Annotated in this window: 50 protein-coding genes and 2 tRNA genes (2 of these 52 running past the window's edge); 24 read left to right on the top strand and 28 right to left on the bottom strand. The window is 68.4% G+C overall.

Annotated features, from left to right (window positions below):
* Together ABZV44_RS06070 and pruA are read right to left on the bottom strand one after the other, a co-directional pair.
* On the bottom strand, nt 1-58 hold the beginning of the coding sequence (locus tag ABZV44_RS06070; RefSeq protein WP_354832554.1) for a proline dehydrogenase family protein. The gene continues 902 nt to the left of window position 1, outside the view; the window shows 58 of its 960 coding nt (coding positions 1-58); the start codon lies at nt 56-58; the stop codon falls past the left edge of the window.
* Complete coding sequence (gene pruA, locus ABZV44_RS06075) at nt 58-1,716, bottom strand: L-glutamate gamma-semialdehyde dehydrogenase (protein WP_354832556.1); 1,659 nt, start codon at nt 1,714-1,716, stop codon at nt 58-60. Before pruA ends, ABZV44_RS06070 begins: the two co-directional genes overlap by 1 nt.
* Nucleotides 1,717-1,948: 232 nt before the next feature.
* Between pruA and ABZV44_RS06080 the strand changes: the two genes are divergently transcribed.
* Nucleotides 1,949-3,655, top strand: coding sequence for a helix-turn-helix domain-containing protein (locus ABZV44_RS06080; protein WP_354832558.1), 1,707 nt, complete (start codon nt 1,949-1,951; stop codon nt 3,653-3,655).
* A 24-nt stretch (nt 3,656-3,679) separates the two neighbouring features.
* Here the strand turns inward: ABZV44_RS06080 and ABZV44_RS06085 are convergent, their stop codons facing one another.
* Complete coding sequence (locus tag ABZV44_RS06085; protein ID WP_354832560.1) at nt 3,680-4,654, bottom strand: alpha/beta hydrolase family protein; 975 nt, start codon at nt 4,652-4,654, stop codon at nt 3,680-3,682.
* A gap of 154 nt (nt 4,655-4,808) precedes the next feature.
* The gene (locus ABZV44_RS06090; RefSeq protein WP_354832562.1) at nt 4,809-6,041 is read right to left on the bottom strand and encodes a lipase family protein; all 1,233 of its coding nucleotides are present in this window, start codon (nt 6,039-6,041) and stop codon (nt 4,809-4,811) included.
* 122 nt (nt 6,042-6,163) lie between these two features.
* On the opposite strand from ABZV44_RS06090, the gene ABZV44_RS06095 reads away from it, so the two are divergent.
* Entirely contained in the window at nt 6,164-7,246 is a 1,083-nt protein-coding gene (locus tag ABZV44_RS06095) for a hypothetical protein (RefSeq protein ID WP_354832564.1), read from the top strand.
* Nucleotides 7,247-7,268: 22 nt separating this feature from the next.
* On the opposite strand, the gene ABZV44_RS06100 is transcribed toward ABZV44_RS06095, so the two are convergent.
* The 3 genes from ABZV44_RS06100 to ABZV44_RS06110 are packed head-to-tail and all read right to left on the bottom strand — an operon-like array spanning nt 7,269 to nt 10,035.
* On the bottom strand, nt 7,269-8,501 hold the full coding sequence (locus ABZV44_RS06100) for a cytochrome P450 (protein WP_354832566.1): 1,233 nt from the start codon (nt 8,499-8,501) through the stop codon (nt 7,269-7,271).
* 7 nt (nt 8,502-8,508) lie between these two features.
* Nucleotides 8,509-8,703 (bottom strand): ferredoxin, encoded by a 195-nt coding sequence (locus ABZV44_RS06105; protein WP_354832567.1) that lies wholly within the window; start codon nt 8,701-8,703, stop codon nt 8,509-8,511.
* 18 nt (nt 8,704-8,721) lie between these two features.
* A complete protein-coding gene (locus tag ABZV44_RS06110) occupies nt 8,722-10,035 on the bottom strand; it encodes a hypothetical protein (RefSeq protein WP_354832569.1) in 1,314 nt (437 codons plus the stop codon).
* Between the two features lie 454 nt (nt 10,036-10,489).
* Here ABZV44_RS06110 and ABZV44_RS06115 point away from each other — a divergent pair, with 454 nt between their 5' ends.
* From ABZV44_RS06115 to ABZV44_RS06140, 6 genes are all read left to right on the top strand, one after another.
* Nucleotides 10,490-11,068, top strand: coding sequence for an NAD(P)H-dependent oxidoreductase (locus ABZV44_RS06115; protein ID WP_354832571.1), 579 nt, complete (start codon nt 10,490-10,492; stop codon nt 11,066-11,068).
* Between the two features lie 318 nt (nt 11,069-11,386).
* Nucleotides 11,387-12,379 (top strand): NADPH:quinone oxidoreductase family protein, encoded by a 993-nt coding sequence (locus ABZV44_RS06120; protein WP_354832573.1) that lies wholly within the window; start codon nt 11,387-11,389, stop codon nt 12,377-12,379.
* Nucleotides 12,380-12,535: 156 nt separating this feature from the next.
* Nucleotides 12,536-13,531 (top strand): RNA polymerase subunit sigma-70, encoded by a 996-nt coding sequence (locus ABZV44_RS06125; RefSeq protein ID WP_354832575.1) that lies wholly within the window; start codon nt 12,536-12,538, stop codon nt 13,529-13,531.
* Nucleotides 13,532-13,772: 241 nt separating this feature from the next.
* A complete protein-coding gene (locus tag ABZV44_RS06130) occupies nt 13,773-15,014 on the top strand; it encodes a glycosyltransferase family 4 protein (RefSeq protein WP_354832577.1) in 1,242 nt (413 codons plus the stop codon).
* Nucleotides 15,011-17,110, top strand: a complete 2,100-nt coding sequence (locus ABZV44_RS06135; RefSeq protein ID WP_354832579.1) for a glycogen debranching N-terminal domain-containing protein — start codon at nt 15,011-15,013, stop codon at nt 17,108-17,110. Before ABZV44_RS06130 ends, ABZV44_RS06135 begins: the two co-directional genes overlap by 4 nt.
* Nucleotides 17,111-17,236: 126 nt before the next feature.
* Nucleotides 17,237-19,360 carry a hypothetical protein gene (locus ABZV44_RS06140; protein WP_354832581.1) on the top strand — a complete coding sequence of 708 codons (2,124 nt, stop codon included), beginning with the start codon at nt 17,237-17,239 and terminating at the stop codon, nt 19,358-19,360.
* Nucleotides 19,361-19,386: 26 nt separating this feature from the next.
* Here ABZV44_RS06140 and ABZV44_RS06145 read toward each other — a convergent pair whose 3' ends face one another.
* The 3 genes from ABZV44_RS06145 to mihF all read right to left on the bottom strand — a co-directional run bounded on the left by ABZV44_RS06145 (nt 19,387) and on the right by mihF (nt 21,739).
* The gene (locus ABZV44_RS06145) at nt 19,387-20,736 is read right to left on the bottom strand and encodes an NAD(P)/FAD-dependent oxidoreductase (RefSeq protein WP_354832583.1); all 1,350 of its coding nucleotides are present in this window, start codon (nt 20,734-20,736) and stop codon (nt 19,387-19,389) included.
* A gap of 464 nt (nt 20,737-21,200) precedes the next feature.
* Nucleotides 21,201-21,285: transfer RNA gene (locus ABZV44_RS06150), tRNA-Leu, on the bottom strand.
* A gap of 139 nt (nt 21,286-21,424) precedes the next feature.
* Nucleotides 21,425-21,739: an integration host factor, actinobacterial type gene (gene mihF, locus ABZV44_RS06155; protein ID WP_354832585.1), complete on the bottom strand. Its 315-nt coding sequence runs from the start codon at nt 21,737-21,739 to the stop codon at nt 21,425-21,427.
* Nucleotides 21,740-22,013: 274 nt separating this feature from the next.
* Between mihF and ABZV44_RS06160 the strand changes: the two genes are divergently transcribed.
* On the top strand, nt 22,014-22,847 hold the full coding sequence (locus ABZV44_RS06160; protein ID WP_354832587.1) for a hypothetical protein: 834 nt from the start codon (nt 22,014-22,016) through the stop codon (nt 22,845-22,847).
* A 9-nt stretch (nt 22,848-22,856) separates the two neighbouring features.
* On the opposite strand, the gene ABZV44_RS06165 is transcribed toward ABZV44_RS06160, so the two are convergent.
* Nucleotides 22,857-25,127 carry an excinuclease ABC subunit UvrA gene (locus ABZV44_RS06165; protein WP_354832589.1) on the bottom strand — a complete coding sequence of 757 codons (2,271 nt, stop codon included), beginning with the start codon at nt 25,125-25,127 and terminating at the stop codon, nt 22,857-22,859.
* Between the two features lie 175 nt (nt 25,128-25,302).
* On the opposite strand from ABZV44_RS06165, the gene ABZV44_RS06170 reads away from it, so the two are divergent.
* Together ABZV44_RS06170 and ABZV44_RS06175 are read left to right on the top strand one after the other, a co-directional pair.
* Nucleotides 25,303-25,611, top strand: a complete 309-nt coding sequence (locus ABZV44_RS06170) for a hypothetical protein (RefSeq protein WP_354832591.1) — start codon at nt 25,303-25,305, stop codon at nt 25,609-25,611.
* A gap of 96 nt (nt 25,612-25,707) precedes the next feature.
* Nucleotides 25,708-25,792 (top strand) — tRNA-Leu (locus ABZV44_RS06175).
* A 240-nt stretch (nt 25,793-26,032) separates the two neighbouring features.
* On the opposite strand, the gene ABZV44_RS06180 is transcribed toward ABZV44_RS06175, so the two are convergent.
* The 9 genes from ABZV44_RS06180 to ABZV44_RS06220 all read right to left on the bottom strand — a co-directional run bounded on the left by ABZV44_RS06180 (nt 26,033) and on the right by ABZV44_RS06220 (nt 34,665).
* A complete protein-coding gene (locus tag ABZV44_RS06180; RefSeq protein ID WP_354832593.1) occupies nt 26,033-26,740 on the bottom strand; it encodes an aspartate/glutamate racemase family protein in 708 nt (235 codons plus the stop codon).
* Nucleotides 26,741-26,770: 30 nt separating this feature from the next.
* Entirely contained in the window at nt 26,771-28,060 is a 1,290-nt protein-coding gene (locus ABZV44_RS06185) for an FAD-dependent oxidoreductase (protein ID WP_354832595.1), read from the bottom strand.
* Between the two features lie 9 nt (nt 28,061-28,069).
* Nucleotides 28,070-28,945, bottom strand: a complete 876-nt coding sequence (locus ABZV44_RS06190; RefSeq protein WP_354832597.1) for a family 3 encapsulin nanocompartment shell protein — start codon at nt 28,943-28,945, stop codon at nt 28,070-28,072.
* Nucleotides 28,939-29,763 carry an SDR family oxidoreductase gene (locus ABZV44_RS06195; protein ID WP_354832599.1) on the bottom strand — a complete coding sequence of 275 codons (825 nt, stop codon included), beginning with the start codon at nt 29,761-29,763 and terminating at the stop codon, nt 28,939-28,941. Before ABZV44_RS06195 ends, ABZV44_RS06190 begins: the two co-directional genes overlap by 7 nt.
* 6 nt (nt 29,764-29,769) lie before the next feature.
* Complete coding sequence (locus ABZV44_RS06200) at nt 29,770-30,705, bottom strand: sulfotransferase (RefSeq protein WP_354832601.1); 936 nt, start codon at nt 30,703-30,705, stop codon at nt 29,770-29,772.
* 15 nt (nt 30,706-30,720) lie between these two features.
* The gene (locus ABZV44_RS06205; protein WP_354832603.1) at nt 30,721-31,875 is read right to left on the bottom strand and encodes an MFS transporter; all 1,155 of its coding nucleotides are present in this window, start codon (nt 31,873-31,875) and stop codon (nt 30,721-30,723) included.
* Nucleotides 31,872-33,212, bottom strand: a complete 1,341-nt coding sequence (locus ABZV44_RS06210; protein WP_354832605.1) for an aminotransferase class I/II-fold pyridoxal phosphate-dependent enzyme — start codon at nt 33,210-33,212, stop codon at nt 31,872-31,874. The genes ABZV44_RS06205 and ABZV44_RS06210 overlap by 4 nt, the downstream gene beginning before the upstream one ends.
* Nucleotides 33,213-33,703: 491 nt before the next feature.
* Nucleotides 33,704-34,042, bottom strand: a complete 339-nt coding sequence (locus ABZV44_RS06215; protein WP_354832607.1) for a GNAT family N-acetyltransferase — start codon at nt 34,040-34,042, stop codon at nt 33,704-33,706.
* On the bottom strand, nt 33,991-34,665 hold the full coding sequence (locus ABZV44_RS06220; RefSeq protein WP_354832609.1) for a metalloregulator ArsR/SmtB family transcription factor: 675 nt from the start codon (nt 34,663-34,665) through the stop codon (nt 33,991-33,993). Before ABZV44_RS06220 ends, ABZV44_RS06215 begins: the two co-directional genes overlap by 52 nt.
* A gap of 256 nt (nt 34,666-34,921) precedes the next feature.
* Between ABZV44_RS06220 and ABZV44_RS06225 the strand changes: the two genes are divergently transcribed.
* The gene (locus ABZV44_RS06225) at nt 34,922-35,077 is read left to right on the top strand and encodes a hypothetical protein (protein ID WP_354832610.1); all 156 of its coding nucleotides are present in this window, start codon (nt 34,922-34,924) and stop codon (nt 35,075-35,077) included.
* A 60-nt stretch (nt 35,078-35,137) separates the two neighbouring features.
* Entirely contained in the window at nt 35,138-36,424 is a 1,287-nt protein-coding gene (locus ABZV44_RS06230) for an MFS transporter (protein ID WP_354832612.1), read from the top strand.
* Between the two features lie 627 nt (nt 36,425-37,051).
* Here ABZV44_RS06230 and ABZV44_RS06235 read toward each other — a convergent pair.
* The 3 genes from ABZV44_RS06235 to ABZV44_RS06245 form a co-directional block, all read right to left on the bottom strand.
* Entirely contained in the window at nt 37,052-37,681 is a 630-nt protein-coding gene (locus ABZV44_RS06235) for a hypothetical protein (protein ID WP_354832614.1), read from the bottom strand.
* A 70-nt stretch (nt 37,682-37,751) separates the two neighbouring features.
* Entirely contained in the window at nt 37,752-38,108 is a 357-nt protein-coding gene (locus ABZV44_RS06240; RefSeq protein ID WP_354832616.1) for a DUF1330 domain-containing protein, read from the bottom strand.
* Between the two features lie 27 nt (nt 38,109-38,135).
* On the bottom strand, nt 38,136-38,693 hold the full coding sequence (locus ABZV44_RS06245) for a TetR/AcrR family transcriptional regulator (RefSeq protein WP_354832617.1): 558 nt from the start codon (nt 38,691-38,693) through the stop codon (nt 38,136-38,138).
* 67 nt (nt 38,694-38,760) lie between these two features.
* On the opposite strand from ABZV44_RS06245, the gene ABZV44_RS06250 reads away from it, so the two are divergent.
* Genes ABZV44_RS06250 through ABZV44_RS06260 form a run of 3 tightly spaced genes read left to right on the top strand, consistent with a single transcriptional unit; the run spans nt 38,761 to nt 42,825 of the window.
* The gene (locus tag ABZV44_RS06250; RefSeq protein ID WP_354832619.1) at nt 38,761-39,708 is read left to right on the top strand and encodes a haloalkane dehalogenase; all 948 of its coding nucleotides are present in this window, start codon (nt 38,761-38,763) and stop codon (nt 39,706-39,708) included.
* Nucleotides 39,705-41,351 carry a sulfatase-like hydrolase/transferase gene (locus ABZV44_RS06255; RefSeq protein WP_354832621.1) on the top strand — a complete coding sequence of 549 codons (1,647 nt, stop codon included), beginning with the start codon at nt 39,705-39,707 and terminating at the stop codon, nt 41,349-41,351. Before ABZV44_RS06250 ends, ABZV44_RS06255 begins: the two co-directional genes overlap by 4 nt.
* A gap of 1 nt (nt 41,352) precedes the next feature.
* Complete coding sequence (locus ABZV44_RS06260) at nt 41,353-42,825, top strand: hypothetical protein (protein ID WP_354832623.1); 1,473 nt, start codon at nt 41,353-41,355, stop codon at nt 42,823-42,825.
* 49 nt (nt 42,826-42,874) lie between these two features.
* On the opposite strand, the gene ABZV44_RS06265 is transcribed toward ABZV44_RS06260, so the two are convergent.
* Nucleotides 42,875-43,900, bottom strand: coding sequence for an Lrp/AsnC family transcriptional regulator (locus ABZV44_RS06265; protein ID WP_354832625.1), 1,026 nt, complete (start codon nt 43,898-43,900; stop codon nt 42,875-42,877).
* Nucleotides 43,901-44,001: 101 nt separating this feature from the next.
* On the opposite strand from ABZV44_RS06265, the gene ABZV44_RS06270 reads away from it, so the two are divergent.
* From ABZV44_RS06270 to ABZV44_RS06300, 7 genes are all read left to right on the top strand, one after another.
* The gene (locus ABZV44_RS06270; protein WP_354832626.1) at nt 44,002-45,441 is read left to right on the top strand and encodes an MmgE/PrpD family protein; all 1,440 of its coding nucleotides are present in this window, start codon (nt 44,002-44,004) and stop codon (nt 45,439-45,441) included.
* Nucleotides 45,438-46,310, top strand: a complete 873-nt coding sequence (locus ABZV44_RS06275) for an isocitrate lyase/PEP mutase family protein (RefSeq protein ID WP_354832628.1) — start codon at nt 45,438-45,440, stop codon at nt 46,308-46,310. Before ABZV44_RS06270 ends, ABZV44_RS06275 begins: the two co-directional genes overlap by 4 nt.
* 3 nt (nt 46,311-46,313) lie before the next feature.
* Nucleotides 46,314-47,561 carry an aconitase/3-isopropylmalate dehydratase large subunit family protein gene (locus ABZV44_RS06280; RefSeq protein ID WP_354832630.1) on the top strand — a complete coding sequence of 416 codons (1,248 nt, stop codon included), beginning with the start codon at nt 46,314-46,316 and terminating at the stop codon, nt 47,559-47,561.
* Nucleotides 47,562-47,569: 8 nt separating this feature from the next.
* Nucleotides 47,570-48,055: a 3-isopropylmalate dehydratase gene (locus ABZV44_RS06285; protein ID WP_354833124.1), complete on the top strand. Its 486-nt coding sequence runs from the start codon at nt 47,570-47,572 to the stop codon at nt 48,053-48,055.
* Between the two features lie 31 nt (nt 48,056-48,086).
* Entirely contained in the window at nt 48,087-48,662 is a 576-nt protein-coding gene (locus ABZV44_RS06290; protein WP_354832632.1) for a YbhB/YbcL family Raf kinase inhibitor-like protein, read from the top strand.
* Between the two features lie 194 nt (nt 48,663-48,856).
* Nucleotides 48,857-49,891, top strand: a complete 1,035-nt coding sequence (locus ABZV44_RS06295) for an alcohol dehydrogenase catalytic domain-containing protein (RefSeq protein WP_354832633.1) — start codon at nt 48,857-48,859, stop codon at nt 49,889-49,891.
* Nucleotides 49,892-50,312: 421 nt separating this feature from the next.
* Nucleotides 50,313-51,626, top strand: a complete 1,314-nt coding sequence (locus tag ABZV44_RS06300; RefSeq protein ID WP_354832635.1) for a glycosyltransferase 87 family protein — start codon at nt 50,313-50,315, stop codon at nt 51,624-51,626.
* Here ABZV44_RS06300 and ABZV44_RS06305 read toward each other — a convergent pair.
* On the bottom strand, nt 51,574-52,308 hold the full coding sequence (locus tag ABZV44_RS06305; RefSeq protein WP_354832637.1) for a glutamine amidotransferase: 735 nt from the start codon (nt 52,306-52,308) through the stop codon (nt 51,574-51,576). The genes ABZV44_RS06300 and ABZV44_RS06305 overlap by 53 nt on opposite strands.
* Before the next feature lie 86 nt (nt 52,309-52,394).
* Here ABZV44_RS06305 and ABZV44_RS06310 point away from each other — a divergent pair, with 86 nt between their 5' ends.
* Nucleotides 52,395-53,069, top strand: a complete 675-nt coding sequence (locus ABZV44_RS06310) for a class I SAM-dependent methyltransferase (protein WP_354832639.1) — start codon at nt 52,395-52,397, stop codon at nt 53,067-53,069.
* A 96-nt stretch (nt 53,070-53,165) separates the two neighbouring features.
* Here the strand turns inward: ABZV44_RS06310 and ABZV44_RS06315 are convergent, their stop codons facing one another.
* From ABZV44_RS06315 to ABZV44_RS06325, 3 genes are all read right to left on the bottom strand, one after another.
* On the bottom strand, nt 53,166-54,758 hold the full coding sequence (locus ABZV44_RS06315) for an MFS transporter (protein WP_354832641.1): 1,593 nt from the start codon (nt 54,756-54,758) through the stop codon (nt 53,166-53,168).
* Between the two features lie 143 nt (nt 54,759-54,901).
* Nucleotides 54,902-56,143 carry a polyprenyl synthetase family protein gene (locus ABZV44_RS06320; protein ID WP_354832643.1) on the bottom strand — a complete coding sequence of 414 codons (1,242 nt, stop codon included), beginning with the start codon at nt 56,141-56,143 and terminating at the stop codon, nt 54,902-54,904.
* 72 nt (nt 56,144-56,215) lie between these two features.
* On the bottom strand, nt 56,216-56,788 hold the 3' portion of the coding sequence (locus tag ABZV44_RS06325) for a terpene synthase family protein (protein ID WP_354832645.1). It continues 408 nt past the right edge of the window; the window shows 573 of its 981 coding nt (coding positions 409-981); the start codon falls outside the window, past its right edge; it ends in the stop codon at nt 56,216-56,218.

The raw sequence follows: 56,788 nt of genomic DNA on the forward strand, positions 1-56,788 counted from the left end.
CCACCCGGGGCGACCGCGAGGCCGCCAGCAGTGCCGGACGCAGCACGGTCGTGAACATCAGCGCTCCCCCGCTTCCGTCGCGACGGCCTGGTGCGGATACCGGTGATCGGTCGGCGGCACGAACGTCTCCTTGATGGTGCGCGCCGAGGTCCAGCGCAGCAGATTCTGCGCCGAGCCGGCCTTGTCATTGGTGCCGGAGCCCCGCGACCCGCCGAACGGCTGCTGTCCGACCACCGCGCCGGTCGGCTTGTCATTGATGTAGAAATTGCCCGCCGCGTACCGAAGTCGCTCGGACGCCGTCGCGACCGCCGTCCGGTCGTCGGCGATCACCGCGCCGGTGAGTCCGTACGACGACCCGCGGTCGACCAGATCCAGCACCGCGTCGAACCCGCCCGGCGTCGCGTCGTCGTAGACGTGCACGGCCAGAATCGGCCCGAAATATTCGGTCCGGAACGCCTCGTCACCCGGATCCTCACCCAGCAGGACGGTCGGCTCGACGAAGTAACCCACACTGTCGTCGGCGCGCCCGCCGGTGAGCACGGTCAGACCGGGTGTCGCCTTGGCCCGCGCGAGGGCGTCGGCATTGCGGTCGAAGGCACGCCGATCGATCAGCGCCCCACCGAAATTCGTGAAATCGGTGACGTCGCCGTAGGTCAGTTCCGACACCTTGCCCAGGAACTCCCCGGACATGCGCGACCACACCGATTTCGGAATGAACGCCCGCGACGCCGCCGAACACTTCTGCCCCTGGTAGTCGAACGCCCCGCGAATCAGGGCCGTGCTCAACACATCCGGATCCGCCGAACTGTGCGCGACCACGAAATCCTTGCCGCCGGTCTCGCCGACCAGCCGCGGATAGGTGTCGTAGCCGGCAATGTTCTCCCCGACCGTGCGCCACAGCCGCTGGAACGTCCCCGTCGACCCGGTGAAGTGAATACCCGCCAGCCGCCGATCGGCCAGCGCGACGGCCGACACCTCGGGACCGTGGCCGTGCACCAGATTGATCACGCCCGGCGGCAGCCCCGCCGCCTCCAGCAGCCGCATCGTCCAATAGGCCGAAAACGCCTGTGTGGGTGAGGGTTTCCACACCACCGTATTGCCCATCAGCGCCGGCGCGGTCGGCAGATTGGCTGCGATGGCGGTGAAGTTGAACGGCGTGACCGCGTACACGAACCCTTCCAGCGGCCGGTACTCCACCCGATTCCACACCCCCGGTGTGGAGATCGGCTGCCCGGCCAGGATCCCGCGCGCGAAGTGCACATTGAACCGCCAGAAATCCACCAGCTCACACGGTGCGTCGATCTCGGCCTGATACGCGGTCTTCGACTGCCCCAGCATGGTTGCCGCCGCCACCGTCTCCCGCCACGGCCCCGCCAGCAGATCCGCGGCCCGCAGGAATACCGCCGCCCGCTCGTCGAACGACAGCGCCCGCCACCCCGGCGCCGCGGCAGCCGCCGCCTCGATGGCGTCGGCCGCATCCCGCGCCTCGGCCACCGTAATGGTCCCGAGCACCGCCGAATGCCGGTGCGGCTGCACGACATCCACCACCTCCCCCGCACTCCGCCGCTCCCGCCCGCCGATCACATGCGGAATCTCGACCGGCGTCGCGGCGAGTTCGGTGAGCTCGGCCCGCAGCCGCGCGCGCTCCGGGGTGCCGGGCGCGAAGGTCCCCACCGGTTCGTTCACCGGCGGCGGCGTGACTGTGACGGCGTCCATGACAACCTCCTGGCGGATTGTGGCCCGTATCACCGGGCGAGTACGCCGAGTCAACTCCGAATCGCACCACGGATATTGAGCCGATCGGCCAAAGAACCGCCGAACCTGTTGTACGTTCGGCTGAACACCGCTGACGCGCTGGTGCCCGGATCGATGGCGCTGTTCCGGCCACTGCCCGCAGGGCCGAGCGTGTCGGCGAGGCAGTACCCAGGCTTTGAATACCGGAGACAGCATGACCGCAGACGAACGCCACACCTCCACCGGTCCGCGAGCCGCCGACCGAACCGGAGTAGCGCTGCGGGAACTGCTGGGGGCACTGGGCACGACGCTCGTCGACCTGGTCGACGCACCGCTCGGGGACGAGGTGGCCATCCGGTCGGTGGCGCTGGTCGACGGTTCCGACCTGAGCTCGGAAACCGTTGCGCACGCACCCATGTCGGACATGTACCTGCACGTGGGGATCGCCGAGGCCGAGGCCGTGCGGTGGCTCGAGGAGGTCGCCCAGCGGGCACCGGCGCAACGACCCCGCGCGGTGCTGTCGAAGTCGGCGGCCGCGGCGGGCGGGTTGCGCCGGGCCGCGCTGCGGGCGGGGGTGGCGGTGGCCGGGGTGCACCCGCAAGCCCGATGGGATCACGTGTATCCGCTGATCCGGCGGATGCTGGATCGCACCGGCCCGGCCCGCGACAGCGCGGACCAGGATCTACTGGCCGCCGACACCGACTTGTTCGGGCTGGCGCAGATCATCGCGCAGAACGCGGGCGGCATGGTCACCATCGAGGACGCGCACTCGCACGTGCTCGCCTACTCGGCCTCCAACGATGCCGCGGACCGGCTGCGGATCCAATCCATCCTGGGCCGGGAGGGGCCGCGCGAGTATCTGCGGATCCTGCAGCAGTGGGGTGTCTTCGACCGGCTGCGGCACACCGACGAGGTGGTCGACCTGCCCGCGCACGCCGAGCTCGACATCAAACACCGTCTGGCCGTGGGGATTCGGCGGCCGGGCGAGGGCAGCGCCGCCACCGTGCTCGGATCGATCTGGCTGCAGGAGGGCGAGCGGCCGTTCAAGTCCGATGCGGCCGAAGTGCTGCGGGGCGCGTCGGCCATTGCCGCGCGCATCATCTCGCGCAGCCTGGACGCACCGTCCACCGAGGCCCTGTTGATCCAGCGCCTGTTCGGCGCGCGCGGCGGCGGTGTCGATGTGCCGTCGGTGGCGAGTGCGCTGGGTATCCCGGTGACCGGCCCGGCGGCGCTCGTCGGGTTCGCATCCTCCGGCGCGACCCCCGCCGCCGCGGAACTGTCGGCGCTGGGCAGCACACTTCGCCTGCGCGCGAGCGCCTTCCGACGCGACTCGCTGGCGACCCTCATCGGCGACCGCGCCTACATCCTGCTCCCCCGCTATCACTCGGCCCGCGCGGTCACGGCCTGGACCCGGCAGCTGGTCGACCAGCTGGAATCCACCGGCGCCCCGATCCTGCGCGCTGCCATCGCCGTTCCCGTCGCCGAGCTGACCGACGTCGCCCGCGCCCGCCTCGAGGTGGACCGCGTCCTGGACAGCACCGCGGCGAGCTTCCCGAAGGATCGGGTCACCACCCTCGCCGAATCCCGTACAGCCGTACTGCTGGGCGAGATCCTCGATCTCATCGCCGCCCGCCCCGAGCTCGAGGACCCGCGCCTGACCGCCCTGTTCGACTACGACCGCGGCCACGCCGCGCAACTCGAGGCCAGCGTCGACCACTACCTGCGCCATCACGGCGACGTACGGTCCGCGGCCACGGCGCTGCGCATCCACCCGAACACGCTGCGCTACCGCCTGCGCCGCGCCCAGGACATCACCGGCATCGACCTCGACGACCCGGCCGATCGCCTACTGCTCGAACTGCAACTGGCTCACCACCGCCGCCGAGCGGACGGCACTCGGCACCGGCCGATCCAACGCTGAGCGACCATCCAGCGCGATGCCGGCCTATTCCGTCAGCGCCGCTTCCAGAATCGGCCACGATTCATGAAGATCTTCTTGCCAATACGGCCAGGAATGCGTGCCCAGCGGATGGAATACGACGGTGGCCGGTACACCGAGGTCCTGCAATCGCCGCTGGAACGATTCGGTACAACCGTGCACCAGATATTCCAGCACCGCACCGAAGGTCACCGCCTGCGGCATCTGCGGGTCGGTCAGTGATTCCGGTCCCGGGATCCCACTGCCCGCCGAGACGTACACAGCCTTCCCGCGCAGTGCGGGCGCATTGGTGAGCGGATCGTGCGCCCGCCACGCCGGATCGGCATCGGTTCCCCACATATTCTCCGGATTTCCGCCCATCCACCTCACCGAATTCCGGATGACGAGTCTGGCGCTCGCGCTCACCGTGTCGAGACAGCCGCTGAAGGCCGCCACCCCGCGATACAGCTCCGGATGCCGGGTGGTCAGCGTGACCGCCGAGAGCGCACCCATGGACAGCCCGCCGATGACATTGCGCCCGTCGCCCCGGAACCGCGCGTCGATCAGCGGTGGCAGCTCACCGGTCAGGAAGGTCTCCCACCGCTGCGCCCCGCCGAGTGCGGGATCGGGCCGCTGCCAATCGGAATAGAAAGTGCCCCTGCCGCCGACCGGAAGCACCACGTTGACGCGCTTATCGGCGAAGAAAGACACAATGTCGGTCTTTTGTGTCCAATTCGTCTCCGCGGCACCGGAATCCACACCGTCGAGCAGATAGTAGGTCGGACGCGGCTCGTCATCGGCGGGATGCAGCACATCGACGGTGACGGTGCGGTCCATGGCGGCCGAATATACCAATATTCGCGTCCGTGCCGGATCGATATCGCGCACGCTGGAAATGGCAGATTCCGTCTGCGAATCGGCGCGCACCATACCTGCGCCGGATATCAGCAGCGCCACCATGGCCAATGCCGCGGTCGCGGCCGTACGTATGTTGGCGGTCATTCGATGATCCATTCATCAGGTTGCGAACGGTTCGAGTGAGAGTGGAAACGAGCCCCCGTGGCGGATAATTCGAATATTAAGTGAAATGCCGATGACTCAATGGCGGCGACACCGAAGATATTTCGCTCGATGTCAGCGGAATTTCCGCGGACGGTCAGTGATCCGGACCGGTGCACCCCGGCGGCACCAGTCGGCCGGCCAGCAGATCCTCGATCCACCCGGTGGTCAGTGGAATGGACAACGCGCCGACGATGAAGTGCTCCCCCGGGAACGGCTGCAACCGCACCCGGGCGCCTCGCGCGCACCATTCGTCGAACAGATGCTGCGCGCCCGCGAAGGGAACGAAGATCTCGTTGACGCCGTGGAAGAGGAACACCGGCGCGGCCGGCGCGCTGCGGCCGGGGCGGTTCTCTTCCAGAATCCGCTGCACCGCAGGCAGTTTCAATGGATCCGGCACGACCGAGAGCTGGTCCACCCGCAGCGGCGCGATCAGCCCGAGCGCCGTCTCCTGCGAAATGCAGATATCGCGGAACATCCGCGCCAACCGCCACCCGTTGTCGTTGAACAGGCCCATCAGTTCCGGGTACTCACGCGCCAGCCCGAGCACGGCCGCCAGCAGGACCCCGGTACTCCAGTTGCCGTTCATGGCGGGCAGCAGCATCTGATAATCCGCCGGGGTCCCCCCGATGATCACGCCCGCCAACCGGATCTCCGGTGCGTAGGTCGGCGCGAGCTGCGCCGCCCAGCTGGTGGCGATCGAACCGCCCGAATAACTCGTCATCACCACCGGCGTCGCCGGCCCGAGGTCCGGCATGTTCGCGCGGGTCACGGCCCGGATGGAATCGAGCACGGCGTGCCCGCCCATCAGCCCCGCCGCGTATGCCTGCCGCGGGCCCTGATGGTCGGGAACGACCACCGCATAGCCCTTGGTCAGAATCAACCGGATCGCCACGACATCGGCCGACACAGCCCGCTTGAGTTCCGTGGAGGGCGCACAGGACTGCCCCAGCGAGGAGATCGGAAGGTTGTACGACACCAGCGGTCTCGGGCCCGATCCCTTCCACGCCTCGTTCGGCAGCAGCAGGGTGGTCACGATGGAGACCGGCTGATCGTGGGAGTCGGTGGACCGCACCAGCAGCTGGTAGGCGCGGGCGGCGGGAAACAGGCTGTCGGTGGTACGGGCCGCGAGCACGCTGCCCGGCGGGCGGGCCTCGAAACCAGGCCCGGGCGTGAAGAAGGGGTCGGTCGGTGGCGACGGCAGCACGCTGGCCGGATCGTGTGCCGGATTCAGCAGATCCGAGATGGGATCGGCGTGCGCATGCAGTGGGAGCAGCGCTGTCACCAGCGCCACCAGCATCCATATCCGTGTGAACCGGACAGCAGCCACGAGCAGAGATCGTCACACGCCGTCCGGTGCGTGGCCCGGATTTGCCTCGGCGCGGCGGTTCGGGTCCCGCGGGAAACGCGCACAACCGACAAATCGCTGCGTCGGTCTGACACCCTGTCCCAATGAGGTGGTCAATCGTCTTGGTCGTCGCGCTCGTGCTGGCGGCCGGGTGTGCTGCGCGGCCATCGGATTCGCCCTGGCGCGAGGTATCGCTGCCGCAGCACGGGGCGCGGGTGCTGGAGTTCGCGCCGATCGCGGGCGGCGTGCTGGCGCTGGGCTCGATCCCGGCCGGCGACGGACGCGCCCCGGCCGCGTGGTCCTCCTCCGACGGCACGCGCTGGACATCTGTGCCCGTCCGGCCCGACAGCCCGTACGGTGCACTGGCGGAACTGATTTCGGCGGGCACCGGTACGCACACCGTGGTGCTGGGTCAGGCTTTCGGTGGCGCGCACAGCAATCCGCGCATGACCATCTGGAGCGGCGACGGCCGGGGTCTCACCGAACACACCCAGGCCATGGAGATGTTCGGCGGCCCGCACGCCATCGCGGTGACCGCGGCGGCCGCGCGCGGCGGCACCGATCTGCTGGTGGGCGGCTGGGACGGCGACAACGGCCGCTACGGCGCCGCGTTCTGGACCTCCCCCGACGGCGCGGACTGGCAACGCCACGCGGACGATCCGGCGTTGTCGTCCGCACCCGGCGAACAGACCGGCGCGGCCGGGGTCGGCACGGGCGCGCAGGGCTTCGTCATCGTCGGGGAAACCTTGCGCGACAACATCCTTCGGCCCCTGGTGTGGACCTCGCCCGACGGCCTCGGATGGCAGCGCCACGAGCTGCCCGGTGCGAATGCCGTCGCCGCGCGCGTCGGCTGCGGCACTGCCGGCTGTACGGTGCTCGGCCAATCCATCGGTGCCACACCGCACGTGCTGTGCTGGCCGTCGGCCGAGGCCGACCCCGTGCCCGGTCCGGGCGCGTCAACGGTCGACGTGCTGCAGATCCTGCCGACCGCGTCGCGCGTCCTGAGTCTCGTGGCACTCGACCACGCGGTGCAGCTGGCGTCGATGACGCCAAATTGTACTGAATGGCAACAGATTTCCCTGCCGGTGAGCGCGCCCGGGGCTCGCATGGCCGCGCTGCCCGCCGGCCTGCTGCTGGCCACCACCGAGGCCGACCGCAGCAGACTCTGGCTGCATGCCCTGCCCTGACGGCAGGACACCGGTCACCGCATCACCATGCGACGGGCAGCGACCGCACCCCGTACACCATCGCGTCGTACTTGAAATCGATCTCCTCGGTCGGCACGGTCAGACGTAGCCCCGGCACCCGCCGGAACAGCGTCTGCAGCACCATGCCGAGCTCGATGCGCGCCAGCTGCAGACCGATGCACTGGTGCCGGCCCGAGCCGAAGGCCAAGTGCTGCGCGGCATTCGAGCGTGCCAGGTCCAGGGTCTCCGGCTCGGCGAAGACCTCCGGGTTCCAGTTCGCGGTGGCCAGGTCGAACACGATCGGGTCGCCCGCGCGGATCACCTCACCGCCGATCTCGATGTCCTCGACGGCGACCCGCCGCAGCCCGGTGTCGACAATGGTCATGTAGCGGATCAGCTCGTCGACCGCATTGCCGAGCACCTGCGGGTCGTCGGTGTCGCGAATGATCGCCAGCTGCTCGGGCCGGTCGAGCAGCGCGATGACGGCCAGGGAGATCATGTTCGCGGTGGTCTCGTGCCCGGCGACCAGAATGCCGACCGTCTGCAGCGCGGCCTCCCACACCTGCAGCTCACCGTCGCGCACCAGTTCGGCGACATCGGAGAGCAGATCCTCGGCCGGGTTCTCGGTCTTGGCCTCGACCAGCTTGTTGAGGTAGCCGAGCATCTCCAGCGTCGACTGCTGCTGCTCCTCGGCGGTGGCGTTGCCGCCGAAGCCGAGTTCGGTGGCCTCCTGGAAGAACGCGTGGTCCTCGTAGGGGACGCCGAGCAGTTCGCAGATCATCAGCGACGGCACCGGCAGCGCCAGCGCCTTCATCAGGTCCGCCGAGTTGCCCTGCGCCAGCATGGCGTCGACGGTCTCGTCGATGTGCTTCTGGATATTGGGACGCATGGCCTCGAGCCGCCTGGGGGTGAACGGCTTGGCCAGCATGCGCCGGTAGCGGGCGTGCTCCTGGCCGTCGGTGTTGAACATGGTGCGCGGGCTCATCTCCGCGACCGTCTTCATCCCCTCGTGGATGTGCGGGTAGGAGGGGTGGTGGTTGTCGGCGCTGACGCGGGCGTCGGCGAACAGCTCGCGCGCCTCGGTGTAGCCCGTGATCAGCCACGGCTGCTTGCCCTCCCAGGTCCGGACCTTGGAGATCGGGCCGGCGGCGGCGAGTTCGCGGATCTCGGCGGCGGGCGCGAACGGGCAGCTCGCGGCGCGGCGACCGGGATAGAAGGTCGGCTCGGCGGGGGCCTCGGTGCTGGACTCAGGCATGTTCGGGTCAATCCTCGATCTGGATGGCTTGCGCTGGGCAGAATTCGGCGGCCGTTCGCACGGCCGGGGCCTGCTCCGGCGCCGGATTCTCGTCGAGCAGCACGACGACACCGTCGTCGTCGCGCTGGTCGAAGACTTGGTCGGCACGCAGCACACAGTGACCGGCTGCGATGCACTTCTCTTGACTGACAGCAACTCTCATGGCGTGTCCGGTCGCGGGTCAGCCACGATCCGCGTCGGCGTCGCAGACGCGACGGACCTGCTCCCGGATCGCCTCGGTCACGCGGCCCATCAGGGCGTGACTGTTGCGGGTGGTGTCGTAGTTGACGTGAATGATGAGCCGCTCGGCGACGGTCCACACGGTCAGCTTCGGCGGCATGCCCTTGGCCATGCCGAACGCCTCATCGGCGACGAATTCGAGCCCGCCGGGGATCGAAGGCGTCTGTTCCACACCGAGATTCGCCATGCCCAGCGTGGGCTGCGCACCGAAGATCGCAGCGGTCTCCGGGTCGAACGCGCGCTGCGAGGCCCGCATGAACAGGGCCGGGAACCGGGCGTCGAGGGCGGCGCGCATGGCCACCTCGGTCGCCTTGGCCAGCTCGATCGGATCGGTGTCGGCGGCGGCGAAGACCGGGGTGGCCACCCCACCCGCGCAATTGAGCAGCGTCGACTGCGGGATCGGCTCGGCGAGCGAGGCGCGCAGGTCCACCGCGTGGCCGAACACCATCGGCACCGGCCCGGAATCCGCCTCGAGCTGGCTGCGCACCGCGACCATGGCCACGCCGGTGACCAGGCTGTTGACCGAAACACCCTGGGCGCGTGCGACACCGAAGAAGGCCGCGCTCTGCACGGGGTCCACCTCGATGCGCTGGGTGGCGAACCGGCCCACCGGGTCGCCGACGCCGTCGCCGTCGCGGGGCAGCCCGAGGGGCGCGGGCACCGCGTCACCGGCGGCCGCGATACCGCGCAGCATCGCGACCAGCTCGTCGACCTCGGCCTCGGTGACACTGCCCGCCAGCAACGTATCGATGCCGTCGACCAGCGTGTTGTCCGAATTCGACGGCGGCAGTGGCGAACCCGCCAGCTGCGCGCCGTAGCGCTGCCACATGTCGTCGCGCAGCGCCAGCGCCGACCGTCCATCGCACATGCCGTGGTGCATGATCAGTACGATCTGGTCGAGACCGCCCTCCCGCAGCACGTGAGCCTTGAAAAGGCCTGTGCTCCAGTCCTGTTCGATGTTGACCAACCGCTGATAGCCGTCGGGACCCCACTCGGTGACCTCGAGCGGGGGCTGGTACTGCTCGCGAATCCGGAAGACCGGCTCAGCGCCGGGCTCGTGGATCATGACCGCGCGCAGCAGCGCGTGGTCGGCGGCCAATTCCGCCAGCACCCTGCGCATGACGTCGGGGTCGATCTCACCGCGCACCGTGGTCGCGACGAACAGCGGCACACCGGCTTTCGGCACCTCGCCCCAGCGGGCGTCGGGGTCGAAATGCTTGAACTCGAAGGACGATAGCGGTCGTTGACTACTCATAAAGCCCTGGCACTCCCATTGTGAAACATGCCCTTCCGACCATACACACGACGGGGACAATCGTCAGGACTGTTGTCAGAAACCGGTTCCGACTCCGCGTGTCCGAATGCCTTCCGGCACAAGAATGTTGCCTGGCCTGCCCCGATGCTATGGGTGGAGGGGATGACCACCGCGCGCGCTGAAGGCAAGGGCGCCAGCGCCTTCGAGTTGCGACGCTGAACTGAAGCGAAGCTCGTTCAGAACGATCGCCGTCCGCTCGATGGTCGAAATCCCAGGGCACGTTCCGATTCGAGGGCTCGGTGGGCTGAACCGCACTTGCGGGGAAACCGCCCGGCGCCCCGGACGGTCCCGCACCCCAGGCGGGTGACGCACATCACTGGCCGGGATGTCACAACGCGAGGGGTCGGCGGCCACTTGTGTCGTCGAGTCGTCACCACCCCGAGGAGTAATCGACATGACCAGAATCGGCATCATCATCGGCAGCACCCGGCCCGGCCGCAACGGCGAGAAGGTGGCCCGCTGGGTGCAGGCCATCGCCACCGAACATGCAGGCGAGACAGCCGAATTCGAGCTGATCGATCTGCAGGATCACCGGCTGCCCCTGCTGGACGAACCCGTCCCGGCGGCCCGCACCCCCGGACAGCACCCGCACACCCGCCGCTTCGCCGAGCACGTCGGCTCCTGCGACGCCTTCATCTTCGTGACCGGCGAATACAACACCGCTCCCCCGTCCTCCCTCACCAACTGCATCGACTACCTGCACGCCGAATGGGCCTGCAAGCCGGTCGCCTACGTCGGCTACGGCATCTACGGCGCGGTCATGGCGATCCAGAAGCTGCGCGCCCAGGCCGGTGTCCTGCGCATGGCCGACATCGGCCCCCAGCTGGCCCTGACCCTGCGCGACGACTTCGTCGCCTACACCGAATTCCGCCCCCAGCCACCGCAAACCCCCGCCCTGCACGGCGTGATCGACGAGCTCCTGGCCTGGACCCACGCCCTGACCCCACTCCGCGAACCCGCCATCATCGCCTGACCGGAGCGGGCAGACATCCTGCGCCCCAGCATGTTCGGAGCCGATGGCCGACCGCGTCATCATTACTTCGGGGGCAACCCCGCCGGGAACCGGTGGATCCGGCGGGGAACCACGATCAGCTAGTCGCCGCTGGCCGCGCCGATCAGAATCTGCCACGGCCAGGCCGGGTCCGGCGGGCTGTCGGGCAGCTCGGTGAGGAGGTCTGCGCTTCACCATGCCCGCGGTCACGCCGATCGGCTGACCGGTTCCGGTGGCCGATTCCTTTCTCTGGTGGCGGCGGTCTACCTGGAGACAAACCGAGAAGGAGCGCTGATCGCCATGACCATTCCCACCACCATGCGAGCCCTGCGGCAGACCTCGCTGCGGGGGCCGCAGGATCTGCGTCTGATCACCGACGCACCGGTACCGGTTCCCGGTCCGGGCGAGGTCCTGATCCGGGTCGCCGCCGCCGGAGTGAACTTCGCCGACATCTCCCAGGCCCGCGGCTCCTTCCTGGGCGGACCGCGGCCACCGTACACGGCGGGGTTCGAGGCCGCCGGTGAGGTCGTCGAGGTGGGAGACGAAGTGGCCGAACCACATTCGGGAGCCCGCGTCGTCGGCGTGGGGGCCGGAGCATTCGCCGAATACGCGGTGCTGCCCGCGGCCTCGGCCGTGCCGATCCCGGCCGGGTGGACCGCCGAGCAGGCACTCGGACTGGTCGTGAACTGGCCTACCGCGCTCGCCGCATTGAAACCGTTGGGCCGCATAGCCACTGGCGAGACGGTGCTGATCCACGCCGCGGCAGGCGCGACCGGCCAAGCCGCGGTCGCCATGGCCAAGCATTACGGTGCGACCGTCATCGCCGCCGCCTCGCCGGGCAAACACGAGATCGTGCGGGGACTCGGTGCCGACCACATGCTGGACTCACGGTCCGAGCAGCTCGCCGCCGAGGTCCTGGAACTGACCGGCGGCGCCGGGGCCGACCTGGTGCTCGAATCCGCCGGTGGCGCGACCTTCACCGCGAGCCTCGCCGCGGCCAAACGGGTCACCGGACGGGTCGTCGTCTACGGCATGGCAGGGGGCGACAGCGCCATCACCAACTGGGAGTTGGTGTACAAGCACCAGATTCACCTCGTCGGCCTCAATATCGGCGTGCTGATCCAGGCCGCTCCTCACGTCTTCGGCGAGATCATGGCCGAAATGTTCGCGCTCATCGCCGCAGGTGTCCTTGCCCCCGCGAGACCCACCGCCCATGATCTCGCCGACGGACCGAAGGTCCTCGCGGCAATGGAATCCCGCGCCACCATGGGCAAATTGGCCCTGCTGCCCTGACCATTCCGGATACCCGCTGACCTGGGTTTCGATTCCTTCGGACCGCCGTTCCGGTCGTAACGGGTGAGGGCCCGATCAGCGGGCACACGATCCGGAAAGCGAGCAACCCATGACGAGCAGCCATTCCGCAGCCCGGCGGCAGCCTAAACTCGCCGCATGACGGCGCACCTGGCGGAGGCGGCCGATCGGAGCCGCTTCGCCGCCGACACCGAGCGGTTCCGCCGGGAACTGCTGGCGCACTGCTACCGCATGGTCGGCTCGGCCCACGACGCCGAAGACCTGGTCCAGGAGACATACCTGCGCGCCTGGCGCTCCTACGCCGCTTTCGAGGGCCGCGCTTCGATGCGGACCTGGCTGTACAAGATCGCCACCAATGTCTGCCTGTCGGCGCTCGCGCCGCGCCGCATCCGAGTCCTGCCCTCGGGCCTGGGCGGCCCCGACGACGGGTCCGAGGGAGCGCCGAGTCGCGTTGCGCCGGGCGAGGTTTCGTGGCTCGAACCATGCCCCGGCGGCTGGATCGGCCCGGCCGCGGACGATCCGGCCGCCGCGGTGGTCGCCCGCGAGTCACTTCGCCTGGCTCTCATCGCGAGCCTCCAGCATCTCCCCGCCCGCCAGCGCGCCATTCTCATCTTGCGCGAGGTCCTGTCCTTCTCCGCCGCCGAGACCGCCGAAATCCTGGGCACCACAACCGCGGCAGTCAAGAGCGGCCTGCAGCGGGCCCGCGCCCGGCTGAACGAATTGCCCTCGGGGCCAGACGAATTGCTCGAACCGTCCGATCAGCGGGCGCGGGCGCTGCTCGACGGCTACATCACCGCCTTCGAGCACGCCGATGCCGCTCTCCTGGAACGGGTGCTGCGCGCCGACGCGACGCTGGAGGCGACCGGGTTCCGCGATTGGCAGGCGGGCCTGGTGAATTGCATCCGCATGCTCGACGCCTACGTGATGGGCCGGCCCGGCGACTGGCGGATGCTACCCACCACGGCCAACGGCCAGCCGGCCGCCATCGAGTATCACCGGGACACCGATGGCGTGCTCCGCGGCCACGGCATCGTGGTCCTGGCTCCGACCACCGCCGGTGTCCGCGGTGTCATCTCGTTCCACGACCCGGCGCTGGTCGCATTGTTCGGATTCCCCGAGGTGCTTACGGAGTGAGTCGGTAGAAAAGGGTTCTCGCCGATCGCTACTGCCGAGATTCGCGAATCCCTCACGGTGCAAATGCATTTCATGCTCGATGGGTGGATAGGGATACCCGTAATTCGAGCCGATAAACCATCGACATAACTTTTGAATTGCGACCACACAAATCGGACAAACATCACTTGCCGACCAGCGCCGTTCGTGGCAACGTATACCAGGGTTTGGCTCAGTTCAACTCACGACGAGGAGTTTCGAAATGAGTAGCGAACTTACGTGCGATGCCTCACTCGAGAACGCCTTCGACTTTCTGCAGCTTCAGCCCGAAAACTCCGCTGTGTTCGGCGCGGTCAATTCCCGGAAGCGGTCGCTGCATATCGTTCTCGCTGCTCCACCGTATTTCGACATCCCACCGGTCGGCTACGGCGGTATCGAGGCTGTGGTCGCCACGCTGGCCGATGAGCTGGTCGATCAGGGTCACCGCGTCACGCTGCTCGGCGCCGGCCACGCCGGTACGAAGGCCCGATTCGTCCGGGTCTGGGACGAGATCCAGTCCAAGCGGCTCGGCGAGCCGTACCCGGAGATCGTCAATGCCATGAAGACCTGGCAGATCATCGAGGCACTGCACGCCGAGGACCCGGTGGACGTCGTGCACGATCACACCTTCGCCGGCCCGGCCAACGCGGCCGCGTACCGGGGGCTCGGGATTCCCACCGTCGTCACCGTGCACGGTCCGGTCGACCCCGAGATGCACGAGTACTACCAATCGCTGGATCACAGTGTGCGGCTCGTGGCGATCAGTGACCGGCAGCGCGCGCTCGCGCCGGATCTGAACTGGATCGGCCGCGTGCACAATGCGATCCGCCCCTCGGAATGGCCATTCCGCACCGAAAAGCTCGACTACGCCCTGTTCCTGGGCCGCTACGCGCCCTACAAGGGACCCCACCTGGCACTCCGCGCCGCACACTCCGCCGGTGTACGCCTGGTCCTGGCGGGCAAGCTCAACGAGCCGCCCGAGCACGAGTTCTTCGACAACTACATCGAGCCGCTGCTCACCGAGAGCGACGATGTGTTCGGCGAGGCCGACGCGACCGCGAAACGCCATCTGCTCGCCGGCGCGCGCTGCCTTTTGTTCCCGATTCGGTGGGAAGAACCCTTCGGCATTGTCATGATCGAAGCCATGGTCTGTGGCACACCGGTGATCGCGCTGCGTGGCGGTGCGGTGGAAGAGGTCGTCGAACATGGCGTGACCGGATGGATCTGCGACGATCCCGACGAACTACCCGGATACATCGCCCGCGCCGATGAGATCGACCCCTACGCTTGCCGGGAGCGTGTCGAAAGGCTGTTCGCCACGGACCTGTTCGCGCAGGGCTACGAGGCGGCCTATCACCGGGCGATCGAGATGGCGGCGGAACGGGCGTCGCGAACCGCCGTCCGGATGCGGGTACCCGCGGGGACCCCGATCCTCACCAGCCCTGCGCCGGGCGGTCGCCCGTGAGCGTATTCAATGCCGGCCCACCCGTTTTCATCGAGGGTGGCGCCGGCGTGATCACCCTCGTCGAGGCCGGAACCTTCTGCCTGTCCGACCGACTCGGGGACCTCCACCCCGGCACCGCCCACGGTTTGTACTACCGGGACACGCGCATCCTGACCCGATGGGAGCTGCGCGTGGACGGTCTTCCGCCGGAACAGCTTTCGGTGGTGGTGCGCGAACCCTTCCGGGCGCGATTCGTCGCCCGGAAACCGCCACCGCACGGTGTCGCCGACGCGACGGTGCTGATCCAGCGCCGTCGCGTCGTGGGTGAGGGAATGCAGGAGATCATCAGCGTGCTCAATCTCGGCGACGAGGACACCGCCCTGACCGTGGTTCTCGATGCCGAGGCGGACTTCGCGGACCTGTTCGCGGTCAAGGAGGGCCGCGCGGGCGGCGGCGGCGGCGAGTCGGCCGCCACCGACCAGGCGCTGCGCTTCACCGACCGCAGTCAGCAGGGGCGCGGCATCATCATCACCGCCAGCGAGGACCCCGAGGTGCAGCCCGGATCGCTGACCTGGCAGGTGCTGGTCCCGGCAAAGGGCAGCTGGCAGACGGTGGTGCACTGCCAGCCGATCAACGATCATCGGGCCGTTCCGATGAACTTCGACGACAACGACGAATACAGCCCGGCGGACAAGATCCGCCGCTGGCGTGCCTCGACCACCACCCTCACCGCGAGCGGCGCCGGCCTCAACCTCATCCTGCAGCGCACCGAGACCGATCTCGGCGCGCTGCGCCTCGACGATCCCGCCGACGGCACCTCCTATGTGGCCGCCGGCGCGCCCTGGTTCATGGCCCTGTTCGGCCGCGACAGTCTGCTCACCTCGTGGATGGCGCTGCTGCTGGATTCGGACCTGGCCCTGGGCACACTGCGCCAGCTGGCGAAACTCCAAGGCACCGAGTCGAATCCGCTCACCGAGGAGGAGCCCGGCCGCATCATGCACGAGCGGCGCTACGGTCCCGGCAGTGATCGGGTGCTCGGCGGCACCGTGTACTACGGCACCGCCGACGCGACCCCGCTGTTCGTGATGCTGCTCGCCGAATGCCGTCGCTGGGGTATCGGCGCCGCGGCCGTACAGGAGTTGCTGCCGGCCGCCGACGCGGCGCTGGCCTGGATCGACAACGACGCCGACCTCGACGGCGACGGCTTCGTCGAGTACCGGCGCAAGACCGACCGCGGCCTCGCCAACCAGGGGTGGAAGGACAGCTGGGACGCGATCGGATTCGCCGACGGCCGCCTCGCCGAGCCGCCGATCGCCCTGTGCGAGGTGCAGGGCTACGTCTACGCGGCCCGGATCGGCCGCGCCGAACTGGCCGAGGAGGCCGGCGACCACGCCCTCGCCGAGCGGCTGCGCACGCAGGCCGCCGACCTCAAAGCCCGTTTCGACGAGATGTTCTGGATGCCGAAGAGCAGCTGCTACGCCCTGGCGCTGGACGGCTCGAAGCAGCCGGTCGATGTCGGGTCGAGCAATCCCGGCCACTGCCTGTGGACCGGTATCGTGCCCGACGAACGCGCGGCCGAACTGATCGAGCGCCTGGGCGCGGCGGACCTGAACAGCGGATTCGGTTTGCGCACGCTGTCTTCCACCGCGCGCCACTTCAATCCCATGGGCTATCACACCGGTTCGGTGTGGCCGCACGATACGGCCATCGCGGTGGCCGGTCTGATGCGCTACGGTCACATCCCCGGCGCGCTGGACCTGAGTGTGAAACTCGCGAGCGGACTGCTCGAGGCCATCCTGGAATTCGGGGCCCGGCCGCCCGAACTGTTCTGCGGCTTCGCGCGCTCCGATTTCAGTTCCCCGGTGCCGTACCCCACCTCGTGCTCGCCGCAGGCGTGGGCGAGCGCGGCGCCCCTGCTGCTCATGCGCTCCTTCCTGGGGCTGATGCCCGACGTCCCCGGGCGCACCCTCACCATCGCGCCGCGTCTGCCCGACCGGGCGGGCATCATCCGGCTTTCGGACCTCCGTCTGGGTCCGGCGACGGTGTCCATCGAGGCGTGCGGCACCGACGCGAAAGTCCAGGGGCTGCCATCGGATTGGCAGCTGAACCGGAAATAGCGACAGGCGGTGCCGGCCGATGCCGCAGCGGAAGGAAACGCTGATGACGATGCCTCCCAGGACCTGCCCGGGCACCGGGCGTGGCGATCGGATGCGGAACGCGCCTGAGCATCAGGACCACCGGCCGTGGTCGGCACCCGGATCCCTCCGTCGGGCGTGGTGGTGAGCACCGAGGCCGACCGCGCCGACAGCGATTCCGGGCGGGAGCTGTCGGCGTACAACAGTGTGGCGCAGTTGCGAAACGACATCTGGTGGCACATCGCCGATACCGCGCGGCGGCTGGCGGTGCTCGGCCCGGACGCGGGTACCGAGGTGGCGGAACTGGAGCGCTACCTTGCCGACGCCGACCTGCTCGAGCCATACCACAGTTACCCCGGCGGCCGGCTGGTGGCGCGGGCGCACGAGTTGGCCGGGACGGGCGCGTACGCCGAACTGACCCGGCTGGCCGAGACCATCGGCCGGGGGCTCGTCGGCGGCGCGGCGCTCGCAGCCGCGGCGAATGTCGGCGATCGGGCGCCCGGCGTGCCTGGCGAGGGGTCGGCGGCCACCGACCCCCGGCCGAACTTCGACATTCTGGTGGTCGCCGATCTGTCCGACCGCGAGGACCAACGGCTGCGCGAGGAAATCCGGGCCATCCGCCGACCGGAGGACGAGGCCGTCTACGACGTCGTGGTCGCGCCCAGCGTCGAGGACGCGGTGGTGGCGGCCCTGGTGAATTCGCGGATCCAAGCTGTCGTCGTCCGCTCCGACTTCCGGACCCGGTCGATGCGCGATCGCACCCTGCTGGACCGGCTCGTCTCACCGGTCGAGTCCGCGGACTTCGACCGGCTCGACACCGCGGCCCGGGTCTCGTCGGTCGCGCGCGCATTGCGTTCCCTGCGACCGGAACTCGACCTCTACCTGGTCGACAACGCATCGATCGAACTGCTGGCCGCCCAACTCGGGCAGCACTTCGACTCGGTGTTCCTGCTGCAGGAGGACGTGCTGGATCTGCATCTGACGATCCTGCGCGGGGTGGCGCGGCGCCGGCGGACCCCGTTCTTCTCCGCGCTGACCGCCTACGCGCGGAAACCGACCGGCGTCTTCCACGCCATGCCGATCTCGCGCGGCAACTCGGTGGTGAACCCGCCGTGGATCCGGGATATGGCCGAGTTCTACGGGGCTGGTGCACGAACCACTGCTGCCGGACCCCGACCGCGTGCGCATTCGCGTCTACGCCACCCAGTCCACCCACAAGACGCTGACCGCGCTGCGGCAGGGGTCGATGATCCATGGTTCGATGACGACTTCGCCGGGCGCGCCGAGGCTGCCTTCCGCGAGGCGTACATGACGCACACCTCGACCTCGCCGAACTACCAGATCCTGGCGTCGCTGGACGTGGGGCGCCGGCAGGTCGAACTCGAGGGCTTCGATCTGGTCGCGCGGCAGGTGGAGCTGGCGATGACCCTGCGGGACCGCATCGCCGAACATCCGCTGCTGTCGAGGTACTTCCGTGTCCTGGGCAGCGAGGACCTGATCCCGGAACGGTACCGGCGCAGCCGCGGCTGCCCGCTGCACGCCGGTCCGGTGGCGATGGACGAGGCTTGGCACACCGACGAATTCGTGCTCGACCCGTGCCGGCTCACCCTCGAGATCGGGGCGACCGGGATCGACGGGGACACGTTCAAACACGACCAGCTGATGGATCGCTGGGGCGTCCAGGTCAACAAGACGACCCGCAACACTGTGCTGGCCATGACGAACATCGGCACCACCAGAACATCCGTCGCGTATCTGCTGCGCGCCCTGGTCGGTATCGCGGAGGGGCTGGAGGACGAGGCGAGCCAGCGGTGCCCGGCGGCCGGACAGGAATTCGAACGCCGCGTGCACGCGCTCACCCACGAACATCCGCCGCTGCCGAACTTCTCCCGATTCCACGACGTCTTCCGGACCGACCCGGGCGAGGCGGCGCCGGACGGGGACGTGCGCACCGCGTTCTACCTGGCCTACGACGACGACCGATGCGAGTATCTGCCCGCCGACCAGGTCCGCGAGCGGCTCGGCGCCGGACAGCCGGTGGTATCGGCCACCTTCGTCACTCCGTATCCGCCGGGATTCCCGGTGCTGGTCCCCGGCCAGGAGTTCAGCACCGACATCCTCGACTTCATGGACGCCCTGGACACCAAGGAGATCCACGGCTTGGACCCGGGCCGCGGGTACCGGGTGTTCACCGCCGCTGCGCTGGCGGCGGTGACAGCTGTGACGACCTAGGTGTGTTCTCTCGGTTGCAACCTCGACTATCGGGGCCGGCTCAGGCTCGCCAGTACGGCCTTCCCCGCTTGCTCACCCGATGCGGCCGCGTCGGCGAGCGACGGCAGATCGAGCTGATAATCGCCGGCGAGGTATATCGATCCGAGCGGATTCCGCAATGTCGGAAGCGAGTTCCTCCGGCCGGGCGCCCAGAACGGGACGACCCGATGGTGCTTCCGCACAACACCGTCGCCCAGCTTCCCGTCCAGCTCGGGGAATACGGTGAGCAGGTCCTTCGTGAATCGCGACAGGATTTCCTCGTCGGGCAGGTCCAGCAATGCGTCGGCCTGAGCCCCGCCGGCGAAACAGGCCAGTGCCCCGCCCGGCTTCCGATCGCCACTGCTGCGCATCGCCGCGGCGTGGTTGAACATCGCTTGGAACGACAACTGAGGCGTCGAGACACCGAAGAAGTCGTCCCAGCGCTGCGGCCCCACTTCCTCGGTGAAGAACCCGACCACTACGTACCGGCCGTACGTGATGTCGTTGAATGCGACGCGGTACCGCTGCGGGAGGTCCGGAATGATCTGCTCGGCGATATCGCCGGGCGCGGTCACGATCGCGCGCTCGGCCCGCAGCCTCGCCGGACGGTCACCGTCGAGGTAGTCGACGACGACGCCGTCGCCGTCCTGGCGTACCGATCGCACCACCGAGTTCAACCGGATCCGACTGCCGAGGTCCTCCGTCAGTACGTCGGTCAAAGTCTGGTTGCCACCGACCGGCAGCGAGAAGTTCGGAATTTTCTCCGGGTCGGCCAACGCGATAGCCACGGACGTGACGAACTGGGTCGCGGCCGTCTCCTCCGCCTCGCATCCCATCCACTGCGCCGACCATGACCGGACGACCTCGCCGGCCAGCTCGGAGCGGACACCCTGCAGTAGATACGACGCCAGCTTGGTGTCGAGCTTGGCGCGAACCCTTCGCGCGATTCGGCTCTGCGACTCCAGGAACGGCATGACGGCGAGAATGCGCGCACCGACGATGGCCATGCCGAGACGATCCATCATCGTCATCTTCGTACGGAACATGAGCGCGAGGGGATTCGCGGTGTCGACCAGCCCGCCATTGAGGTACAGCGCGACGCTTTTGCCGGCGAGCGAACCCATCTCGATGCCGTGCCTGTTCAGGGCATCGATCAGTGCGCCGGTGCCTTCGGTGAACTGAGTGCCGACGTTGATCCAGTAATCGCCCTGACGGACGGTGTCGACTCGTCCGCCCGTGCGATCGGTGGACTCGAGGACAACCACATCGGTCCGCGGCGCCAGCGTGGTCGCTGCCATCAATCCCGCCATCCCAGCGCCGACGACAACTACCTCTGCGGTCTCTTCGTGCGCAGTCATATCAACTCCTGACTCTCGATTGGTTCGACCACCTCGGTGTCGTGGTGTTTGCGAACTGCCTGGGGCGCACAACTACCTGCCACGCCCTCGCAGGGCCGGTGGTTTATCGAATTCGAATCGATATCGAGTTTATGAGGCTCGCCGTTGCGCTGTCAACACGTGTTTCATCCCGGCCGACGCCACGCACGCCCGGATGACCCGAGTCGATAACGGTGATCACCGAACTCGGCAGGCGCAGTACGGAATTCGCCACTTTGTGGCAGGCGTTTCAGTTCAGGGTCCGATCGCGGTGCGGAGGCTGGACCTCGGCACCGGCGCAAAGCGCCCGCGATCGACGCGAAATCCGTTGCGGACCATGGGATGAGCCGGGAGGAGATCCGGCAGATGGTCGATTGCCTCGGCGGGCTGTGACCATGAAAAAGGGCGGTTTTGGTTGAAACTGCTCCAAAACCGCCCACTGGTTGTGTCCGGAGGGGGACTTGAACCCCCACGCCCTAATACGGGCACTAGCACCTCAAGCTAGCGCGTCTGCCATTCCGCCACCCGGACCGGTGATGCTCAGCAAGGTTATCGGATCGGACCGCCTGGACCAAATCGGTCGATGTCCTGCGCGTTCACCGAGGATTCGGAGGCGGTGGGAGTGGTTGCCGCCGGGTCGGTTCGCGACCCGGCAGGCCACCCCCCGATCTCAAGCCTTGAGCGCCTCCAGCAGCGCGGCACGCTGCCGGGAACCCAGGCCGCCGATACGGCGGTCCGCGGGGATCTCGGCCTCGTCCATCAGCTTGGCCGCCTTGACCGGGCCGATGCCCGGGAGCGCCTTGATGACCGCCGCCACCTTCGTCTTCTTGACCAGGTCCTCCTTGTCCGCGCGCTTGAGCACCTCGGCGAGGCTGACCGACCCCTTCTTGACCTGCGCGATGAGTTCCGAGCGGGCCTTACGAACCGCCGCGGCCTTCGCCAGCGCCTCGGAGCGTTGTTCGGGGGTCATGGTGGGCAGAGCCATATGTCCTTACCTTTCACTCGTTCGCTGGTACGTCGCCGACGATTCAACATGACACCAGGCCCTCCGCAAGTACGACACACCGCGTGGACGTGGCCGCCACGTCGATCGACCGGCGAAATCGGTACACCGGGCACCGGTCGGACGCCCGGACAGATGCCGGTCATGCGACCAGGAGTTTGCTGGATCGCGGAGCTGGCAAATCCGGGACGCAGAACGTGGCATCGGTACTACGGTAGCCCCGAATATCACCGGGCACCGGCGGAAGGCGGGGCAGATGAAGGGGTCGTTTTCGTACGCCGAGCCGGGCACGACCGAACCAACGCTGGCGGACCGATACGACAGCGCAGACCCCGTGACCTGGAACGGAGCGCAGGTCTACCCCCTGCACTCGGAGGGTCTCGGCGGCTCCCCCACCACGGTCCGGCTGACTCTGCGCAGCGCCGCCCCGCGCCCCGGCGTGCGCAGCCTGGGCATCGGACTCGCCGTGGAGCGCGGACATGTGTTGCTGGAAGGCCGCCGGCTCAGGGGGGTTGACGTCTGGAGTGATGCCATGTCGGGTGGCATCGAGCTACAGGTGTGCCCTGCCGAGACCGATGCCGCCATCACCCTCACCCCGGTCTGGGTGGACGACACCGACGCCACCGTCTCCTGGACGGGGAACTACGGCATCCGCATCGCCCGCGAACCCGCCATGACGGTCCTGCACTGCAGCACCGGCGTCGGCCCACCCGACTTCGGCGAACTGGTCGTGGAACTCACCACCGCCCCCACCCCGCCGCCCCCGGCCCCGCCCACCGATGCCAGCCGATACCAGAACGCGCTCTACGAGCTGGGCGTGGCCATGCAGCGCCGCGGCGACGAGGAGCAGGCCTGCCAACTATGGACGCAGGCAGCCGAATTCGGTCATCCGGGCGCAGCCTACGACCTCGGCGTCTTCCGCTATCGCCGGGGTGATTTCACCGAGGCCGAGCACTGGTGGCGCGCCGCCGCGACCCAGGGTGACGCGCGGGCCATGGCCGGTCTCGCCGAACTCCTCGATTGCCGCGGCAATCCCCATGAAGCCAGGGCGTGGCGGGCGGCCAGTATCGCGGACGATCAGTACCCGTGACGCACTTCGTCAGGCGGACCTGTAGCGGCGCAGGTACTCCCCCGTCAGCGAGACCGGGTCGGTGAGCAGTTCGGCGGGAGTACCGGTGAACACGACCTGGCCGCCGTCCTTGCCACCGTCGGGCCCGAGGTCGATGACCCAGTCCGCGTGTGCGACCACGTCCAGGTTGTGCTCGATGACCACGACCGTGTTCCCGCGCTCGACCAGGTTGTCCATGAGCGTGAGCAGGGTGTCGACATCGGACATGTGCAGGCCGGTGGTGGGTTCGTCGAGGACGTAGACCGTGCCGGTGTTCTGCAGCTGCGTCGCGAGTTTGATGCGCTGGCGTTCGCCGCCGGAGAGGGTACTCATGGCCTGGCCCAGGCTCAGGTAGTCGAGGCCGACCTCGTTCATGGTGCGCAACTTGGCATTCAGTGTCTTCTCGGGGAAGAACTCCACGGCCGCCTCGGCGGAGAGCTCGAGGACGTCGGCAATCGACTTGCCGCGCAGGGTGAGTGCGAGGACTCGATCGGAAAACCGCCGCCCGTCACAGGATTCACAGTGGGTGGTGACCGGGTCCATGTAGGCGATCTCGGTGATGATGACGCCGCGGCCGCCGCATTCGGTGCAGGCGCCGTCGGAGTTGAAGCTGAACAGACCGGCCGGTTCGCCGGTCGCCTTGGCGAACAGCTTGCGGATCGGATCCATGAGCCCGAGGTAGGTGGCGGGTGTGGACCGGGAGGACGCGGCGATGGCGGACTGGTCCACGAAGACCGATTCCGGGTAGCGGACCAGGAATTCGTCGCGGATGAGGCTGCTCTTGCCCGAGCCGGCGACACCGGTGATGGCGGTCAGGATGCCGGTCGGAATGGCGACGGTGACATCTTTCAGGTTGTGCGCGTTGGCATCCGCCACCGTCAGCGTGCCCGTCGCGGACCGGAAGTTCTCCTTGACCCGGAAGACGCGGCGCAATCCCGCGCCGGTGGGGGTGTCGGCCTGACGCAACTCGGCGAAACTGCCGGTGAAGACGACCTCGCCGCCGTGGACGCCCGCGCGCGGACCGACGTCCACGATGTGGTCGGCGATCTGGATGACATCCGGATCGTGCTCGACGACCAGGATGGTATTGCCCTTGTCCCGCAGCGCCTCCAGCATGTGGTTGAGCCGCCCGACATCGCGCGGGTGCAGGCCGACGCTGGGTTCGTCGAAGATGTAGGTCATCCCGACCAGCGTGCTGCCCAGATGCTTGATCATCTTCAGGCGCTGGCCCTCACCGCCGGACAGGGTCGAGGTGGCACGGTCCAGGCTCAGGTAGCCCAGCCCGATGGCGGCGACGCGTTCGAGCGCGACCCGGGTGGCCGCGGCCAGCGGGACAGCGGCCGGGTCGTCGATCTCGCCGATTACCTCGATCAGATCGGTGATCTGCAGCCGCGCCCAGTCGGCGATATTGCGTCCATTGATGGCGGTGGCCAAGGCCTTCGGATTCAGTCGCGCCCCTTGGCAGGCCGGGCATACTCCCTCGGTGAGGAAGCGCTGGATCTGCTCGCGGGTCTTCTCCGACAGCCCCGAGGTGTCGCGCTTGAGCCGGGTGCGGGTGAATTTGTCGACCAGGCCTTCGTAATTGGCTTTCCAGGTGCCTTTCGCGAAAGACAATTCCACTTTGCCGCCGGTGCCGTGTAGCAGGTCGCGCCATTCCACGTCGTCGTAGTCAGCGAGTTTCTTGTCCGGGTCGAATCGGCCGGAGTTGGCATACAGCTGCCAATCGCCGCTGCCGACGGTGTAGCCGGGTACCAGTAGTGCGCCCTCATTGAGCGATTTGGTGCGGTCCACGAGTTTGCCCGGGTCGGCGGTGATGGCCACGCCGAGTCCGTCGCACTCGGTGCACATGCCCTGCGGGGCGTTGAAGGAGTAGTCGTAGACCAATCCCGTGGACGGAGAACCGAAGCGCGCGAACAGGGCTCGGATCAGGGCGTAGATGTCGGTCATGGTGCCGACCGTGGAACGCGGCCCGCCACCGACCGCCTTCTGATCGATGATGACCGGCGCGGTGAGGTTCTCGATGGCCTCGGCGTGCGGGCGTTCGTAGCGCGGCAGGAAATTCAGGACGAAGGCCGGGAAGGTGGCGTAGAGCTGCCGCTGGGATTCGATGGCGATGGTGTCGAAAACGATCGAGGACTTGCCGGATCCGGAGACCCCGGTGAAGACGGTGATCTTGTTCTTGGGAATGTCGATCGAGACGTTGCGCAGATTGTGCTCGCGGGCGCCGAGGATCCGAATTGTTTCGGTGGAGGCCAGGGACATGTCCCCCACCATGCCAGGTCGACCCCCCTCGATGTGCGGGGAAATGTGATGCAAATCACGGTGATTCGGATCGAATCTCCGGGTCCAGCCCCGATTGCCGAACGGTCGCACCCATCTACAGTGGCGGTCGATCGCGCGGCCGACACCGCCGCGCACGACCGACGAGGAACGCATGATGAACACCGCCCGATGGACGGCCGTGGCCGCCGCCGCACTAGCCGTCGCCCTGCTCTCGGGTTGCTCGGATGTCGAGAAGGCCCTCAACCAGGGCGGCGACACCAAGTGCAGCGATTACCTCGCCCAGAACGCCGACACCCAGCGCGTCACCATCACCAAGTTCATCAAGCAGCAGACCGGCAACGACCACGAGCCCGCCGGCGCCCAGGTGGACCTCTCCATGGCTGCTGTTCAAGGCCTGTGTCAGATTCAGGCCAACAAGGACACTCCCATCAAGAACGCCAACCTCGCGGGCATCCTTCACTAGCCCCCCCAAACCTCCCCTCGCGCACCCTATTTCGCCTGGCCCAGCCCCGATTTCCGTTTCTGCCAACCTCTCCGCTAATCTTGTCCAGCATCACCGGTCCGGGTGGCGGAATGGCAGACGCGCTAGCTTGAGGTGCTAGTGCCCGTATTAGGGCGTGGGGGTTCAAGTCCCCCTCCGGACACAAGGAGAGCGAGTTCCCTTGCCTTGACAAGGGAACTCGCTCTTCCTCATTCGTCGACCATTTGTTGGTGTCGTCTGCTATCCCTAGCGCTGCAATAGCCTTTCCTTCAGCCTGCTTCAGGAAAGCGACGACGAAATCCAATGTCTTCCAGATAGTTTCGAACGGCACTTTGGTCGAGCAGGCCTGAACACGACGTTCGTGGCCGGCCGGTATCGGCGCCGCTGGAGCCGTGACACCGTCCTAGCCGTTGTCGCGCTCCCCGATGCGGAAGGGCATGTGGGACAGGGTGTGGTGGACCATGTTGGTGAGGGTCACGATGTCGAAGACCGGGATGTGCAGTAGCTGCTGGATGGCGTGACCGTACGGCACGAGATCGGTGCATTCGATGACCAGCGCACCCATGTCGGGGTTGTCGGCGGCCAGTTGGGACACTTCTTCGAGGACTTCCGCACCGAGGCGGTCTGCGTCGAGGTTGTTACGGCGGCCTTCGAGGATGACCTCGCGAAATTCCGGGTGCCCGGCCATTCCCGTGACACAGATCGGCACGGACTCGCCGCCGATGGCTTCCAGATGGCGGCGGGTGAGGGCCTGTTCGTCGGCGACGAGCAGGCCCACGGTGCGATCGGCGGCGAGCATGCGGTGGACCATGGGCAATTGGATGAGGCTCGAGCTGTAGAGCGGGACTCGGACGGAATCGGCCAGCCGCTGCTGGAACAGGACCAGGAATCCGCAGGCGGCGGCGATCGCGTCCGCGCCTTCGGATTCGAGCTTGCGGGCGGCGTCGATGAACGGCTCGAGCAGGGTCGGATCCGCCTCGCTCACCACCCGGCGCGGGGTCGCACCGGCGACGACCTGGTAGACGACCGGGAAGTCGAAGGTCGCCGGATTGCGGATGTGGCCGGGGAGCTTGGTGAACGCCGTGTCGAGACACAGGACACCGATCCTCACGTCCGTTCTGTCTGTCATGCCGTCGCCGCTTCAGGTGGGTGTGCCGAAACGATTCGGCCGCAACGGGATCGGGTCGGTGAATGGCTGCTCACCCGCCAGGAGCTGACCGACGAGTTCACCGCCGGCGGGCGCGAGCCCCATGCCGATATGGCCGTGTCCGGCGGCGACGAGGAGGTTGCGGAGATCACCGGCGGGACCGATCAGGGGCAGGCTGTCCGGGGTGCACGGCCGCAATCCACTCCAGCTCTGCAGGATCGCTGTCTCCTCCAAGTCGGGCAGGAAGTCGCGCACGGCGCACCGCAGCGCCCGTAGCCGGTGGTCGGAGACCGCGCAGCTCATCCCGGTCAGCTCGAGCTGTCCGCCGATCCGCAGCCGGTCACCGAGCGGGACCATCGCCACTCTGGCCTCGCTCAGCAGCACCGGCAGCCCGGGCGCGCTCGGCGGCATGGCCACGGTGAGGCTATGGCCTCGGATCGGTTGCAGCAGCAGATCCATTCCCGCCAAGCGGGCGCACTCGGCGGTCCATGCGCCCGCCGCGATGACCACATTGCCGGGGCGTAACTCCCCGCGAGTAGTGTTGAGCCGTACGATATTCCGATCCCGTATGCCGAAACCGGTGACCTCGGTGTGCTCGCGGATCTCTACGCCCGCACCGCGCAGGACCCGGCCGAATTCGACGAGGAATTCCGGGACGCGCAGATATGCACCCTCGGGGTTGTACAGTGCGCCGTGAATATCGAACGTCGTCTTCGGCGCGAGCTCGTCGAGCTCACCGGATCCGAGGACCCGCAGCGGCACACCACCGGCAACAGTGCGCGCCACGGTCCGGCTCGCCTCGTCGAAGCCCGCCGGGGTCTTGAAAGCCAATACGATGCCCGGTGACTCGAACAGAGCGGCCATGTTCTCCGAAGCGCACAGCTCGAGCAGGATCGCGAGACTGCGCCTCTTCATCTCGATCAGCACCCGGAATCCGTTCGCCGCGGCCTCGGCCGAGCACGCGCGCCGGAAATGCCGCAGCCAGTGCGACAATTCGGCGGCCAGGCGCGGCTCGATGTACCAGGGCGCGTCCGGATCCGTCGCACCCGGAACGGCGATAGCGAGCATGCCGGGTTCGGCCAGGGGTGCGGCACCGTGGGTGCCGACGAATCCCGTGTTGCCGGCCGAGCACGATTGCGGTCCGCCCAGCGCACCGCGCTCGAGCACCGTGACAGTCGCCCCGCGCCGACGCAACTGCTGCGCACAGAACAGGCCGACGACTCCCCCGCCGATGACCACCACATCCGGGTCCTCGCGCACGGGGGTTCCCTCCTCGAGCGTCATGAGCGCGACCTAGACGCTGACGACGAAGAAGTTCGTCGGCAGATTGACCACGACCCGCTCGTAGATCTCGGCCTTCAACGCGATCCCCGGCTCGGTGAAGGTGCCCGCGGGCGGCTCGGCGAATCGGATCACCGAACGTCCCGCGTCGAAAAGCTGTGCGCCGTGGCCGAAGTCGCCGACGATGGCGGTCCCCGGTTCGACCAGCCTGGTGCGGACGATGAACACACCGTTCTGTTCGAGGTCGTCCATCAGCCGACCGCTGCCCATGGCACGGTAGTAGTCGACCGGGTTGATGATCATGCCGTCGGCGGTGCCGCCCATCTGCTCGATCTCATTGCAGGCGCGCAGGATTGTCGAGGTGAAGGGTCCCCGCTCGGTCATCCGCTCGATCTCGGGCATGTTCAGCAGCCCGCCCTCGCCGCTGATGATGGTGTGGTTCTCGGCGGTGCACAAGCGCACGATCAGGCGGTAGTTGAGGAAATTCTCGAAGGTGTCGGGGTCCTTCCACAAATCCGGCGGGACCTGCACCCACGCCGTGGTGGTGAGCAGCTCCGGAATCGGCGACTTGTGGAATCTGCTGGCCAGCTCGCGCCGGACGTCCGCGCCCACAATGGCGGTGTCGCCCGGAGCGGGTGCGCTCTCGTGCCAATAGAACTGGCGCGGATCGCGCGACAGGTCGATGGTCTTGAGCATATTGCGGGCAGGATTGCGGGGTTTGCGCCGCGAGCTGGTCAGGGAATCGGTGATTGTCACGTCGTATTCGACCGCCGCGTCCAGCCCGTGCTGCCCGCAGGCCTCGACGAACATCCGGCCCGGCGACAACTCGTGTTTGCGGTCCGCGACGACCTGCGCCAGGGTCTGTTTGATCGAATCTGCCTTCAGCATGTCCCCTCCTGGGAAACGGTGTAATGCGATGAGGACGCGCCGAGCACGCTCGAGCCGCCGTCGATCAACTGGACGGTGCCGGTGATGTAGCCGGCCCGTTCGCTGGCCAAAAACGCTGCCAGGGCGGCGATTTCGTCGGGCTGGGCGATGCGGCCCACCGCGGTCTTGCTGCCGACGGCGGCCAACTCCGCCTCGATTCGCCCGTCCGCGGAGCCCTGCGCCAGGACCCGTTCCAGCAGCGGAGTGTGGGTCGCGCTCGGCGCGAGCACATTGACGGTCACGCCGTCGCGCCCGACGTCCGCGGCGAGGGCCTGCGCGAACCGCGCGATCGCCGCCCGGCTCACTCCGGACAGGGCCAGTCCGCCGATGGGGACCACCGCGGTCTCCGATGCCACCAGAAGTACGCGGCCCCACCGCGCATTCCGCAGGTGCGGCAAGGCTGCCAACGCCAGCTGGACCGCGGGCATCAGGACCGTCTCGACCGCCTCCCGGTACGCGGATGCCTCGAAGGCCGTCGCGCTCCCGGTGGGCGGTGTGCCGCCGCTGACGGCGACGATGTGGAGTCCGCCGAACTCCGCGGCGACCTCGTCGACCCAGCGGAGAGCCGCTTCGGGGTCGGCGATGTCCACGCGTGTTGCGTGGACTCGCCCCCGTGCCATCGCTTTGATCGCGCGTTCGGCGGCGGCCAGCCGTCCCGCGTCGCGGGCTCCGATGGCGACATGCGCGCCCTCGGCGGCCAGCTCCTCGGCGATCGCCAGCCCGATGCCGCTCGATCCGCCCGCGACGAGTGCGACCTTGTCCCTCAGCCCCAGATCCATTGTCGCTCAACCTCTCCCATGTCGACCGGGGATCAGATACCCGTACCGGATCGCCAGCGGCCAGGACAGCGCCGCCACCGTCGCCTTGGCCGAGTTCGGCAGCGCGCCGCGCCACGAGTCGTCGGTCGGTCGGATGACGGTGACGCCGGTGTTGAACCGGTCCGGGTTCCCGGTGACCGTGTGATTGGCGTGCAGCTCGATCGTCCGGTCGGTCATCGGGTTGGCCCCCGGATCGATCTCGCACAGTCGCAGCACCGTGTCGAGCGTCCCCGCCGGATCGGCGATGAAGTCCTCATATCGCAGGAACAGTGACCGTCGCGGATACCGGCGGCCGATCGCGTGCGACGCGAGGTTGAAGCCGCTCCAGTAACCGGTGCTCTTGCCCGCCGACATGGCGTACACGTATTCCTTCGGTTTGCTCCATGATTGGGCGACGGCTCGGGGATCGCGCACCAGGTGCAGGTAGTACGGGGTGATCCCGTCGAGGTACGACAGCAGCGCCGCCTCCCCCGGCATCTTCGAGGTATCGACGATCAACCGCGACCGGCTGCGTTCGGCAATGGCGTGGTAGACCTGGGTCAGCAGGTCCGCATGCGCGCGAATCGGCTCATTGCGCAGGCCACGCCCGAGCACCTGCCACGTGTGCCTGGTGCGGACGTAGCCGAGTTGGTGCCGAATCACCGTGTCCGCGTGGTCTTCCAGGGTGGCCCCGTCGGGTCTGCCGACCGGCAGGATGGTGGACCAGAACGGGCAGTCGACGAGCTTGTGCCCGCAGCCGCACAGCTCATTGACGCCGCGCCCGGCGGCGTTCTTCCACAGGAAATGCAGTTCCCCGACGTGGAATACGCCCGGAATCTCATTGAGGATGTTGCCGAGGATGGTGCTGCCGTTGCGGCACCATCCGGTGACGCACAGGACCTTGACCGGGGGCGCGCTGCTCATCTGCCGCCTCCTCTCTCACTGGTTGGTGGCCGATTGCCGAATCGTGTAGGCCATGACCGCGGCGGTGAACGCGCAGCCCGCGCCGACCAGATACACGGCGGGATAGCCGAGCCCGCTCGCGATGGCACCGGTCGCCGGGCCCCAGACGAACAGCCCCAGATCCCAGAACGAGGTGTAAGCCCCCAGTGCCGCACCCTGTTTCGAGCTCTCGGCCTTGTTCATGACCATCAACGCCAGCGAAGGGTGCAGCAGTGAGAAGCCGACACCCATGACGATGACGCCCAGCACCGCCACCGGCAGGTTCGGCGACCACGCGACGATCAGCAGCCCGGCGGCCTCGCCGATACCGGACCAGGTGCCCACGCGCCGCGGTCCGAGCTGGTCCGGCAGCTTTCCGATGACCAGCCGCGTACCCGCGTACACCGCGCTGAAGACGGCCAGAACGACGGCGCCGGAACCGATCCCGCGCACTTGCAGGTCGCGGATGATGAAAGCGGCCAGCCCCACATAGCCCGCCGCGGCGAGGGCGAGGGCCAGACCGGGCAGCGCCGCGGGCTTCAGCATCAGCCCGCGACCCGTGCTCGACCGTGCGACCTCCGGCTCGGGCCCGGCAATGGTGATCAGGGCGAGTCCGGCGAGGGGCGCGACCGCGCACAGCGCCCACACCGCCCCGATCCCGAAGTGCCGCAGGGTCGCACCGAGCGCCGTCCCCGCCGAGATGCCGCCCCACATCGCTACCCCGTAGAGCCCGATGAGCTGGCCGCGCCGATTCTGTGGCGCGAGCGTGACGGTCCAGGCCGCACCCGCCACGAACAGCGCGGCCTCGCCGACACCTACCAGCAGCCGCACCACGATCAGCCCGGCCAGGCCGAGCGGCAGAAAGTACAGCAGCCCGCCGACCGCGATGGCCAGCGCGCCGAACCGCATGACCTGCCGATAGCCGTGCCGGTCGGCCAGCCCGCCGAACACGGGCCGGGTGAGCAGCGCGGTCAGGGCGGTGGCCGTCACCACGAGCCCCACGCTCAGATCGCCCGCGCCGAACCGGTCGCGAACATGGTCGGGCAGCGCCGGAATGGCCGCGGACAAGCCGAGATAGCCGCAGAACAATCCGCCGAACACCCCGGCGAGCGCGAGCCGCGGCAGCGTTCCGGTGTCGGGGGCGGCCGTCATGGTCGCCCAGCCCACGAGGAATTCGCGTCGACCTCCGTCGTCGTCAGGGCGGCCGCGACCTTCCGTACCGCGGCGACGAGATCATCGCAATCCGCCCGCGACAGCGTCGAGGACAGCGGAATGTCCACGGCCCGTTGCAGGTTGCGGGTCGCATTGGGCAGGGATGCTTGCACGGCGGCGGTGTCCTTGCCGCCGAACAGGAATCGCCAATTCCAGAAGGCGCGAATATTGTGATCGGTGTCCGAGCCGAGGTTGCGCGCCTCGATACCCTCCTGGCACAGCGCACGCGCGAACCACTGCGCGCGACCCTCGGCAACCTGGAAGATGAAGGCCTCGCCCAGATACGCGCCCGGCGCCACCGGCTGCCGGATTCGAATGCCGTCGAGGTCGGCCAGCTCCGCGGCGACATAGTCGTAATTCTCGCGGAAGGCGGCCAGCCGGATCGGCAGCCGTTCCAATTCGGATCGCAGCAGCGCGGCCCGGATCTCGTCCATGCGGAAGCTGTACAGCGGCAGCTCCAGATCGCTGGCCAGCGGCGACCGTCCGTCGGCGAAATGCCGCCGCAGCCGGCCCTCGTATGCGCCGGAAAGCACGGTGGCCCGGGCGAACAGGGTGCTGTCATCGGTAATGAGGAAGCCGCCCTCTCCGCTGTTGAGCGACTTGTCCGACTGGGTGCTGAATGCGCCCGCCAGGCCGAAGGTGCCGAGTTTGCGCCCGTTCATCTGAGCGCCGAGCGCCGGGACAGCATCCTCGAACACCGGAACGCCCTGCTCATCGGCGAATCGGAGCAACGCACCCATATCCCCGGCGAAGCCACGCATGTGCACCACCACGATCGCCCGGATTCGCGGTGTCCACCGCCGGCGCAGATCGTCCACGTCGAGGTGGAGGTTCTCGTCGGCGTCGACCAGGAACGGCGTGCATCCGGCGAGCAGAATGGCACTGGGTGTGGCGGCGAAAGTGAAACCGGGACAGGCGATCAGGTCTCCCGGTTCGACTCCGGAGGCCATGATCGCCAGCGCCAGCGCGGTGGTGCCGCTCGAGGTGGCCAGCGCGTGTGCGCTCCCGAAGTAGCGGCACAGTTCCGCCTCGAATCGTGCGCACTCGGTCTCATGCGGCGGGCGGTGGTCGTATCGGAAATAGAGATGGCTGCGAATCGCGCGCAGCGCTGCTTCCTCGTCCTCAGGATGGACGCACACCGCGCCCCGGTCATAGGTCGGCCAGGGTATGCGCCGTACCGGATCACCGCCGTTCAGGGCCAGCCGCGCACCAGGGGCCGGCTGCGTGTCCGGTGCCGTCGGGGCCGATGCCGAATCATCGATCACATTGTCCGCCATCATATTCAAGGCACCGACCGACCAGGGATCGGCGGTACTTGCCTGCTTGCCTGCCGAGACTCTCGGAACCGGGAACCTCGGTGAATGTTCAAGGCACGCTACGCCGAACCTGCGGGATTCATGACCGAAATATCGTTAAGTTCTGGTCACGCGTCCGAAATTGGCAGATATCCGCAATCGTCTGTGCCCCAACGGAATCAGTGCTTCACTGAGTACAGGCGGCCCTGCATGACATGAGTGTGGCCGCCGGATACGCGGTGCGAGTAGCTGATTCGTCACATCGAAAGACAGCACGCCCTTCTTACGATCTTGAATCAGTTGCGCAGCAATAGTTGTCGGGCAACGCATGTGTCCCTGTCGCCCCTGCCGAGACTTGGTCGAGGGTTCGGTGCGAACCAACCGGTCCCGGCTAGTCTGCTTCGATCATGCTGTTGCACAACGGGTTTCCAGTGTTCGATCACCGTTGCGCGGACAATGATGGAAATGTACGACTACAGCCTCGGGCGGGCGTAGAAGGCGCGGGCGGTGGAGTTGAGCCCGAAGACGTCGAGGGTTGCCGTGCTGTGGAGGCGTAGCACGTGGGCGACCAATTGCCTTCCGATGCCTGATTTTTGGACGCCGGGGTCGAACAGGTCACCGATCTCGGCATCGGGCATCCTCAGCAGCCCAACCACACCCCGGTTCGAGAGTTCGGCGACCCAGTTATCGGCGTGGACGAGATAGGTCTCGCGAAGCCCGCGCTCTCGCTCCCCGGTGTCGAAGGGATCTTCCAGCGCGTTCAGCAGCTGCCCGACGCGGCACCGTCGACCGGTAACCCGGCCAGTGTCCATTCCAGCATTCCTTCGTCGAGACGTTTCACTGCGTGCCCGGACTGCTGAGCGATACGGATCGCGTCGGGTGCCATGACGCAATAGGCCCCGCGGCAGTAGGCGACGATCTCGCGATCGGCGGGCAATTCGGCAAGGCGGGCAACCAGTTCGGCAACGGGGACGCTGATGGCGCCGGGAATATGACCCGCGTCGTATTCCTCGCGCGGGCGAACGTCGATGAGGGTGATCTCCCCGGCGTCACGGCGGCGGATGAGTTCATCGCGGGTGATGGTGTCCTCGGGTGCACCGAGCACGGCGGCCGCTGCGACAGCGACGTCGGCCAGGTGGGCTTGGGCCACGGTCTGCACCAGCGCGAACAAGCGGGCCACATCGGTTCCGGCGAGACGGTAGTACTGGCGAGTGCCGTCGCGGCGCGCTTGCACCAAGCCGCCGGCCTTGAGTGAATGCAGATTCGCCGAAGCCGTGGTCAGGTTCATACGGGTCGCGGTGGCGATCGCTTCGACGGTGCGCTCACCTTGGGCGAGCAGGTCCAGGATCTGCAACCGTCGGCCGTTGCCCAGCGCCTTGCCGACGCGGGCGATCTCATCGAACAGGGCGGCGTTGCGATCGATCGACTCACTCACGCTTGCTTCTCCAATACTCTTTGGAATAGCGTATTCCATAGTTCCTTGGAACAACATCGAACATGGCGATTGTATTCGCCACCGACTTGCCCCGCCGACCGGGAGCAGATCTACCAGGGAGAACACGAGTGAACTATCTCTTCGTGCTGCACGAGCGGCCCTACGGTCCCGAACGCTGCAACGGCCTCCTCTGGACACGGCAGAAGCTCGAGGCCGGAGACGCGGTGCGGGTGTTCAGGAGGAAACGAGAAGCCATGTGGAACTCGGTAATGGCTTGGTGGCCAAGGGTGAAGCCAATTTCCTGGCACCACCGGCCCCGCAGGTGAACCCGCGGGAGCCGCCGGTGGCCTACCACCGGGACAACGAACAGCAGGGGCGAGACTGGTTGGCTCGCTGGAACATTCGCTCCTGACCCATCGCCGGCCACTCCACCGGAGTGCGCCCGGGCCATCAACACCAGGAAAGACCTCTCGTGTCGCACAGCGCCGCCGCCACCATCTCCAGCCCTCACCTTCCCGATACCGTCCGCGCCCAACGTCGTGTCCTGACCGTGCTGGTGTCCGCGCAGATCCTCAGCGGCGCCGGGCTGGCCGCAGGGATCACCGTCGGCGCACTGCTGGCCCAGGACATGCTCGGCTCCACCAGCCTGGCCGGCCTCCCCAGCGCCCTGTTCACCGCCGGCTCCGCGCTCGCCGCCGTCGCCGTGGGCCGGCTGTCCCAGTCCCGCGGCCGCCGCCCCGGCCTGGCCGCGGGCTACTTCACCGGCGCGATCGGCAGCCTTGGTGTCATCGCCGCCGCCGTCGCGGACAACCCGGTGATGCTGTTCGTCGCGTTGTTCGTCTACGGCGCGGGCACCGCCACCAACCTGCAAGCCCGTTACGCCGGAGCCGATCTGGCCACCGCTTCGCACCGTGGCCGTGCCGTCTCGACCGTGCTGGTGGCCACCACCCTCGGCGGTGTCGTCGGCCCCAACCTCGCCGCCCCGACCGGCACACTGGCCCGAGCCGTAGGAATTCCCTATTTGGCGGGACCTTTCCTGCTCGCCGCGCTGGCCTACGGCTTGGCCGCGCTGGTGCTGGCGATGTGGCTGCGCCCGGACCCGCTGTTGTTGGCGCGGCAGATCGGCGCGACGGACTCCATCGCCGCGCCGAGCACCACGGAGATCTCGTCCGCTGACGGTGCCGGCAAGGCTATTGCCTCCGGTGGATTCGTGATGGCGCTGACGCAACTGGTGATGGTGGCGATCATGACCATGACGCCGGTCCACATGCTCGCGCACGGCCACGACACCGCCGCCGCCGGGGCGGTGATCGCCATCCACGTCGGTGCCATGTACCTCCCCTCCCCCGTGACCGGATGGCTCGTCGACCGCTACGGCCGCCTGCCCGTCGCCGCCGCATCCGGTGTGACGCTCCTCGCCGCGGGAGTACTCGCCGGCCTCGCACCCGGCGACCAGGTCGCTCTGCTCGCGCTGGCACTGGCCCTGCTCGGGCTGGGCTGGAACCTCGGACTCGTCGCGGGCACCGCGATCATCACCGACACCGTCACGCTGGCCACCCGGGCGAAAACCCAAGGCGCCGTGGACGTGTCCATCGCCATCGCCGGAGCCACCGGCGGCATGGGCTCCGGACTCATGGTCGCCGCCACCAGCTACCCGACGCTGGCACTCGCCGGTGGCTTCCTCGCGCTGGCGGTCGTCCCGGCCGCCGCGTACTCCGGCCATCCCCGGACAACGCCCGTCCCCTCGCCGCACAGCTGACCTGGGTGGACGCCGCCCGTCGATGCTGAGTACCCGAACCGGTTCCGCTCGGCTTCCTCGTCGTTCGCCCGCCGCGCACACAGCTCGGTCGATCAGGCGCTGGCCTCGGCGTGGCCGGTCGAACGCAAGAACCAAGTTCGTCGAGTTTTCTGCGGCATTCGGCCCGTTGACCACAGTGCCTCGCAGGATCTGACCCGTGCCGCGAGGCTGCCACTGAGGTCGGCCACCTCGTGTTCTGGGCAGTACGGGCAGACCTCGCCTGCGCCGATCATGAAGGTGCTGCGCCGGGCTCTTCGGGCGTGGTGGGTCTAACGCGGCGAACCAGCCAGTCCCGGCGGTGCCGGGCGTCGATCATGCTGTTGCACAAGGGTTTCCCAGGTCCAAGACATCGAGATCAGCGATCGATCCCAGATGAGACCACAAGAACTCGTGTATCCGCCGATAGAAGCTATCGGCGGGACCCGGCACCGTCGCGGCATAACTATCGGCGACCGCATCCCACAGACGCAGACCATCAGAGCTGTTCGTCACCGGAAAAGCCTGCCCGGCAACGGCACACCGGGCAAGCCGGTTCTGATCGTCGAGGAACGGCCCGTGCACGCTCGAGGCCGGCCTGCTCGCGGGTGGTCAGGATTTGGTGGCGTGGTGGTAGCCCTCGGTGAAGAAGGCGAACAGGGCGTCGGCGGTGCCCAGGGCGGTGAGGGTGTGTGCTGCGCCGAAGGATTCGTTCCAGAAGGGGCCCGTGTGGGGGTCCCAGGGGCCGACGTAGGCGTAGGGCTCGGGGAGGTGGGGGTCGCCGGGTGAGACGCCGAAGTTGATGCGGTCCGCGGTGATGCCGAGGTCGAAGTGTTCGGGCCAGAGGACGGGGGTCTCGGCGGGGTTCAGGCGGCGGAGGGCTCGGTCACCCCAGTCGAAGGCTCGGGCGATGGTCTGGGCGTGGTCGAGGTCGACGTGGATGGTGTCGGTGAGGGCGCAGCCGGAGCTGTCGGAGTAGAGGTCGGCGGGGGCGCCGGCGTCGATGCCGGCGTGGGAGGCCAGTCCGGCAAAGGTTGTGCCGCTGAGCTTTCCGGCCACCAAACCGTCGACCAGCAGCAGGTCGCCGTCCACCGCGATCGACGGGGCATGGATCGTGCTGAATCCGCCCGGGGCTGGGCGCAACTTGATCGTGCCGTGGGCGCGGTACTGCGGGCCGGCCATCAGCAGTTCGGCCACACCGTGGAGACTGCGGCGGGTGCGGGTGTAGTCGCCGGATTCCATAGGACTGTCCTTCCTCCGGGGCCGTCGAGGGACAGGGTCGAGAATATTCCACGGATCTTGCCCGATGCGGTCAGCGGGTGGCGAGAGGGTGGCAGGCGATGAGCTCGGTGCGGGCGATGCCCGACTCGCGGTGTTGGTGGATGCGCTGGTATTCGGGAGCGGTCACCATGTCGAGAAATGCTCGGCGGCTGGGGTATTCGACGAGCGCGACGTAGTCCCACTCGGCGTCGCCGATCAGGGTCTGCCGCGGTTCGCCGTGCCACAGGAGGCGGCCGCCCTGCTGTGCGACCAGGGCGAGGACGGCGGCGCCGTAGGCCGCGTATTCGGTGCGGTCCTGGAAGGTGATCAGGTTCAGCATGACCACGGGGCCCTCGTCGGTGGCGGCGGCGAAGCGAGTGAACTGATCGGGGTCGGGCGTGATCGACATGGGGTGGCTCCTCTTTCGGCGGCCCGCTCAGCCGGTGAGCAGGCTGGTGAGGACTGAGGTCACCGCGGCGCGGGCGGCGGTGACGGACAGGGACTGATGGCGGCGTAGGACGTCCCAGACTTCCCAGGAGCAGAGGGCGTAGGCGGACTCGCGGGCCGGGGGGTCGAGATCGGCGAGCTCGGGCAGGTGGGTGCGCAGGTGGGCGCGCAGCGCGGCGCGGCTCTCGTCCAGTCGTTCGGACAGCACGACGGATTCGTGTTCACGCAGCAGGGCGGCGCGGCGGGTGCCCGCGACACGCTCGAACAGTTCGGCCCGCAGTGCGACCACGCGATCGATGCGATCGTCCAGTCCGCCGCTGACAGGTTCCATCAGCAGTACCCAGTGCCGGGCGATCTGTGTCTGTGCGGCATCGAGATACAGCGTCTCCAGGTCGCGGAAGTGGTGATACACCGAGCGGGTCGCGACTCCCGCGCGTTCGGCCACCGCCTGCGCGGTGGGCTGCAGATTGCCCTCCTCCATCAGCGCCAGCGCGGCGTCGAGCACCGCCTGACGGTTCTTGGCTCCACGTGCGGTCCGTCCGTCCATCATTGGCAACCCTACACACGCGGAAGGGTAGTTGCACGCCGCATGCAACAATATTATCGTCGCCCTCATGCACGCATTGCGGACACCGGACGAGCGGTTCGCCGCCCTGCCCGACTTTCCCTTCGAACCCTGCTACCTCGAGGTCGAGGCGGGCGACGGCAGCGATTCCCGGCTGCGGTTGCACTACCTCGACGAGGGCCCGCGCGACGGCGAGATCGTGCTGCTGCTGCACGGCGAACCGTCCTGGAGCTTCCTGTACCGCCACATGATCCCGGTGCTGGTGGTGGCCGGGAAACGCTGTGTCGCACCGGATCTGATCGGTTTCGGCCGCAGCGACAAGCCCGCCGACCGCGCCGACTACACCTATGCCCGCCACGTCGAATGGGTACGCGAGGCGCTGTTCGATCACCTGGATCTCTCGGGTATCACCCTGGTCTGCCAGGACTGGGGCGGCCTGATCGGCCTGCGGCTGGTCGCCGAGCACCCCGACCGCTTCGCCCGGGTGGTGGTCGCCAATACCGGCCTGCCCACGGGTGAGGCGAAACTGACCGATGCCTTCGCCGCCTGGCAGCGGTTCTCCCAGGAGACACCGCAATTCCCCGTCGGCGGCATCATCGCGGGCGGCTGCCGCACCGAGCTGTCCGCCGCGGTGGTGGCCGGATACGACGCCCCGTTCCCCGACGAGACCTACAAGGCGGGCGCGCGCGCCTTCCCGATGCTGGTCCCCACCCGCCCCGACGACCCGGCCGGCCCCGCCAACCGGCGCGCGTGGGAACAGTTGGCGCACTTCGGGAAACCGGTGCTCACCGCCTTCTCCGACGGTGATCCGATCACCGCGGGCGGCTATCGCCCCTTCCAGGAGCGGGTGCCCGGCGCGGCCGGTCAGCCGCACATCACGATCACCGGCGCCGGTCACTTCCTGCAGGAGGACCGCGGCCCGCAGCTCGCGACGGTCGTGGCCGAGTTCATCGCCGCCAATCCAGCTTCCGACACCACTGGAGGATCCACGAAATGATCAGCAGGCGAGGATTTTTCGGCACCGGAGCGATGGCCGGCGCCACCGCCGCGGCGGTCGCCGCCACCGGCCCGGCCGCCGCGACCCCGCGGCGCATGGACAACCATCCGGACCGGCCCAATATCCTGGTGGTCCTGGTCGACGAGATGCGCACCCCGATGTGGTTCCCCGAGCAGTCGGTGCTCGACACCATCCTGCCGAATATCGCTGCGCTGCGGAACAAGTCGGTCTCCTTCGAGCAGCACTACACGGCCGCCAACGACTGCACGCCGTCGCGCGGCGTGCTGGTGACAGGCCTGTACTCGCATCAGACCGGCTGCCTGTCGACCTCGCAGTCGGAGCTGGCGGCGGGCTTCCCGACCTGGGGGTCCATGCTGCGCGAGCAGGGCTACCGCACCACCTGGTGGGGCAAATGGCATCTGGGCCACTACGCCGACACCACCCCGGGCGGCCTGGACCGCTACGGATTCGACGGCGGCACCTACCCCTCGCCCAACGGCGCGCCCGAACAGGGCCTGCAGATGGACGGGCGCATAGTCGACCAGTTCGTCGACTGGTTCAATACCGATGCGGGACAGGGCCCCTGGTGCACGACGGTGTCACTGGTCAACCCGCACGACATCCAGTGGTGGCCGCGCTGGACGCGACGCACGCTGGCGTTCAACAACATTCCGCGCTGGATCAACGACCTGCCGGGCAATTTCGAGAGCCTCGAACAGTTGTCGCGCAAGCCGCGGCTGCAGAAGGCCCTGGTGGAGGTCTCGGCGGTGACCTTCGGGCTGGCGCCCTACGGCACGCCCGGGGCCGATCAGGAGTGGATCGACATGCGCAACCTCTATCTCTGGTTCCAGCAGCAGGTCGATATCCAGATCGGGCGCGTGCTCACCGAATTGGCGACCCGGCCGGAGGTCGCCGCCAACACCGTGGTGGTGTTCACCTCCGACCACGGTGACTACGCCGGTTCGCACGGCCTGCACGGCAAGGGCGGCGGCGCCTACGACGAGGCCATTCGCGTACCCCTGTTCATCCACGATCCACGCGGTCAGCTCACCTCCGCACCCGGCACCCGCGATCAGCTGACCTCCAGCGTCGACCTGGCCGCGCTGCTGCTGACCATCGGCACCGGCGGCAACGGGTGGCGGGCCGAGGACCGCTACGCGCACCTGGCCGGGCGGCACGATATCGCCGCCGTCGCCGCCGATCCGGGCGCACCCGGCCGGCCGTGGATCCTGCACACCACCGACGAGCATTCCATCGAGGAGGCGGCCGTCCGGTTCAACGACGACGCACCCGGTCACGTGATCGCACTGCGGACCGCGGACGCCAAGTTCGTCCGCTATTCGCACTGGGTGCCGGGCTCCGCGCAGATCGATCCGGCCGAGCAGGAGGAATACGAGCTCTACGACTATTCGACCGGCGACGGGCAACTCGAGCTGGACAATGTCGCGGCCATCGGCGGCGGCCTGCGCGACACCATGAGCCGGTTGCACGACGAAGCGGTCAGCACCGAACTGCACCAGCCGCTACCCTCCTACCTGCAGCAGGCCCAGCAGGACGGATGGAACGATTACAACACCCAGACCGCGAAACCCTTCGGGGAGCAGCTCTTCGACTTCCTGCGGGACGGGATCGGTGCGAAATAGCGTGCGGGGCAACCTCGTCACCGGCGCTGCCGCCGGGTTGCTCGCCACCGTGGCCGGTAGCGCGGCCGCCGTCCCGATTCCCGCGGTACCGGGGTCGCCGCCCGGATTCATCGGCAATCCGGCTGTGGCACAGCCGGTCACCGATGTGCCGCCGGTGCCGCAACATCCCCATCTCGCGCCCAACGGCAGCTCCGGCATCCACGACGACGGGTGGATGAGCAACACCAGCACCCGCCCGGGACCGCTCGGGCACGACCCCCGCGTGGTGTCGGCGGTGATCGGCGGAGAGTGCGGGTCGATCACCTTCGACCGGGCCGGCCGCATCGTCACCACCTGCATCGGCCCGTCCCCGGCGCTGTACCTGCTGGACCCGGTCACCTTGAATGTGCTGGGCCGCAGCGCGTTACCCGGTGATCCGGGCGCGTTCCTGCGGCCCGGTGCCTTCGGGAACTTCACCGGCGGCGCCTACTTCTATCTGGACAACGACGATCGCGCGGTGATCGCCTCCCGCGACGGCCACCTCCGGGTGTTCGCCGAGAACGCCGGCGGCGACGGTTTCACGCTCGCGCACGACTACGACCTGACCGGTGTGCTGCGTCCCGGGGAGACCTTCAACTCGGCGCTGCCCGACAGCAACGGGCTGCTGTGGTTCGTCACCCGGACCGACGGTGTGGTCGGCACCCTCGACCTGAACACCGGTGCCGCACAGGTGATCCGGCTCGGCGACGGCGCCGAGGGCGAGATCGAGAACTCCTTCGCCGTCGGCAATGACGGTGATGTGTACATCGCCACCAACCGCGAGCTGCTGCGTTTCGATGCCGGGCCCGGCGGCGCACCCGCCGTCACCTGGCGGGTCACCTACGCCAACAGCGGACAGCACAAGCCCGGCCAGGTCGACGACGGAACCGGCACCACACCCACCCTCCTGTCCGGCGGCTACGTCGCCATCACCGACAACGCCGACCCGATGAACGTCGTGGTCTACCGCACCGCGGCCGGAGCGGCGCAGCGGCAGGTGTGCGCCGTGCCGGTGTTCGCGGCGGGCGCCAGTGATACCGAGAACTCGTTGATCAGCGCGGGAAACGCGCTGATCGTCGAAAACAATTACGGCTACACCGGTCCCGAGGCCGCCTTGCTGGGCAAGACCACCACCCCCGGCTTCGCCCGCATCGACATCGACCCCGACGGCAATGGCTGCCACCAGGTGTGGGCCAACACGACCGAGGCCGCACCGACCGTCGTGCCCAAGCTGTCGCTCGCCACCGGTCTGATCTACACCTACACCAAGGGCACCGAGGCCAGCGATCCCTGGTACTTCACGGCCCTGGATTTCCGCACCGGAGCGACGGTGTGGAAGCAGCTCACCGGCACCGGCCCCGGGTTCAACAACAACTACGCCGGAATCGCCATCGGACCGGACAGCACCGCCTATCTCGGTGTGATCCCGGGCCTGATCGCGGTCCACGACGGCTGAGCGATCGAGAGCCGCTGCACGGCAACGGCTCTCGATCCACGGGCACGTCTCAGGCGTCCGCCACCGCCGCCCACGGGTTGACCGGCACCATGCCGACCGCGTGCCCCGAGCTGTCCAGCAGACGCCCCCACGACTTGAACGCCCGCAGCACGAGGCGCTGGTCGATGACGACCGCATCGGTCAGCGCCGTAGCGATCCGGCCGAGGATGGCGCCCAGGTCCGCGATGCGATGCACCTGGGCCATGACCATGATGTTCGCCCGCCCGACCGTGGACAGGCAGATCCGGGTTTCCGGCCAGGAGGCGATCTCGGTTCCCGCCGCGTCCAGGTCCCGGTGCGGAACCGACAGCCAGAGTACGTACTCGGTCGGCCAGCCGCCCGCGCCGCGCGCGAAATCGGTTCGGAAGGCCAGCATTCCGCGGCGGACCAGGGCATCGAGCTGCCGGCGCACGAGATGCTCGGAGGTGTTCAGCTCGCGGGCCAGATCCCGGTACCTGGCCCGGCCGTCGTGCTGGAGGGCGAGGAACAGGTCCCGGTCGCCGGGCTCGAAAGTGCGGTAGCGCATCGCTTTTCGCGACTCGCCACTGCCCTCCTCGGCAACCGACCGCTGCTGATCGCTGTCGATCGCGCCGAGCCGCCAGTGCACGCCGCTGTGCCACTGCAGCGCCACGGTGGAGCGTGCCCGTGCGATGCCCGGCACCGCGGGCAGCCGCTCGAGCAGGAGGGTGCTCAAGGCCGCCGGGCTGTCGGCCAACACCAGGGTGTGCAGGTCGAAATCGCCGTCGGTGCCATAGACACTCATGACCTGCGGGATCGAGGCGAGTCCGGCGGCGACGGCCGCGGCCCGGCCCGGCTGTGCCCGCACCTCGCACACCGCGCCGACCAGCGCCACCTGCGGGCCGGGCACCGACGACACCCACGCGCGCCCGGATTCCGACAGTCGCTGCCACCGGCGGGCGGCCGTGGCCGCCGAAACCCCGAGTGCCGGGCCCAGCCGTTCGAAGCTGACCCGGGGGTTGGCGTGCAACGCGTCGAGCAGCATCAGGTCGACCTCGTCGAGGTTGCTCTCCCGCACCACCCATGTCCATTCCGTCGATTTCCCGCAGCAGATGTACCCATTGTGCGACTCCCCCGCAATGTCGGGGACAGGCAGCTGGCCTGCCGTTCACTGAGGACATGAGCGAATCGACGACGACGGGCGTCACGGTACCGCTGGCCCGCTGGGTCGAGCAGTTGACGCCCGAGCAGATCCCCGAGCGGGTGCGGACCCGCGCCAAGCACCTGCTGCTCGATGGCGTGGCGTGCGGTCTGGTGGGCGCCCAGCTGCCCTGGTCCCGAGTCGCCACCTCGGCGGTACTGGACCTGGAGAGCACGGGCGCGGCGACCGTGATCGGAACCGGTGCCACCACCAGTGGGCCCGCCGCGGTTCTGCTGAACAGCACCTTCATCCAAGGCTTCGAGCTCGACGATTTCCATCCGCTCGCGCCCCTGCACAGCACCTCCCTGATCCTGCCGGTCCTGCTCGCGACCGCCCAGCAGCTCGGCGGGGTCTCCGGCGCCACTGCCCTGACCGCCGCGATCGCCGGGTTCGAGGTCGGCCCGCGCGTCGGATTGGCCCTGCACGGCTCGGAGATGCTCTCTCGTGGCTGGCACAGCGGTCCGGTCTTCGGAACCCACACCGCCGCAATGGTTGCCGGAAAGCTGCGGGCGCTCGCCGCCGCCCGGCTCGAAGACTCGCTCGGCATGGCGGGCACCCAGTCCGCCGGTCTGATGGCGGCCCAGTACGAGGCGATGTCCAAGCGCATGCAGCACGGATTCGCCGCCCGCAACGGCTATTACGCGGCCGGTCTGGCCGCTGCCGGGTACACCGGGATCAAGCAGGTCTTCGATCGGCCCTACGGCGGCTACCTGTCGGTCTTCGGCGAGGGCCACGACCCGGACCCCGCCCAGGTGATCGCCGGTCTGGGCGAGGGCTGGCACACCGAGCTCATCATGGTGAAGTCGTATGCGGCCCAGGGCGGGCTGCACGGCACCGTCCAGGCGGCGCTGGAGCTGCGCGCCCGCCACCACATCGACCCGAAGTCGGTCGCGCACATCGAGATTCGCGTCGGCCACACCGTCTACCACCATGGCTGGTGGGAGCCCGCGCGGCCGTTGACGGCCATCGGCGCGCAGATGAATCTCGGCTATGCCGCGGCGGTCGCGCTGCTCGACGGCCAGGTGCTGCCGCCGCAGTTCACCCCGGCCCGGCTGGATGCCGACGATGTCTGGGAGCTGCTCGGCAAGGTCGAGGTGAAGCTGGACGAGAACATCCAGAACGGCCCTGTCCACGAACGTTTCGCCACCGAACTGGCGATCACCCTCACCGATGGCACGGTGCTCGCACAGCGGATCGTCCAACCGCACGGCGGCCCCGCCGACCCGGTCACCGACGACGAACTCGTCGCCAAGTACCGCTCCCTCGTCGGTCCCCTGGTCTCGCCCGATCGGCTCGACGCCATCCAGCGGGCAGTGCTCGGCATCGACGAGCTCCCCGATCTGCGCGAGCTGGCCGACCTGCTCGCCGCGCCCGTCGCCGGGGCCCTCGACAACCTGGAACAGGATCCCCACCGATGACCACCCCATCGCGGGCGCGACTACGCGCCGCCCTCTCCGACCGTGCCGACATCACCGTCGCCCCCGGCGTATTCGACGGCCTGTCCGCCTCCCTGGTCCGCCGGCTGGACTTCCCCGCCGCCTACCTGACCGGCGCGGGCGTCGCCGCCAGCGGTTTCGGACTCCCCGACATCGGGCTGGTGACCCAGACCGAAATGGTCGAGCGCGCCCGGATGCTGGTGCGCGTCCTCGGCGACATCCCGCTGCTCGCCGACGCCGACACCGGATACGGCACCGCGCTCAATGTGGTTCGCACCGTGCGCGAATACGAGGCCGCCGGCGTCGCCGCGATCCAGCTCGAAGACCAGGCCTTCCCCAAGAAGTGCGGGCACCTGCCCGACAAGGAGCTGATCGAGGCCGGGGAGTTCGTCACCAAACTCACCGCCGCACTGGAGACGCGCACGGATCCGGAGCTGGTCGTCATCGCCCGCACCGACGCCCGCGGCCCGCTCGGTATCGACGCCGCCATCGACCGGGCCAACGCCTACGCGGCGGCGGGCGCCGACGTGGTCTTCGTCGAGGCGCCGCAGGGCACCGCCGAGATCGAGCGCATAGCGCGGGAGGTGTCCGCTCCCCTGCTCATCAATCTCGTCCTGGGCGGCCTCACCCCGATCGAATCCGCCACGCGCCTGCGGGAACTGGGCTATTCGATCGCCATCCACCCCTCGCTCCCGCTGGGCGCCGCGGCGTACGCGATGCTCACCGGCCTGGCCGAACTCGCCGGCCGCGATCCCGGGCCGCTGCTGCCCGCGAAACCTGCCGAGTTCTTCAACCTCGTCGGTCTGGCCGAATGGTCGGAGCTGGGCGAACGCTACCGTGAAGGAGCCTGACCCATGGGCATGACCATGATCGAGAATCTGCTGGCCCGCAAGGCCGGGGTGCCAAGGGTCCGGCCCGGAGACCTCGTGACCGTCGACGTCGACATGTGCGTCCTGATCGATCTGCAGTTCGCCACACTGTGGCAGCAGCCCCGGCGCATCCACGATCCCCGCAAGGTCGCGGTCGTCATGGACCACGCCGTACCGGCGCCGTCGCTCAAGGACGCCGCGGGCGGTCCGAAGGCGCGGAAGTTCGTGGCGGACTTCGGGATCGAGCACTTCTACGATGTCGGCCGGCACGGCATCTGCCACCAGGTCATCGCCGAGAACGGGCTGGCCCGCCCCGGGGAGGTGCTCGCCTGCACCGACTCGCACACCTGCGCGGGCGGCGCATACAACACCGCTGCTCGCGGACTCGGCCCGGCCGAGGTGTATTCCATCCTGTGCACCGGCGCCACCTGGTTCGAACTCGCCCCCACGGTGCGTTACGAACTCACCGGCGCGCTCCCGCCGGAGGTCAGCGGCAAGGACGTCTTCCTCTTTCTCGCCGACACCTACGGTGACGCCACCAACCAGAATCTCGAATTCGGCGGGCCGGGCCTGCCGACGGTCCCGCTCAACGACCGGCGCACGATCGCCACCCAGGCCGCCGAAATCTCCGCCGACTTCGCCACTTTCGGTGTCGACGAGCTGCTACGCGAGTTTCTCGCCGCGCGCGGGGTGACGGATTTCATTGCCGCCGAGGCGGATTCGGACGCCGAATACGCCGACATCCGCACGATCGACCTGTCGGGCCTCGAACCGTACGTCGCCCGCCCGGGCACGGTGAGCCGCAACGCGGTGCCGGTCTCGCAGGTCGAGCCCCGGCGCATCGACCAGGCGTTCATCGGGTCCTGCGCCAACGGCCAGCTCGAAGATCTCCGCATCGCCGCGCGGATCCTGCGCGGCCGCACCGTCGCCCCCGGCGTCCGGCTGCTGGTCACGCCCGCCTCCCAGCAGGTCTACCGGGACGCCATGCGACTGGGATACCTGCAGGACATCGCCGATGCCGGTGGGGTGGTGACCAATTCGACCTGCGGCGCCTGCTTCGGCTACCACATGGGCGTGGTCGGGCCCGGCGAGGTCTGCCTGACCTCGAGCACCCGCAACTTCACCGGCCGCATGGGCAGCACCGAGGCCGAGATCTACATGGCCGCACCCGCCACTGTCGCGGCCTCCGCCATCACCGGCTACATCACCGACCCCCGGAGCGTCACCGCATGAGCACCACCATCACCGGCCGCGTCTGGGTCTTCGGCGACTCCCTCGACACCGACGCGATGTACCCGGCCTTCGCCATGAAACTCGAGCTGCCCGAGGCCGCCCGGCACATCTTCTACCAGGTACGGCCCGGCTGGACCGATCTCGTCGTCCCCGGCGACATCGTCATCGCCGGAACGAATTTCGGCGTCGGCTCCTCCCGTCCGGTCGCCGCCCTCTTCCAGCGGCTGGGCGTCGCCGCCGTGGTCGCGGAGAGTTTCAACTCGCTGTTCTTCCGCAATGCCGTGAATGCGGGACTGCCCGCGCTCACCGCACGCGGAATCACCGAGCACTTCCAGGACGGCCAGACCGGCACTGTCGATCTCGCGACGGGAACGTACAGAAACGAGTCCACCGGTATCAGTGGCCTGGGCCGCCCCTTGCCGCCGTTGCTGCTGGACATCATCAGTAGCGGAGGGATTCTCGCGCGCCTGGCCGAGCAGGGCTTCCTGTCGTGACCGCAACCGACCCCACAGAATCGGACCAGCCATGGCAATTCGTTTGATCGGGAGACTCCTGCGTCCGGTGCGAGCCGGAATCGGCCGCACCGCGTGGTTCGATCCGGCCGTCCAGCATGCACCCGAAACCCTGACGGTGGGCAGCGCCGCCTTCGCTGACGGCGGGGACATTCCGCGTCTGCACGCGGGAACAGGCGTGGGAGACAACGTATCCCCACCACTGCACTGGTCGGGTGTGCCCGTCGAGGCCGTCGAACTGGTCCTGATCATCGAGGACCCCGACGCTCCTCTGCGTCGTCCGGTTGTGCACGGCGTGTTCGCCGGAATCGATCCGCGCGTCGCCGGCGTCCAGGAGGGAGCGCTCGGCTCGAATGGCGGTGAGACGAGCAGCAGCATCAGGGTGGGCACCGGGAGTTTCGGCCGCCGGGGCTACGCCGGTCCACGCCCTGTCCCCGGTCACGGACCGCACCGCTACGTCTTCCAGCTCGTGGCGCTCGACCAGCCGAGCGGATTGACCGATGGCGCAACGTGGCCCACCGTGCTCGCTGCCGTCACCGGGCATGTGATCGCCCGTGGCAGACTCACCGGCCGCTACGAACGGCCCTGACACACGAACCATCGAGAGAGACCGGGTCGGCCGGCAGCGGAATCGGCAGGTGGCAAATAATTAGCTATGAAGTCCCCTTCGATGGGAGGAGAGCGCATGGAACGCCTGAACAACCCGCCCACAGGGAAGGGCCGGACTGCTACCGCGCACTTCCCGCAACCCTGACCAGCATCGGTACCGAGCGAAGGAGTCTCATGCGAGCGACCTACATGTACGGTGCCGGTGACGTCCGCGTCATCGACGTTCCCGATCCCGTGGTTCAACACCCCACCGACGCCCTGGTCCGCGTCGTCCGCAGCTGCGTGTGCGGTTCCGATCTGCACCCGTACCACAACATGCCCGTGTCGGAGCAGGGCGAATCGATGGGCCACGAGTTCGTCGGCGTCGTCGAGGACGTCGGAAGCGAGGTCCGCACGGTCGGGAAGGGTGATTTCGTGATCGCCCCCTTCGCCTGGTCGGACGGCACCTGTGATTTCTGCCGTGAGGGACTGCAAACCTCTTGCCGCCATGGCGGTTTCTGGAACGCGGGCGATGTGCGCGGTGGCCAGGCCGAGGCCGTGCGGGTGCCGCTCGCCGACGGCACCCTCGTCCCGGTACCGGTCGAGGAGAAATCGCCGCTGGTCCCGTCGCTGCTGACGCTGTCGGACGTGTACGGCACCGGCTATCACGCGGCCGTGAAGGCCCGGGTCACCGCGGACACCACGGTCACCGTGATCGGTGACGGCGCGGTCGGCCTCCTGGGCGTCCTGTCCGCGCGGCAGCTGGGCGCACCCCGCATCATCCTCATGGGCCGCCACAAGGAGCGCACCGATCTGGGACGCGAATTCGGCGCCACCGACGTGGTCGCCGAGCGCGGCGCCGAGGGTGTCGCCGCGGTGCGCGAATTGACCCGGGGCGACGGCACCCACGTCGTCATCGAAGCGGTCGGCCACATGCCCGCCTACGAACAGGCCCTGGGCGTGGTCCGCCCGGGCGGCGTGATCAGCCGCGTGGGCCTTCCTCAATACAACAACGCCCCGGTCGGCTGGGACCTCTTCGGCCCCAACATCACTCTCACCGGCGGCCCCGCACCCGCCCGCGCCTACATCGAAACCCTGCTCCCGGCGGTGCTCGACGGCACCGTCGACCCCGGCAGGGTCTTCGATACCGAACTCTCCCTCGATGCCGCCCCCGACGCCTACCGTGCCATGGACGACCGTCGCTCCCTGAAGGTCCTCCTCCGTGCCTGACCCGATCCCTCCACTCCGTCGGGAGCGGTTGCCGGCGCTGGCCCTGCGGTGGAGCAAAAACTGCCCGCCCGCCCGATTTCGACGGCCACACTGCACACATTCGAGGACAAGCTGCGGGCGGCGCTGAACACGCCGGGCCGCGCGCTTCACCGCCCGCCGCACGCCTCGTCGGGCGGGAGACAGTGGCGTGTCGGAGACAGTGCCCCGCCACGCCATCGAGCGGTTGGCCAGGGTGTGATCGGTGCACCTCGGCCAAGGTCAGCGGCCGATCGGTACGACCCATAGCCGTGCACCGACCGGTCGTAACCGGCGATTTCGACACTCCCGGACGGTCCGTACGCGCCGAGAGCGGCTGGCGATCAGGTGGGCCCGTCATTACGGTGGGGCGGGCAATCGGAAGCCCGGAAGCGGGGGTGTGTGGATGCCGTTGTCGACGGCCGAACAGGTGCTGGCCACGAATCAGGATGCGCCGCAACGGCGCTCGATTCCGGTGGTCGTGGTGTGGCTGGTAGCGGTGCTGGGTGGACTGGCCGGGTGGTACTACCTCGGTCAGCTGCTGGCCGCGCCCCGCGCGATGCTGCACCTGGTCGATCTCGGCGTGTATCAGATCGCGGCAGACCGTGTGGTGCACGATGTTTCGGTGTACGACACCCCGTTGCGGGGGCACACGCGCGGGGTGTGGGAGTTCGTGTACACCCCGTTCGCGGCACTGATGTTCGTGCCGCTGGCGTGGCTGCACGGGTCGGTCTTCACCTGGGCCGGGGGACTCGCGAATTTCGCGATGCTCACCGGATCTGTTTGGGCGGCACTGTCGGTGCTCGGTTATCGGCGCGACCGCCGCATGCTGATCGTGGGCCCCGCTGCCGCCGCTCTGCTGCTGTTGTGCGAGCCGATCCGGGAGACCGAGGCCTTCGGGCAGGTCAATATCCTGCTGCTGCTCCTGGTGCTGGCCGATATGGCGCTGCCCGATTCCTCCCGCTGCAAAGGCGTGCTGACCGGTATCGCGGCCGGCATCAAGCTGACCCCGGCGTTCTTCATCGTCTACCTACTGGTGACTCGCCGATTCCGGGCGGCCGCCACCGCCACCGGCGCGCTGGTCGCCACCATGGTGATCGGCCTGGCCGTGCTGCCGAAGGATTCGCTGACGTTCTGGAGCGGCGCCTTCGCCGACCCTGCCCGGGTCGGTGTCCCCGAGAATCCGCAGAACGAATCTCTGCGCGGCATGCTCGCCCGTACCCTGGGCGCGGCCGGCAGCATCCAATTGCTGTGGGCCGCAGCCGCTCTCGCCATCGCGGTGGTCTGCCTGATCCTGGCCCGCCGTCTCTCGGTCACCGGCCGTGAACTTCCCGCGGTGGTGCTGTGTGGTCTGACCAGCACGGTCGTCTCCCCGTACAGCTGGATCCACCACTGGGTCTGGCTGGCTCCCCTGCTCATCTACCTGGCCGACCTCGCCCTGCGCCACCGCTCCCTGCCGACCGTGGCCGGTCTGCTCGTCGTCTTCCTCGCCTGCTCGGGCGGTGTCTTCGAGCTGCTGGACCTGCACTACGGCAGTGTTTTCGACCTCCCGAGCCGCGGCCCCTTCGCCGTCCTGGACCACAACGCCTACATCTGGCTCACCCTCGCCCTCTTCGCCGCCACCGCCGTGCTGACACGGCGCGGTTCCGCGCCTGTCCGCCCCGTCCTCACACCCGGTACCGGGCGACGAAGCGCCGCAGAATCTCCTGCGGCACCGTGATGTGCTCGCGGTGCCCGAGTTCGGTCAGGGAGTCGGCCTCGCTCGGGTCGAAATAGCCTTCGTGCCGGTAGATTTCGATGCGCAGCGCCAGGCCCCGGCCGTCGAGTTCGGGGTGGAACTGGGTGGCGTAGACGTTCTCCCCGACCCGCACCGCCTGTACCGGGCAGACGGCCGAACTCGCGAGTAGCACCGCACCCGGGGGAACGTCCTGGCAGGACTCCTTGTGCCCGACGAAGGCCCGGAACGTCTCCGGAAGTCCGTGCAGCAGCGGGTCTTTCGCCGCGTTCTCGGTGAGTTCGATGGTCGTCGCGCCGGGGGTCTCGCCGTAGCGCTCGGTACCGACCGGCCCGCCCAGCACGTCGGCGAGCATGCTCAACCCGTAGCACGCGCCCAGGTACGGCATGTCACGGCGCACGATCTCGATGAGCAGCTTCTTCAGCTCGGGTTCGAAGACCCGCTGATAGTCGTACTTCTCGGCCTCGGGGTAGCTGAGGTTGCTCGGCCCGCCGCCGACGATCACCGCCCAGTGGTCCTCGAGCTCGAGATCGGGCATGCCGCGATTCATCTCGACCCGCACCACGTCCGCGGCCGCGAGCCCGCCCGCGTCGAGGATCGCTTCGTATTCCTGGTCGGAGGCCGCTTGCTCGGGTCGCAGCTGCAGCAGCAGGCAAGACTTGGGCATATCCACATTGTGGGCGGTCGGTCCGCTGCGGTTGGGGGCTATCCGGGGATTGACCTCGAGTGCGCTCGAGGTTGCAGGGTGGAACCATGACTCGACCGGTAGAAATCTGGAACACCGTCTACGACGAGGACACCGCGCCCTGGGTGATCGGCGAACCACAACCCGCCATCGTGGCACTGGAACGCGCCGGTGAGATCCGCGGCCGCGTCCTCGAGCCGGGCTGCGGTGCGGGCGAGCACACCATCCTGCTCACCCGCCTCGGCTACGACGTGCTGGGCGTCGACTTCTCCCCCAGCGCAATCGAATACGCCCGCGCGAATGCCGCCGCCCAGGGCGTCCCGGCCGTCCGCTTCGAGGTCGCCGATGCCCTGGCCCTCGGCGCCAATGCCGACTTCGCGGGCGATCCTCCGGGCTCCGCGCCCGCCTTCGACACCGTGGTCGACAGCGCCCTGTTCCACGTCTTCGGCACCGAACCCGAGGCCCGCGCCGCCTACGTCCGCAGCCTGCACGCCGTCTGCAAGCCCGGCGGCGTCGTCCACCTTCTGGCGCTCTCCGACGCCGAACCCGGCTTCGGCCCCCGCATCAGCGACGCCGTGATCCGGGAAGCCTTCGGCGCGGGCTGGGAACTGGAGAGCCTGGAACCCACCCGCTACCGTGGCCGGGTCACCGCCACCGTCGCCGATCAGGCGGTGGGGCTCGAGGTGTCCCCCGCGGGCCTGGTGGATGTCGCGGCTTGGATGGCACGCATCCGGAGGCTCTGATACAGTTCGCCTACCTCATCAAAAAATTCTTCCGAAAAACAAAGTACGTGTAACCCAGGGTTACACGTACTTTTGTTTTCAACCCTGCCGCTGCTTTCAGCCCCGACGCACCCGGTCGCTCACCAGCGCCCGCAGCGCCGGATCCTCCTCGCCCACGTGCAGTGACCGAATCCGTTGCACCGCAATCGCATCCGTCCCCGTGACCCGCTGGCTCAGGCGCTCGTGCTCCACCCACGACGGGCTCATGAAGGTCTCGACGTGACGGTCCGGGTCGACCGGATCGGAGTACATCGCCCAGTGCATGGCCCCGTCACGGCGGCGGGAACGCCGCAGGTCGGGAATAGCGGCATGGAAGTCGGCCAGGTGCTCGGCGGGGATGCGGTACTCGACGGTGAGCATGATCGGGCCGTCGTCGGGGGCCAGCGACAGCGGCACGTACGGTTCCAGCACGTGCGCGGCCTGGACATCGATCTGCTGGGCGGCCGCGAGCCGGAACCGCAGGCCCAGCACCGTCTGCGCAGCGAGCGCCACCCCGGCCGCGGTGAGTGCCGTGGGCAGTCCCGCGGTGCCGGCCACCGCACCCCAGCCGGCCGCGCTCACCGCGAAGCCGAGCTGGAACACCAGCTGGAACACCGCCAGTCCGCGACCGCGAATCCAGTTGGGCAGCACCGATTGTGCGGCGATATTGAGCGTCGACATCACACCCATGCCCGCCATGCCGGCGAGGAACAGTACCGGCAGGGCGGGCGGGAAGGCGGTCAGCTGCGCGACCGTCAGCAGGCAGGCGGCGTAGAGCAGACTGCAGGCCAGCGCGATCCGATCGGGGGAATGGCGGTGCCGGATGCGCGGCAGCACCAGTGCGCCGCACACGCCACCGACCCCGAGTACACCGAGCAGCAGACCGTAGGTGGTCGCCGTCTGATGCAGACGCACGCGGGTCAGCACGGCCAGCAGGGACGGCAGCGCACCGTAGCAGAGTACGAAGGCGGCGGCGCGAACCAGCACCGCGCGCAGTTCGGGCGCATTGGCCACATAGCGCAGGCCGGTGCGGATGGCGGTGGTGAGATGCTCGGGCGGCAGTGCCGTCGCGGTGGGCCGGCGTCGCCAGATATACACCACCGCAAGCACTCCCAGGAACGACGCGGCATTGAGCAGGAAGACGCCACCGGATCCGACCGCGGCCACCAGCACGCCGCCGATGGCCGGTCCGATCGCCTGCGAGGCCGTCATCGCCACCGAGTTGAGGCTGATCGCGGCGGGCAACTGCGCGGCGGGCACCAGCTCGGGGGTGATCGAGCTGAAGGCCGGCATGCCGAGCGTCGCACCGGTGCCCAACAGCAGCGTCGCGGTCAGCAGCAGCGCCGGATTCACGCTGTGCGACAGCGTGAGTGCGCCGAGCAGCGCCGCCACCACCAGCTGCCACGCCTGGGTGAACAGGATCAGGCGGCGGCGGTCGAGGATGTCGGCGAGCGCGCCCGCGGGCAGGGCCAGTACAAAACTGGGCAGGGCATTGGCGGTGGACAGCAATGCCACCAGCGCGGCCGATCCGGTCAGCGTGGTCATCAGCCAGGAGGCGCTGACCAGGTGCATCCAGGATCCGACGTTGGAGGCGATCGAGGCGATCCACAGGGCGCGAAAAGTATTGATGCGCAAGGGTGTCCACGGTGAGGTCGCCGAGGGTGTGCTCATCCGTCAGAGGGTACGGATCTGTCCTGGCATCGGCGCATCCGTTCGCGACGGGCCGAAGGGGTGGGGCCGGAACCCGGCCGCCGCTCCCGCGGTTGGAGGCCTCCGACAGCGCCCGGCGACATCGAGTTGACGCTCCCGACGGTCTAGTGATCGCGGCGTGCCATCAGTTGGGCGAGGGCGGTGAGGTCGTCGGAGGCGAGATCGCCGGGCAGGGCCGCGAACGCGGCGTCCAGGGCGGCGGCCGCGCGGTGCAGGGTGCGCTGGCGACCGCCCGCCTGCTCGATCAGATCCGCCGCCCGGGCCGCGCGGGCCGCGGTCATGGGATGGCGGGCGTGGTAGAGGCGGGCCAGTTCGCGGCCGGCCGCGGTATCCGATTCCAGGGCGCACACCACCGGGAAGGACTGTTTGCGGTGAATCAGGTCGCTGTGCGCCGGTTTTCCGGTGATCTCCGGATCGCCCCAGATGTCGATGAAGTCGTCGACGAGCTGGAACACGAGCCCGATCTCGGTGCCGAAGGTGTGCATGGCCGACACCACGCGGTGGTCGGCCCCGGCACACAGCGCGCCCAGTGCGCAGGCGCAGCCGAGTAGCGCGCCGGTCTTCCCGGCGGCCATGGCCAGATACTCGTCGACGCTGACGGCAGGCCGGGTTTCGAAGGTGCAGTCCGCGTACTGGCCCCGGCACAGCGTGACCGTGGCATTGGCCAGCCGGATGACGGCCTCGGCGGTGACGGTCTCGGGCGCGCCGTCACACAGCACGCCGAGCGCGACCGCCTGCAACGCGTCGCCGAGCAGCGTCGCATTGGTCTCGCCCCAGATGCGCCAGACCGTCGGCCGGCCGTGCCGGAACGGATCGGTGTCCATGACGTCGTCGTGGACGAGCGAGAAGTTGTGCAGCAGTTCGACGGCCGCGGCGGCGTGCACCGACTCCGCGACCGCGCCGCCGCAGGCCGCGGCCGCCGCGAAGGTGAGGGCCGGGCGCAGCGCCTTACCCTGCGCGCCGGTGACCGTCTGTCCCTCGGGATCACACCACCCGAAGTGGTACCCGGCCATCACATCCAGGGGTTCGGCCAGCGCGCCGACCGCCGAGCGCAGCACCGGATCGATGGCGACCCGGGCCTCGGACAGGCGTCTGCGAGCTCTCCGCTCGGTATCCACGTCGAGCGGGAGGGATAGGGATTCGGGTGCGCGGGCGCAGGTTTCGTCACGGTCGGCCAGGGCGGCCGCGGCCGGGCGGGACAGGCCCCACCGGCGTTTGCCCTCGGCGTGCTGTCCTACGGTGAATCGGATCGGTTTCGACGCTCGCATAATCGGCCCCGCTCGCTCGGACACGGTCGCCGCAGCCACCCGATGGCGGCTGGGCAGCCATGCTCGGAAGAAGCTCATGGTCCCATCACAGTCTGAAACCTGAGGGTTGCCTATGGATTTCATTTCGGCAACGCCGGAAGGTTTCCTGCTTCAGGTCAGTGGCAGGCCGTGCTCGAGCGCCTCCGCGGGTGCGCTCGTGTAGCGGGCCGCCTGATAGTGGTAGTCGTGGTTGGCGCGCACATAGACGGTGTAATTATGGGCGGTGACCAGGGCGTCCGCGCGCTCGCGGCCGGTGAGGCCGGCATCGTCGAGCTCTGTCGGCAGGCGTTGCACCGCCTCGATCATGTGCTCGACGCATTCGGAGAGCATGCCGTTGACCAGTTGCCGGGCCTGAGCTCTGTTGTGCCCGTGGTGATACTGCGCGAGCAGTACCGAGTTGTAGAGGTAGCCGGAGGCCTCGTCCGAGGCAACCGACAGCACATCGTTGAGCAGGCCCATGTGTTCGACGGCCGCCACCCGCAGGCTGCGCATGGCGGGCAGGTGGCGGACGGCGGCGGACAGGTCCATACCCTCGGCGCGTTCGCTGATATCGAGAAACACGAACAGCGCCACGCCGTCTCGCCGATGCGCGCGGTAGGTGTCGAGGTCGGGCAGATTGCCCGATAGCCGGCCGACGCTCTCGGTGTAATAGGTCCACAGCCAGTCGTGGATCTCCCGGCGCAC

The organism is Nocardia sp. NPDC004860, from assembly GCF_040609015.1.
Taxonomy (GTDB): Bacteria; Actinomycetota; Actinomycetes; order Mycobacteriales; family Mycobacteriaceae; genus Nocardia.

Excerpts from the sequence above, each read along its gene's own strand:
- ABZV44_RS06305 (WP_354832637.1), bottom strand. The coding sequence starts at position 52,308 with ATGCCCAAGTCTTGCCTGCTGCTGCAGCTGCGACCCGAGCAAGCGGCC.
- ABZV44_RS06310 (WP_354832639.1), top strand. The coding sequence starts at position 52,395 with ATGACTCGACCGGTAGAAATCTGGAACACCGTCTACGACGAGGACACC.
- ABZV44_RS06240 (WP_354832616.1), bottom strand. The coding sequence starts at position 38,108 with ATGTCGATCACGCCCGACCCCGATCAGTTCACTCGCTTCGCCGCCGCC.
- ABZV44_RS06170 (WP_354832591.1), top strand. The coding sequence starts at position 25,303 with ATGAACACCGCCCGATGGACGGCCGTGGCCGCCGCCGCACTAGCCGTC.
- ABZV44_RS06130 (WP_354832577.1), top strand. The coding sequence starts at position 13,773 with ATGAGTAGCGAACTTACGTGCGATGCCTCACTCGAGAACGCCTTCGAC.
- ABZV44_RS06245 (WP_354832617.1), bottom strand. The coding sequence starts at position 38,693 with ATGGACGGACGGACCGCACGTGGAGCCAAGAACCGTCAGGCGGTGCTC.
- ABZV44_RS06205 (WP_354832603.1), bottom strand. The coding sequence starts at position 31,875 with ATGACGGCCGCCCCCGACACCGGAACGCTGCCGCGGCTCGCGCTCGCC.
- ABZV44_RS06275 (WP_354832628.1), top strand. The coding sequence starts at position 45,438 with ATGACCACCCCATCGCGGGCGCGACTACGCGCCGCCCTCTCCGACCGT.
- ABZV44_RS06185 (WP_354832595.1), bottom strand. The coding sequence starts at position 28,060 with ATGACGCTCGAGGAGGGAACCCCCGTGCGCGAGGACCCGGATGTGGTG.
- ABZV44_RS06195 (WP_354832599.1), bottom strand. The coding sequence starts at position 29,763 with ATGGATCTGGGGCTGAGGGACAAGGTCGCACTCGTCGCGGGCGGATCG.
- ABZV44_RS06250 (WP_354832619.1), top strand. The coding sequence starts at position 38,761 with ATGCACGCATTGCGGACACCGGACGAGCGGTTCGCCGCCCTGCCCGAC.
- ABZV44_RS06300 (WP_354832635.1), top strand. The coding sequence starts at position 50,313 with ATGCCGTTGTCGACGGCCGAACAGGTGCTGGCCACGAATCAGGATGCG.
- ABZV44_RS06165 (WP_354832589.1), bottom strand. The coding sequence starts at position 25,127 with ATGTCCCTGGCCTCCACCGAAACAATTCGGATCCTCGGCGCCCGCGAG.
- ABZV44_RS06105 (WP_354832567.1), bottom strand. The coding sequence starts at position 8,703 with ATGAGAGTTGCTGTCAGTCAAGAGAAGTGCATCGCAGCCGGTCACTGT.
- ABZV44_RS06085 (WP_354832560.1), bottom strand. The coding sequence starts at position 4,654 with ATGACCGCCAACATACGTACGGCCGCGACCGCGGCATTGGCCATGGTG.
- ABZV44_RS06120 (WP_354832573.1), top strand. The coding sequence starts at position 11,387 with ATGACCATTCCCACCACCATGCGAGCCCTGCGGCAGACCTCGCTGCGG.
- ABZV44_RS06160 (WP_354832587.1), top strand. The coding sequence starts at position 22,014 with ATGAAGGGGTCGTTTTCGTACGCCGAGCCGGGCACGACCGAACCAACG.
- ABZV44_RS06255 (WP_354832621.1), top strand. The coding sequence starts at position 39,705 with ATGATCAGCAGGCGAGGATTTTTCGGCACCGGAGCGATGGCCGGCGCC.
- ABZV44_RS06280 (WP_354832630.1), top strand. The coding sequence starts at position 46,314 with ATGGGCATGACCATGATCGAGAATCTGCTGGCCCGCAAGGCCGGGGTG.
- ABZV44_RS06320 (WP_354832643.1), bottom strand. The coding sequence starts at position 56,143 with ATGAGCTTCTTCCGAGCATGGCTGCCCAGCCGCCATCGGGTGGCTGCG.
- ABZV44_RS06210 (WP_354832605.1), bottom strand. The coding sequence starts at position 33,212 with ATGGCGGACAATGTGATCGATGATTCGGCATCGGCCCCGACGGCACCG.
- mihF (WP_354832585.1), bottom strand. The coding sequence starts at position 21,739 with ATGGCTCTGCCCACCATGACCCCCGAACAACGCTCCGAGGCGCTGGCG.
- pruA (WP_354832556.1), bottom strand. The coding sequence starts at position 1,716 with ATGGACGCCGTCACAGTCACGCCGCCGCCGGTGAACGAACCGGTGGGG.
- ABZV44_RS06145 (WP_354832583.1), bottom strand. The coding sequence starts at position 20,736 with ATGACTGCGCACGAAGAGACCGCAGAGGTAGTTGTCGTCGGCGCTGGG.
- ABZV44_RS06235 (WP_354832614.1), bottom strand. The coding sequence starts at position 37,681 with ATGGAATCCGGCGACTACACCCGCACCCGCCGCAGTCTCCACGGTGTG.
- ABZV44_RS06100 (WP_354832566.1), bottom strand. The coding sequence starts at position 8,501 with ATGCCTGAGTCCAGCACCGAGGCCCCCGCCGAGCCGACCTTCTATCCC.
- ABZV44_RS06115 (WP_354832571.1), top strand. The coding sequence starts at position 10,490 with ATGACCAGAATCGGCATCATCATCGGCAGCACCCGGCCCGGCCGCAAC.
- ABZV44_RS06095 (WP_354832564.1), top strand. The coding sequence starts at position 6,164 with ATGAGGTGGTCAATCGTCTTGGTCGTCGCGCTCGTGCTGGCGGCCGGG.
- ABZV44_RS06110 (WP_354832569.1), bottom strand. The coding sequence starts at position 10,035 with ATGAGTAGTCAACGACCGCTATCGTCCTTCGAGTTCAAGCATTTCGAC.
- ABZV44_RS06080 (WP_354832558.1), top strand. The coding sequence starts at position 1,949 with ATGACCGCAGACGAACGCCACACCTCCACCGGTCCGCGAGCCGCCGAC.
- ABZV44_RS06295 (WP_354832633.1), top strand. The coding sequence starts at position 48,857 with ATGCGAGCGACCTACATGTACGGTGCCGGTGACGTCCGCGTCATCGAC.
- ABZV44_RS06290 (WP_354832632.1), top strand. The coding sequence starts at position 48,087 with ATGGCAATTCGTTTGATCGGGAGACTCCTGCGTCCGGTGCGAGCCGGA.
- ABZV44_RS06270 (WP_354832626.1), top strand. The coding sequence starts at position 44,002 with ATGAGCGAATCGACGACGACGGGCGTCACGGTACCGCTGGCCCGCTGG.
- ABZV44_RS06200 (WP_354832601.1), bottom strand. The coding sequence starts at position 30,705 with ATGAGCAGCGCGCCCCCGGTCAAGGTCCTGTGCGTCACCGGATGGTGC.
- ABZV44_RS06215 (WP_354832607.1), bottom strand. The coding sequence starts at position 34,042 with ATGGACACTGGCCGGGTTACCGGTCGACGGTGCCGCGTCGGGCAGCTG.
- ABZV44_RS06125 (WP_354832575.1), top strand. The coding sequence starts at position 12,536 with ATGACGGCGCACCTGGCGGAGGCGGCCGATCGGAGCCGCTTCGCCGCC.
- ABZV44_RS06190 (WP_354832597.1), bottom strand. The coding sequence starts at position 28,945 with ATGCTGAAGGCAGATTCGATCAAACAGACCCTGGCGCAGGTCGTCGCG.
- ABZV44_RS06315 (WP_354832641.1), bottom strand. The coding sequence starts at position 54,758 with ATGAGCACACCCTCGGCGACCTCACCGTGGACACCCTTGCGCATCAAT.